The following is a 57,671-nucleotide window of genomic DNA, read 5'->3' as shown; positions in this document are numbered from 1 at the left end:
AAGAGGTCCAGCGCACTGCCGACGGTGCCATCCACGCGGCCATGGCTGAGTTCATCGATGCGCTTCAAATCATCGAGATGCCTGATGCCGCCGGCATAGGTCATGGGCAGCGGTGAATGCTCGCCCAGGAAGCTCACCAGCGCCTCGTCGATGCCTTCGCACTTCCCTTCCACATCCACGGCATGGATCAAAAACTCCGCGCAGTGCCCTGCGAGAAACCGCAGCGACTCCGGCGTCACCTCCAGCGTGGTCAGCGTCTGCCAGCGGTTCATCGCCACCGTCCAGCCCTTCGGCGTGGCCTTGCAGCTCAGGTCAATGACCAGCCTTTCTTTTCCAGCGGCGGCCACCATCGCATCCAGCTTGGCCTGATTAAACGTGCCATCCGCCTCAAACAGGTAGCTCGTCACGATCACATGGCTGGCCCCGGCCTCCAGATACTCCGCCGCATTCTCCGGGCGGATGCCTCCGCCCACCTGCAGGCCTCCTGGAAACGCCCCGGTCGCCGCCTTCGCCGCCGCTTCATTACCCTTGCCCAGCAGAATGACATGGCCGCCCGTGAGCCCGTCGCGCTTGTAAAGCTCGCCATACCACGCCGCATCCCGATCGCTCACAAAATTCGTCTTCAGTCCGGTGCCATCATCCCGCAACGACGAGCCGACAATCTGCTTTACGCGGCCGTCGTGGAGATCAATGCAGGGGCGGAACAGGGTCATGGGGGTGTTAAAATCTTCCTCTTCCTCCTACTCCGGCTCCTCCTCGCTTCAAGGGGGTATATCACCAGAGGCTCTGAGAGGCCTCCAGCACCCATTCGCCCCTCTTGACTACTCCCCCTTCTCTGCTTACTTGCACCTGTCCATGACCACCTCTGCCACGGCTCTGCTCCTTCTCTCCCTGCGACTTACGCTAGGGTAGGCGGCCCGCGTTCCCTCGTCATGCTTCTTGCCGTCACGTCACGGCTGTTTCTCATTCAGGCACCTTTCAGGTCCGACTCACTTCTGCTTATTTCCGTCTTCTCATGTTAAAGAATCCGTCTTCCAAGTATCAGCCCTTTCCGCTGATCAACATCCCCAATCGTCAATGGCCCGCACGCCATCTGACCCACGCGCCCATCTGGTGCAGCGTGGACCTGCGCGATGGCAACCAGGCGCTCGCCGTGCCGATGAACGTCTCCCAAAAGCTCGAAATGTTTGATGCGCTGGTGAAATGCGGCTTCAAGGAAATCGAGGTCGGTTTCCCCTCCGCGTCCAACACCGAGTTCAGCTTCAACCGCCGCCTCATTGAGGAAAAGCGCATCCCCGAGGATGTGACGATTCAGTGCCTGGTGCAGGCCCGCGAGGACTTGATTGAGAAGACGGTGGAGTCGCTCATCGGCGCGAAGAAAGTTGTCATCCACATGTACAACTCCACCTCGCCCGCGCAGCGCAAGTATGTGTTTGGCAAGACCAAGGAAGAAATCATCGGCGTGGCCGTCAAAGGCGCGCAGATGATCAAGGACCGCCTGCACCGCCTCACGGAAGGCGGCACGCACGTGACGCTGCAGTACTCCCCGGAGAGCTTCAGCGCCACGGAGGTGGAATTCGCCAAGGAAATCAGCGAGGCCGTGATGGACGTGTGGCAGCCCACACCGCAGCATAAGATGATCCTCAATCTGCCGGACACCGTGGAGGTGGCCATGCCCAATGTGTATGCCGACCAGATCGAGTGGATCTGCACCAACATCAAAAACCGCGAGAGCCTCATCATCAGCCTGCACACGCACAATGACCGCGGCACCGGCACCGCCGCCACCGAGCTGGGCCTGCTGGCGGGAGCGGACCGCGTGGAAGGCACGCTGTTTGGCAATGGCGAGCGCACCGGCAACCTGGATATCGTGCAAGTCGCGATGAATTTGTACATGCACGGCATCTCGCCGGGTCTGGACTTCAGCGATATGAGCGGCCTCATCAGCATGTACGAGCGCACCACCGGCATGACCGTGGCCCCGCGCCATCCGTACAGCGGCGAGCTGGTCTTCACCGCCTTCAGCGGCAGCCACCAGGATGCCATCAAGAAGGGACTGGCCGGTTACGAAGAGCACAAGTCCATCTGGGATGTGCCGTACCTCACCATCGACCCCAACGACATCGGCCGCGAATACCGCGAGGTCATTCGTGTGAATTCGCAGAGCGGCAAGGGCGGCGTGGCCTACCTGCTGGAGAGCGAATTTGGCATCGAACTGCCGAAGGACATGCAGCGCGAGTTTGGCCCGCTGGCCAACGACATCGTGGACAAGCTGGGCCGCGAAGTCACCGCCGCCGAGCTCAAGGACATGTTCTGGAAGGAATACATCGAGCGCGAGACACCCTATGCGCTGCATCACTTCCATGCCGATGGCGTGGACGGCGTCTTCACCTGCCGTTGCAGCCTCGTCATCAACGGCAAGGAACGCGGCGTCGCAGGCAAAGGCAACGGCCCCATCGCCGCGTTTGCGCAGGCCCTCATCCAGGAAGGTGGCGCACCCGCCTTTGAAGTGGCCACCTACCGCGAGCAGAGCCTCAGCTCCGGCACCGAAGCCAGTGCCCTGGCCTACATCCAGATCAAAGCCGCCAGCGGCAAAACCATCTGGGGCGCCGGCGTGGACACGAACATTGAACTCGCATCCATCAAAGCGGTGCTGAGCGCGGTGAACCGCGCGGCGTAAGCCGTCCAACTTGCATACACATGGTATGATCCTCAGCGAAGAGCTCGTCAACATCGTCTCGGCCCTCGACCGCGATGGGATTGATTATGCTGTTTGCGGAGGGTTTGCCGTGGGTCTGCATGGTTACCCCCGAATGACTTTCGACCTGGACCTGCTTATTCAGGAGACCGATGTCGCACGTTTTGAAGCAACTGTGAAACCTCTCGGCTTTGACGTTGTTGCGGGCACCTTTGCGTTCAGACGTGAAACTCCTCAGGAGACGCGTTTCTGGCGGGCGAGCAAGCACGAGGGGCCGGATCATCTGGTTCTTGATGCCCTGCTTGTCACCCCCGTGTTTGCCAGCGTGTGGGAAACTCGCCAGCGCATGCGATTTGATGCTCACGAACTCTGGGTCGTCAGCCGCGAAGGCCTTGCCATCATGAAGACCCTTTCCGGCCGGGCAAAGGACTTTGCCGATCTGCAAAATCTGGGTATCCTGCCCTCTGATGAAGATCAGCCCGAACCAGTTTAAGAAGACAGCTCGCGGAATTTCCGCGGACATGTCCGCAGAGGCGGTCGCGCGGCGTGTGCGCATCATGGACCAGCTATGGGCTGCAGGCCGCTCTATGGCGAGGGCGAAGGGTCCGAAGGTGGACGATAAAAAATAGGGCTTCTATCAGGCGGTGAATTTGTGCGGGTTGAAACTCCTCAAGAGCTCAGGCTCGGTCTGGCTTCTGGAAGTGCGAGGAGCTTCAGGGCAAGCTAAAGCTCAGCGCGTTTCCCCCCTCACCAGCCGCCGTCTGACGAATCGTAATAAGGCTTTCTGTCAAAATTCCTCCACAGAGGGCGGCCAATCACCACGCCCAGCAGGCAAAAGCCCAGTCCAATGGCCGACCTGGCTGTTCCACCATAGAAATCGCCGACTTCCAGCACGGAGTTGGAAGGATTTTTGGGATCATAGTGAACCGTGGCCGGCATGCCGACCGAGTATGCGGAGATTATTTGCAAAGCCCTGGCCTTGGAGGCTGCGCCCATGCTGTCGTGGCGAATTTTTTCAGATGTGTAGGAACTGCCATTCAAGACATAAAAGTATCTCAGGGTCGGGATATAGTCCGCAGTACCATGCCTGCCGGATCGGGTCCACACGTCCTTCGCATGGATGGTTCCCTGCACCGTGGGCCAGGATCTTGCCTTCGCTGTGAACCAAATGTCTGAAATGCCCGTCCACGCCAGGTAGAGACCTGCAAAAATCAGCAAGAGCACCAGGGAAAGAGGCCTGAACAATAAGGAGCTATCCAGCATGCCACAGCATATAGTGGAGGTTCTTTGGCGTGTGAAACACAAACCTAAGCTGGCTTTGGAAAAACTCCGGGTCGCCCCAGGCTGACTCAGCAAAGCACATCTGCCAGTTGCCGCAGGGCCTTGTCTGCGGTTTATGAACACCTCCCCCATGCCTCTCGAAATCCCTGACCACCCCTTTCAAGCCTACATCTTTGACTGCGACGGCACGCTCGTCGATTCCATGCCGCTGCACTACATCGCGTGGACGGAGTCTTTGCAGCAGCATGATGCGCCGTTTGTTTTCACCGAGGCGGAGTTTTATGCCAGCGCCGGCATGAAGGAACAAGATGTGGTGAAGAAGCTCAATGCGCAGCACGGCACCAATCTGGACCCCGTGAGCGTGGATGAACTGAAAATGGAGCTATTTGCCAAACACATCCCTCGGGTGCAGCCGGTGCGCCCCGTGGCGGAGTTTGCGCGGTCGCTTTATGGCCGGTTCCCCATCGCCGTGGCCTCGGGCAGTGAAGAGCAGACCGTGCGCGGCTGCCTCACCGCCACCGGCTTGATCGATCTCTTCCCGATCATCATCACACCCAAAAAAGTGAAGCACGGCAAGCCCGCGCCCGACATGTTTCTCCTGGCCGCCGAACAGATGGGCATAGCACCCAGCGAATGCCTCGTCCTGGAGGATGGCCAGAGCGGCATCGAGGCCGCAAAGGCGGCGGGAATGCAGTGGGTGTTTGTGCCGCCGAGTTTGAGGTAGGCCAAAGTACTCGCGAGCTTTAGCTCGCTCTGGGAACGCCGCAGACACCCAGAATCCAGAGTGAGCTAAAGCTCACGAGTACTTTGTTTTGGCTGCAGCCCGTATCGCTCCAGCACAGCATCAGCACTCAAGCCTGACTCTGCACCGATACCAAGCACGCAGCCTGCCTTCAGACCTGCCCTGGAGGGATTCATCGCAATGTAACGCCGAAAATGGTTCAACTGTGCTTCACTGCGCACAATGTGATCGAACGCTTCGCGGTGCCAGAGTTTGCCCGAGATGCCCCGAACCAGATTGATCTCCCGTGCGCTGCCACCTTTCCAGCGTTGCACGATGTCTCCCAAATCGCTGTCTTCCTCAGGTTCGACGAGTGCATGGAAGTGATTCGGCATGATGACCCAGGCATCAAGATGGTAGCGACTCACGTGTCCTTCCACCAGCCTGCGGATCAAGAAGGCGGCACAAGTGGCATCGGACAAGGGGCAGGCACCATGCCCTGCGTCCAGCAGCTCGTGAAACCTTGCCGTAAACTCGCGGTGGTACGCCTGTTTTTCTTCCCCGCCGAGCCGATCAAGCTGCTCCGGGGATGCCAGGCCACGCGCATTCAGCCAGGCATCCCTCAGCGCGCGCCAATGATCGATGACATCTCCCGGCAAAGAATCCGCAAGACGTGAGGTGACGAAGTATGTAGTGCCCTGTTGCTCCCAGTGCGGGAGATTACCGTAGTGACGGCTCACTGGCGCGTTCGGATTGAACGGACGAAAAGGCATGCAGGCAGAAGAAAAGTACTCGCGAGCTTTAGCTCGCTCTGGAGGGCGCGACAAGCAGGTAAAACCGCCGGGTGACACTGGGGAACCCTTGATGAGTGCAGTTGCCACTCAGACCCGCCCCTTTGAGGCTTATTGGTACACGGTGTGTTTGCGGAAGCGCTGTCCGGAGCGAGCTAAAGCTCGCGAGTACTTTGTTTCAGCCACGCCTTCCAGCACGTCACAAACCCCTTTGCGAAATCCTGCGGCCTCGCTTCCACCCACGCGGCGATGTCTTCTGGCTTGAACCATTCACCGGTGGCGATCTCTTCGGGCAGGCAGCGGATGGGGCCGTCGTGGTGAGCGAGGCGGAGCTCGACGAATTCGTGGTCGGTGTTGTCTCCTGCAGGGATCTCCGCGGCGAGTTCTGTGGCGTCCACATGGATGCCGATCTCCTCCCCCAGCTCGCGCACAGCGGCGCTGGCGTAGCCTTCTCCAGCATCGAGATGACCGGCGGCACTGCTGTCCCATTTCAGGGGTGAAACATCTTTGAGGTGGGAGCGCTGCTGCAGGTAGATCTGCCCGCGCTTGTTGATGACGAAAATATGCACGGCACGGTGCAGCAGCTTGCGCTTGTGCACCTCGCCACGCGTGAGCTGGCCGATGACTTCGTTTTTCTCATTCACCACGTCAAACATCTCGCTGGCCTTCTGCCCGGCATCGGCCTCGTGACGCTCCTCGTAGTGCCGAGCGATCTGAATCCACTGTGCGAGAGAAAGCGCCTCCGCCCGCACCGTGGGCGAAACATTGAGCGCCTGCACCAGCGACTCCCAGCCGCCGGGCGTCTCGGGAAGCAGATTCTTCAACTGCTTGCGCCGCTGGGAAAAACCCATGCGAACAAGGCGGTCAAACAGCATGTGGTCAAACACCGGCAGCGTGGCGGGATCTCGCGGCGTCAGGCGGATTACCGCGCTGTCCACCTTCGGCTTGGGATTGAAAACCTCCGGCGGCACGATGCGCAGCATCTCCACATTCCAGTCCTTTTGCACCAGCAGGCTCAGGGCGCCGTAGGCGTCATCCTCGCAGGTGGCGGCCAGGCGGTCGCACACCTCCTTTTGCAGCATGAAGACCGCGCAGCCCACCGGAGAGGGCGGTGTGAGCCAGTGCTTCAAAATTTCGCCGCCAACCGAGTAGGGCAGGTTTCCGATGAGCTTCAGCGGCCCATGGCGAAACCACGGCCGCAGGTCGATGCGCGTGGCGTCATTGTGGATCACCTCCACATCCCCCCGCCCGGCGAACTGGCTTTGCAGCTCGGGTCCGAGCTGGGCGTCTTTTTCAATGAGGATGAGCTTCCGCGGCCTGCCCGCGAGGTGCTTCGTCAAAGCCCCCATGCCGGGTCCGATTTCCACCACCAAGTCCGCGTCATCCGGCTGCACCTGATCCGCGATCCAGCGGGAGATTTCCTCGTCCTGAAGGAAGTTCTGCCCCATGCTCTTGCGCGGGGTGAAGTTTTGGCGTGCAGGCGGGGATTCGGAGCGGCGTTGATCGCGGTATCTCATCACCGCATCATCCACCGTTCTGCGGCTCCAGCAAACCAATCCATCAAGGCAGGCAATACTTGACCCCCCGGCACGCATGAAGCACTCTTGCGGGTGCTTAGAACCCTCCTCAAATCCAAACTCCACCGCGCCATCATCACCGATGCCAACATCGCCTATGAAGGCAGCATCACCATTCCAACCGATCTCATGGAAAAGGCCGACCTGTGGGTGGGCGAAAAGGTCCTGGTGACCTCCATCACCAACGGTGCCCGTCTGGAGACCTATGTTATTCCCGCCCCAAGCGGCTCCGGCCAGATCGTCGTCAATGGCGCCGCCGCTCATCTCATCAACACCGGCCACCGCGTCACCATCATGGCCTGGGGCGAAAGCGAAAATCCCATCGTTCCGAAACGCCTGCTGCTCAATGAGCGGAATGAGGTGGTGAATGACACGGTGCTGTGAGACCTAGAATCGCTCCAGAGCCTCACGTAGCGCATTCTGCGGTCGTACTGGAATGATGTCGATGGGGACAAGCTGCCCATCGCTATACAGGACGTTGCTCTCGCCGACATCGAACAAGGCCAGATTCTGCTCAGCGTTGTACCAGCGGACAGGGTCTGAGTAAATGTCATCACGCACAGGCTTGAAGCCGAGATCACTCAGCCAGCGTTTGATCTCAGCCCAAGCAGCATTGCGTGCGTCATACCAGGGTTGTGAAGTGATGATGGAGAAGTGACCGTCGAGCTGAGCAAAGCCTTTTAGGCGATTGAGGTCGGGATGAAGGATGTTCAGCAAAAGGAGACGCAGCAGATATTGGGCAGGTGTCCCTGGCCGCATAATCAAATACTCATCGAGTCGGGTAGAGACAGTCTGCGAATCGATGAACGGCCAGAAGCCGAATTTGGTCCCTTTGGTGGCTTTGAATGCGAGTTTTCCCGCTGTGAGCCCGCCAAATACCGCGTGTTCCATCCGACCGCTGTTTCGTCTCCCGAGTTCATCCTGAGAGATCCAGAAACCGTGGCTCGCCGCCCATTCCGAAAGAAGGCCGATCTGCTGATCGCGGACTACGGCGTACCCTGAGGGCGTCCAAGGCTCCGGTTGATCTGCGCCACTTTCTCCTCCCAGGACATCAAGCGCTGCCTGGAGGCCAGAGCCGTCGCTTGTTCCTTCGTGATCCAAGGCTTGACCGGCTGCGCTGCCGCCCTGGTCCGGGTGGCTGGTTTCGAGGGGAGGCTCTCCGTGCATGCTGTGCTAGCTGCGGGCATGGGACAAAGTAGCGGCAAGGCCGCTCACGGCAATCCCTTTTCATTCCTTCCTTCCCCCTCATCACAAGAATACCACCATGGGCCACTTTCGGCTGTTCATGCCGCCAGAGGGTTTCGTATGATCTTGTCATGATCCAGACTGCCGCCTGTTCACTTCTTCTGCTGCTCGCCCTCAGTTCCACGCTCATGGCGCAGGCGGATGGCATCAAGACGAAGACAACGTATGCCAAAGCCTACGGCGAAACCAAGAACGCCGTGGCGGTGGATCCCGCCAAGGATCTGCCGCGTTACCCCGCCGTGGAGCCGAAGGATGCGATCGGCACCTGGCAGGTGAAGAAGGGCTTCAAGCTCCAGCTTGCCGCCAATGAGCCGCAGGTGCGCAGTCCCATCGCCATCTGCTTTGACGAGAACGGCCGCATGTTCGTGTGCGAGATGATCGACTACAGCGAGATGCGCGACGTCACACCGCACCTGGGCCGCATCTCCATGCTGGAGGACGTGGATGGCGACGGCCATTTTGAAAAGAGCACGGTCTTTGCCGATGACCTCCCCTGGCCTACCGGCCTCGTCTGGGCCAATGGCGGCCTGTTCGTGGGCGCCACACCCGACATCTGGCGCTTTGAGGACAAGGACGGCGATGGCAAAGCCGAGGTGCGGGAGAAGGTTTTCACGGGCTTCGGCACCGGCTTGAAAATCCTCAATGTCCAGGGGCTCATGAACAGCTTCATCTGGGGCCAGGACAACCGCATTCACATCCTGGCGGGTGGCGGCAATCGTGGCGTCATCACCTGCCTGAAACGGCCGGAGGACAAAGGCCTCGAGCTCGGCGGCAAGGACTTTTGGTTTGATCCCATCACGCTGGAGTTTGGCCTGGAGGGCGGCGGCGCGCAGTACGGCATGAGCTTTGACAACTACGGCCGCAAGTTTGGCTGCTCAAACAGCGACCACCTACAGTACTGGGTTTACGATGACAAATACGCCAATCGCAATCCCTACTACACCATGCCGCCTGCGAAGCAAAGCATCGCGGTGGATGGCGGCGCGGCGGAGGTGTTTCGCATCAGCCCGGACGAGCCCTGGCGCATCATCCGCACGCGCTGGCGCATCGCGGGTGTGGTGAAGGGCGCGGTGGAGGGCGGCGGGCGTGTGAGCGGCTACTTCACCGGAGCCACCGGCACGACGATCTATCGTGGCGATGCCTACGGCCCGGATTTCGTAAACAACAGCTTCAGCGGAGACGCGGGCGGCCAGCTCGTGCACCGCAAGCTCATCAAGCCCAGCGCAGACGGCATCAGCCTCATCGGCGAGCGCCCGGCTGACGAGCACGGCTTTGAGTTCGCCGCCAGCAAGGACACCTGGGTGCGCGTGGTGAATTTTGCCAACGCCCCCGACGGCTGCCTGCATATCTGCGACATGTACCGCGAGGTGATCGAGCACCCCTGGAGCATCCCGGACGAGATCAAAAAACACATCGACCTGAACAGCGGCAATGACAGAGGCCGCATTTATCGCATTGTGCCAGAAAAGGGCGCGGACCGCATCGGCCAGAAGGTGGCTCTGGGAAAAGCCAGCACGGAGGAGCTGGTGAAGACCCTCGGCCACCCCAACGGCTGGCACCGGGACACCGCGCAGCGTCTGCTTTATGAGCGCAAGGACAAAGCTGCAGTACCGCTGCTGGAGAAGCTGCTGAATGGCGACAATGCGCTGGCGAAGCTGCATGCGCTGGGAGCGCTGCGGGGGGTGAAGGGGCTGACTCAAGGTGTGGTCTTGATCGCGCTGAAGGACCAGTCTCCGGCTGTCGCGGAAAAAGCCTGTGCCCTAAGCGAGGCGCTCATCGCTCAAAACCCAGCGTCTGCCGATGCTCTCGCGGGAGAAATCATCCAGCTCACAGATGCCTCGCATCCCAACCGGGTTCGTTACCAAGCGTTGCTAAGCCTCGGAAGCATCTGCGGCACAGGTGCAGGAACGCACGTTGACGCGATCGACGACTCCATCATCCGGGCCTGCGTCAAAGTACTGCGGACGGAGGCAATTGCCAAGCCTCTCATTCAGTCCATTGGCAGCGCGCCCCCGGCTATTGTGTCTGCCATAACGAACTTCTGGCTCGGAACAAATCCGACCCAAAACATTTCCGGAGTGGCTCCACTGCTGCAGGCGACTGCTTCTATGAAAATGCCTCCGGATCAACAACAGCATTTTCTTTCACTGGTGGCGGAACTGCCGAGGAACGAACTTGCAGCAGTCCTCAAAGCCGTGGGCCTTGGTTTTGCCAAGGCGGGTACGAGCATTGAAAAAGTGGACCAGGAGCACAGGCTCGCCGCCATTTTTGAAAAAGCGGCTGCGAGCGCCACAGATGCGAAGGCTTCTGAATCTGTACGGCTCGATGCCATTGGTCTCCTCGGACTCACCTCCTCAAAGGAAGCTGCTGAAGCTTTGAATGAATGCGTTGCCAAAGGGCAGCCGGATGCCGTGCAGGCAGCCGCCGTGCACACGCTGGCGCAAGGCGTTTCTGCCACCGTGACGAAAGCACTGCTATCCGCATGGACAGGACTGGGCGCGCAGGCCAAGGAAGCCGCCCTTGGTGCCTTGCTCTCTCGTGAAGACCGCGCTCTCGCGTTGCTCGAATCAGGCGTGGTGAAACCGCAGGAGTTCTCTGCTTCGCAGGTGCAGGCGCTGCTCAAGCACAAATCTCCCAAGGTTGCCGCTGCGGCAAAGACGGCGCTGGCCTCCGTGATTCCGCCCTCGCGTGAAGAGGTCATGGTCAAGTTCAAGCCTGCTATCGCCGCCAAGGGAGACGCCGCCAAAGGCCAGGCTCAATACATGGCGCGCTGCGTGGCCTGCCACCGTGCCGGCAACATGGGACTGCAGGTGGGACCGGACCTTATTACGGTAAAGACCAAAGGGAGGGACGCGCTTCTTACGGCCATTTTGGAACCCCACAAAGAAGTAGCCTCTCAGTTCATCGCCTATACGGTCAACACCAGGGATGGGCAGACGCTGATGGGAATCATTACGAACGACACTGCCTCCAGCATGACTCTCAAGATGATGGGGGGCATCGAAAAAACGCTGCAGCGCAGCGAGATCAAAGGCAGCAGTTCCACGGGGCAGAGCCTGATGCCTGAAGGCCTGGAGACCGGCATGAGCGTGCAGGATATGGCCGATTTGCTTAGCTTTATCGAGGGACAGTAAACATCCCGTGAAACTGAATCTGTTTTTCTTTGCAGGCGCCGCTCTCCGCGCTCCTGTGGTCCCTCCATGAAGACCACCCCCGTAACGTTTGAAGATCTGCAGTCATCCGTGATCGCCGTGCCGCCGCTGTGCCGGAACAAGGACCTGTCCCTGGCCAAGTCGCAGAACAGCCGACTGATCAAGCACATGTACAAAGGCGGCATCCGCACGCTGCTTTACGGGGGAAACGCCAATCTCTACAACATCGCCCCGAGCGAGTATCACGCGCTGCTGAAGATGCTCGTGGACATCTCCCCGGATGACATGTGGGTGGTTCCCTCCGTGGGGCCGATGTACGGCACCGCGATGGACCAGGCGAAGATCCTCACCGAATTCGCCTTTCCGACAGCGATGCTGCTGCCCACGCTTTTTCCCTCCAAGCCCGCCGGCGTGGCCACGGCCATCCGCCACTTTGTGGAAAAATCCGGCATCAAGGCCGTGCTCTACATCAAGGACGGCGCCTACATCACGCCTGAACTCGCGGCGGAGCTCGTGAATGACGGCCTCATCTCCTGGATCAAATACGCCATCGTGGAGCCGGATCCGAAGAAGGACCCCTATCTGAAGAAACTCATCAAGCTGGTGGATCCCAAGATGATCGTCAGCGGCATCGGCGAGCAGCCGGCCATCATCCACCTGCGCGACTTCGGCGTGACCGGCTTCACCGCGGGCTGCGTTTGCATCGCCCCTTCCCGCTCGACAGCCATGCTGCAGGCCATTCTGAAGAAGGACTGGGACACTGCGGAGAAGATCCGCGCGGAGTTTGTGGCGCTGGAGGATCTGCGCAACGCCCACAGCCCCATCCTGGTGCTGCATCATGCCGTCGAGCTCGCGGGCGTGGCGCAGACGGGCCCGGTGCTGCCGTTGCTCACCGAGCTTCCCGCCAACCTGCTGCCGAAGATCGAGAAGGCCGCCAAGGCGCTGCTGGCCAAGAATGACTGAGCGGCGAATCTGGCGGTGGTTTACGGTTGTTTTCAAACCCCTGGCTTTAGGCTGTGGCGAATGCGCTGAGGATTGTATTGACGGCTGGTGACAGCACACGTCATGCTCATGCGTATTTTCACACCATGACCTCCCGCCGTCGCTTCCTCCAGTCCGTTTCCTCCACCGCCCTTTTTGCCGCTGCCGGCACTCTAACCGCGCAGGAGGCCGCCAAGCCCGTGCGCAAGCTGCGCAAGGCCATCATGGGCGGCACGCTTGGCATCAAAGGCACCCTGGTGGAAAAGTACAAAGCGGCCAAAGAAGCGGGCTACGAAGGCGTCGAGCCTGCCGGGGGCATGAACCAGCAGGAAGTCATCGACGCCCTGGGCCAGTCCGGCCTGCAGGCCGCCAGCGTGTGCTGCCACACCCACTGGAAGCAGACGCTGACCCATGATGATCCCGCCATCCGTGAGCAGGGCCTGCAAGGCGTTCTGACCACCCTGCGTGATGCCAAGGCCTACGGTGCGGACTCCATCCTCGTGGTGCCCGGCGTGGTGAGTGAAACGGTGCCCTATGATGTGGCCTGGGAGCGCAGCATCGCGGAGATCAAAAAGGCCGTCCCTCTCGCCAAAGAACTCGGTGTGAAGATCTCCATCGAAAACGTCTGGAACAACTTCATCCTCAGCCCGCTCGAAGCCGTGCGCTATCTGGACGAAGTGGGAGATCCCATCGTGGGCTGGCATTTCGACATCGGCAACGTGCTGCGCTACGGCTGGCCGGAGCAGTGGATCAAGGTGCTGGGCAAGCGCATCAACCGCATCCACGTCAAAGAGTACAGCACCAAGAAGATGAAGGACGAAGGCGTGTGGAAGGGCTTTGACTGCGACCTCACCGAAGGCGACAACAACTGGCCCGCCATCATGAAGGCCCTGGACGCCGCAGGCTACACCGGCTGGGCCATCAGCGAGCAGCGCGGCGGCCTCAACCCCGGCGGCCTCAAGATGCTGACCGAGCGCATGGACAAAATCTTCGCGATGTAAAACTTGTTCGCGGTTTGCTGTTCTCCGTTCACTGTTGGCCGGAAACTCTGAACCGAGAACTGTGAATCACAAAACATGCCTTCTGCATTAGCCATCTTCGCCCATCCTGACGACATCGAGTTCGTCGCCGCGGGAACCATGCTGCTGCTCAAGGAGCGCGGTTGGGACATCCATTACATCAATCTCTGCACCGGAAATGGCGGCTCGGTGCAGATGGACGGCCCCACGACATCAAAGAAACGGCTGGAAGAAGGCCGGGAGGCCGCGCGCATTCTGGGGGCCACGTTTTACCCGCCAATCTGCGATGACCTGGAGCTGACCTATTCAGTTCCCTCCCTGCGCAAAGTGGCTGCTGTGGTGCGCATGGCAAAGCCCAGCATCGTGCTCACGCATGCCCCGGCGGATTACATGGAGGACCACATGCAGGCCTGCCGTCTCGCCGTCACCGCCGCCTTTTCCCATTGCATTCCCAATTTCCAAACTGACCCGCATCTCCCGTCCTACGCGCACGATGTGACCGTTTACCACGCCATGCCCCACGGCCAGTGCGACCCGCTGCGCCAGAAACTCCAGGCCGGGCAGTATGTCGACACCACCAGCGTGCATGCGCTCAAGCGCGAATCTCTAGCCGCGCACGAGAGTCAGAAGCACTGGCTGGATGTGAGCCAGGGCATGGACTCCTACCTCATCAGCATGGATGAGTCCGCCCGCGCCATGGGCCGTCTCTCCGGCCAGTTTGAATATGCCGAAGGCTGGCGCAGGCACCTGCACCTGGGCTTCAGCGCCAAGGAAATTGACCCGCTCAAGGATGCGCTCGGGGAGCTGTGCCTGATCAATGAGGCCTACGAAAAGGCGAAAGCCATCCCAGTCTGAGTTGCAAGTTTCAGGTTTGAAGTTTCAAGTTGTCCGGAGATGCGCTCCCGACTTGAAACCTGCAGCTTTAAACTTCCAACTCTCGTCCGATGCCCCAGCTGATCTATCTGCTTGTGGACGGCCACAACGTCATCAACGCGTGGCCTGAGCTGAAGCGCGAACATCGGGTGGCCTCGCGCCGGCACCTGGCGCGCACGGAGCTGCTGAAACGACTGCGCAACCTGCAGGACATGAGCGGGATGCAGGTGGTGGTGGTGTTTGACGGGGCAAAACAGGGCACGAATGAAGAGCGCGAGCCGCAGGGCCTCCAGATCATCTACGCCGACCCCGGCACCACGGCGGACACCATCATCGAACGGCTGGTGGCGAAATACGTTCAGGAGCGGCCCATGCGGGTCGCTTCGGCAGATGGCATGATTCGTGAAACAATTCTGTCACTTGGAGCCGAGTGGTGCAGCCCTGAAGTCCTGCGCAGCCTGTGCGACAGCGCCGAAACCAGCATGCGCAGCCGTCTTGCCTGATTTCGATTCACGTTCTATCATCCGCTCATGAGATTAATCCAAACCTTTATCTTCCTGATATTCGGCGCCTCCGCCGTCCTGGGCCAGGCCGAGAAGCCGGCCCCGATTTCCGACGAGGTCAAAAAGCTGCTGCTGGAAGCATGGGGACTGCGGAAAAAGAACCGCTACACCGATGCGCTCGAGAAACTGGATGCCGCCGAGAAGCTCAATCCCAACGTGGCCGACATCTATGCCCTGCGCGGGGACATCTATCTCGCTCCGCGACGGCGTGATTTTGATCTGGCTCTGCCCCAGTTTGAAAAAGCGGCGCAGCTCCAGCCGGACAATCCGCTTTTCAAGCTCAACCTGACCGAGTACTACTTCGTAAAGCAGGAGTATGACACCGCCCTGAAGGCGCTCACCAAGCTGATCACGGACTACCCCAAACTGCGCATGGATGCCCGTCACATGGCGCAATACAAACGGGTGCTTTGCGAGCTCAAGCTAGGGCGACGCTCCGCCGCCGATGAGATCATCGCGGAGAATTTCACCTTCATGGACGATACGCCGGCCTACTACTTCTGCAAGGCGGCCATCTCATTTGAGAGCGGTAATCCCAACAAAGGCAATGAATGGATCAAGCGTGCTGTGGCAGCCTTCAAATTCCCGGCCTGCGAGCCCTACTACGATGCCTTCAAAGAGCTGCGCTGGGTGCCAGACCTGGACTTTGCCCCCGCTCCCTCTCCACCCAAAAAGCCGTGAAGTGGCGCATCGCAGCCGATACGGGAGGGACCTTCACCGACTGCCACGCGCTCGATCCGCAGGGCCGCGAATCACGCTGCAAGGTGCTCTCCACCGGTCATCTCCGGGCCGTGGTGGCTGATTGCGCCGGCACCCTGATTCGCCTCGCGGGTCTGCCTCCCCTGCCCGCCGGATTTCTCGTCAGATTCCAGATCAACCACGTCGGCAACGCGGCGGTTTTCCGCATCACGGCATTCGATTATCGCACGGGAGAGGTCACCCTTGATGCCCCGTCAGCCTGGGAGGCAGGCATGCTGCTGGAACTCACCACCGGAGAGGAAGCGCCGGTGCTGGGCGCACGCATTCTGACCCACACACCGCCGGGGTGCGAGTTTCCCGAGCTGAGCCTTCGCATCGCCACCACACGGGCCACCAATGCCCTGCTGGAGCACAAGGGAGGCCGCATCGCGCTCTTCATCACCCGGGGTTTTGGCGACCTCCTGCAAATCGGCGATCAGCGCCGCAGCGATCTCTTTGCACTCAGACATGAGCCGCGGGTGCTCTTTCATGAAGTGGCCCGCGAAGTGCCGGAGAGGATCAGCGTCAGCGGCGAAGTGCTGGAGCCGCTCGATGAAGCCAGCGTACGTGCCGCCGCGAAGGAGTGCCTCGCCCAGGGCATCACCACCGCGGCCATTTCCCTGCTGCACGGCCATGCGCATCCGCAGCATGAGCTGCGCGTGGCCGCCATTCTGCGCGAGTGCGGCTTCACCCATCTCACGCTCTCCCACGAGACCGCCGCCTTTGCGAAGCTGCTGCCGCGCACCCAGAGCACCGTGGCGGATGCGTATCTCCACGCGCCCGTGCAGTCTTTTCTCAATGGCATCCGCCGCATATCACCAAGCATGCAGGTGATGACGAGCGCGGGGGGCCTGAAGACCGCTGATGACATCCGGCCGAAGGACATGCTGCTCAGCGGCCCCGCTGGCGGCGCCATCGGCGCGGCCAATGCCGCGCGCCGTCTCGGCATCACGCGGATCATCACCTTCGACATGGGCGGCACGAGCACGGATGTGGCCCGTATCGACACCCGGCCCGGCTACCGCTTTTCCCAAAACGTCGCGGGCATGCAGTTGCTCGCCCCCTGCGTGGCCATTGAAACGGTGGCGGCGGGCGGCGGGTCCATCTGCCACCTCACGCATCACGGCCTGGCCGTGGGGCCGCAAAGTGCGGGCTCCAATCCGGGTCCCGCTTGCTATGGCAAAGGCGGCCCGCTGACCATCACGGATGTCAATCTCCTGCTTGGCCGCTTTGACCCCGACCGTGCGCCCATTCCGCTGGACCTCGCCGCCGCGCAGCGCCGCCTCAGCGAGCTCCATGCACAGACCGGGGGCACCGGAACGGAGACCGACCTGCTGCGATCGCTGCTGCGCCTTGCCATCGAGCACATGACGGATGCCATCCGCCGCATCTCCATTGGCGAAGGTTTTGATCCCGCTGATCACGCGCTGCTGGCCTTTGGCGGCGCGGGCCCGCAGCACGCCTGCGCCGTGGCAGAATCCCTCGGCATGCAGACCATCCTGGTGCCCGAGCATGCCGGCATTCTGAGCGCTGTGGGTTTGCAGGAGGCCGTGCCGGAGAGGATTGTGGAGAAGGAGATCCGGCTGCCGCTGCGTGAGGCTCTGAAGAATGGCGTGCTAAGTTCAGTTTTTCCAGACGGGCTAAAGCCCGAATTACGAACACAGATTGCCGAGTTGCGGCTCAAGGGCCAGGACACGCCGCTGCAGGTGGAGTTTGCGGATCCCGCGGACCTGCCAGAGCTTTACGCGGCTGCATACGAGCGCCTCTTTGGCTACAAGCCCCCGGCCACTCGTGAGATCGAGCTCGTCAGCCTTCGCATTATTTTGCGGGAGGCCCAGGCAGACGCGCAGGAAGGCACCCTGCACGCGCAGCCGCTGGAGCCCGTGCCCGCGCTGATTCAGGATGCATTCAGCACCATCGTCATCGCGCCCGGCTGGCGGGTGGAGAAGGTCGTGGGCTTTGGCCATGTGCTGCGCTACGAGCACACCGCGCGCCCGGCGCCCACGCTGGAGCGCGACCTGCTGCGGCATCGTTTTCATTCCATTGTGAGCGACATGGGCGCCCTGCTCTGCCGCACCGCCATCTCCACAAACATCCGCGAACGGCTCGACTTTTCCTGCGCCCTGCTGGACCCGCGCGGGAGGCTGCTCTCCAGCGCGCCACACATTCCGGTGCACCTCGGCGCGCTGGGCGTCTGTGTGCGTGAAGTCGCCCGTGCCGTGGCGATGCAGCCGGGAGATACGATCATCACCAATCATCCTGCGTATGGCGGCTCGCATTTGCCGGATGTCACGCTCATCACACCCGTACATGACGCCGCCGGGAGCTTGATCGGCTACATCGCCAATCGTGCGCACCATGCCGAGATCGGCGGCATCACGCCCGGGTCCATGCCGGCCAATGGCACGCGCTTGATTGAGGAGGGCGTGGTCATCGCGCCACGGCATCTGATTCGCGGCGGCGTTTCCTGCTTTGATGAAATCAGCGCCCTGCTGACCTCCGCCGTGCATCCCTCGCGCAATCTCGCCGACAACCTGGCGGATTTGCACGCCCAGCTCGCCGCCAATCTGCATGGCACCGAGCGTCTGCGGGCGCTGGCAGATGATTCACTGCGGGGCCTCATGGAAGGCATCCTGGAGCACTCGGCTGGTGTCATGCGCACGCAGATCGCGCGCCTGCCGGGGGCGATCTCGGCGCAGGAGAAACTGGATGATGGTTCTGTCATCGCTGTGTCGATGCGCAAGGACGCAGACAGGCTCGTGCTCGATTTTACCGGCACGTCCGGCGTGCATCCGCGCAACCTCAACGCCACCGCCGCCATCGTGCGCAGTGCCGTGCTGTACGTGATGCGGCTGATGCTGCAGGAGGATCTGCCGCTGAACGAAGGGCTCATGGAGCCGGTGGAAATCATTTGTCCTGAATCCTTGCTTAATCCCAGCTTCACCGGAGACGCGGCGCGTGATCCCGCCGTGGTCGGTGGCAATGTGGAAGTGAGTCAGCGGCTGGTCGATACCCTGATCAAAGCACTCGGTCTCCAGGCCTGCAGCCAGGGCACCATGAACAACTTTCTCTTTGGCGGCGCAGGCTTCGGCTACTACGAAACCATTGCCGGGGGGGCGGGCGCTGGCGAGGGATACCACGGCGCCAGTGCGCTGCACACGCACATGACCAACACCGCCATCACCGACCCCGAGATCATTGAGCAGCGCTACCCCGTGCGCCTGCGCCAGTTTGCCATCCGCCGCGGTTCTGGTGGCCGGGGCCAATGGTGCGGCGGTGATGGTGTCATTCGTGAGTTTGAGTTTCTGCAGCCGCTCACAGTGAGCCTGCTCACGCAGCATCGTGTGGAGGCTCCCTTTGGCCTGCATGGAGGCAAAGCCGGGCAAACCGGCCGCCAGACGCTGCTGCGCAAAGGACACGCCACGCCCCTCGACGGTTGCACTTCCTTTGCCGTTCAGTGCGGAGACCGCGTTGTCATGGAGACTCCTGGTGGCGGCGGATACAGGGCGTCTTGATCCAAATCTTTCTGCCGGTTTTGCCGCAAGGTTGAAAAATCAATCTTTGATATTGACTCTTGCGCCATTATGGGTTGAAAATTCAGCCCATGAAAAAAATCACTCATCTGAGCCGCCGTGAACGTGAGGTGATGGATCTCGTCTTTGCGCAGGGCGAGGCCACGCTGACACAGATCCTCGAAGGCATGGAGTCGCCGCCCACGCGTCCGGCGCTGCGCTCCATCCTGACCATTCTGGAAGGCAAAGGACACCTGAAGCACCGGCAGGAGGGCCGGGAGTTCATCTACCGCCCGGTGCATTCGCGGGCGGAGGTGGGGCAGTCCACACTGAGCCGGGTCATCGGCACGTTTTTCGGGGGATCTCTCACCCAAGCCCTGGCGGCCTACCTGAGTCATCCGCAGACGAAACTGAGCGAGGAGGAGGTGGCGGAACTCCGCGGCTTCCTGGACCAGGCGAAGACGGCAAAGAAACGCTAACCCATCAAACACAACGCATCCCATGAGCATCGAGCATTTTCTATCATTCACTCCAGGCTGGTTGCTGGATGTGACACTGCAGACCACTCTGCTGCTGGCACTGGCAGGCGGCGCAACACTCTGCGCACGGCGGATGGCGGCGGCGCGGCGGCATTTTATTCTGGCTTCGGCGCTCCTGCTGAGCCCGGTGGTCATGGCCTGCAGCCTGGTCGCTCCGGCGTGGAGAATTCCGCGGAGCGAGCAGGCCCCGGATCAGGTGGCATGGGGGCTTCAAACCACGGTGGCGCTGAACAACGAACACGTGCCGCCCACGGTGGCCTCGGTCGTGTCTGTGGCAGTAGCCCAGGATGAAGCGCCGTATTCCCCGCTGTGGGCGCTGCTCTGGCTGGCGGGCATCGGAGCAGGCACGGTGGCCCTGGGCCTTTCGGCCTGGACCCTCCGGCGGCTGCGCACGGCATCCCACATCGTGGTAGCTCCTGCCATGCAGCGCTGCTTCGCGGAGGAGGCCGCAGCTCTGCACCTGAACCTGCCCGCAGCCTGCCTGCGCATGAGCACCGCCTGCGCCGTGCCCATGACCTGGGGCATTTCCACCCAAACCGTGCTGCTTCCGGAGCAGGCGGCGCAGTGGGACGAGCAGCGCCTGCGGCTGGTGCTGCGGCATGAGCTCGCGCACATCGCGCGCGGGGATGTTCTGGTCACACTGCTGACCACGCTCGCGGCCCTGCTGCTGTGGTTTCACCCGCTGGTCTGGCTGATCCTGCGGGCCGGCGCACGGGCGCGTGAGCAGGCCTGCGATGACATCGCGCTGGAGCGCAGCGGGCTGAGCCCGGATGATTTTGCCGATGAACTGCTGGCGGCGGTGGCAGGCCTGGGAGGCACGGCGCGGCCATGGCTGCCGCTGGCGCTCGCGGTGACTGCCAGTGCCAGGGCGATGCGCGGGCGGCTGGCGAGCCTGGTGCAAACCGGCCGCCACCGCGCCGCCTACTCGCAGCGACAAAAGCTGCTGCTCATGCTGCCGGCAGCGACTGCGGCCTTTGGCCTCGCAGGGCTGACCGCCTGCCGGAAGGCGGTCCCCGAGGCTGACTCTGCTGTGCCACTCCAGATCCTGGTGCGGAGCCGGTTTGTGAGCATCCCTAAAGACTCGCCCGTGCTGGCGGAGGCAGGTCTGACGCTGGATGAAAGGCAGCCTCCGGCACTGCAGAACCTGGGTATTTTGAATGCAGAGAGAACCAAAGAGCTTCTGCACAAGCTGAGCCAGCAGAAGGGGGTGGAACTGATGAGCGCGCCCTCCGTGACGACACGCAGCGGGGCGCGGGCGACGGTGGAGGTGGCGCGGGAGTTCATCTATCCGACGGAGTTTGATCCGCCGAAGCAGGCGACGCAGAAGGAGCCGGTGATCCCGACGACGCCAACGGCGTTTGAGATGAAAAAGGTGGGGGTAAAGATGGATGTGGTGCCGACGCTGCTGGGGGATGGGAACCTCATGCTGGAAGCCACGCCGGAGGCGACGAGCTTTGAGGGGTTCATGGACTATGGCGCACCGATCACGCACGAGGGAAAAGTGGTGTCAGAGAACAAGATTCAGCAGCCGATTTTTCATACCATGAAGACATCGGCGAGCTTTATGATGAAGCCGGGGCAGAGCGTGGTCTTCGGCGGCCTCGGCAGCCCTGACGCCACACCGCTGACGAGCCGCATGCCAAAGACAAAAGACCTCATCTTTTTCATCATCGAGGCAAGTGTGGTGGAGTCTGGGAAGACTGCGGTGGCACCAAAGGAGACGGGGGATGTAAAAATGGCGGAAGCTGCGGTGACGGTGGTGGGACAGGTGAAGCGCCAGGGCGTCTATGCTTTCAAACCGGGGATGACGGTGGGAGATCTGGTGAAGGAGGCGCGGGGGCTGAGCGAGCGGGCGGATGCGACGAAGGTGGAGCTGAGGCGCGGCCCGAAACACGCGGCGCGAGCCACGGTGCTGGATCTTCCCAACGGCAATGCAAAGACACTGGAGGCCGGAGATGTGCTGACCGTGCCTGAGAAATGAGACCACGCTCCATCGGGATCAGTCCTTCATCCCACCGAGGCAGCCGTGCTCGAAAACTCGGCCAAGCCCCCGCGCACGCACCCCCTCGGAGCGCGGAATTTATTCCGCTGCAGATGGCCCGCGCTGCACGGGAGGTGCCCACGTTTCACGTCGCAAGCAGTCTGCCCCGCGCCTCCAAAGAAGCCGCGGAACAAGAATCAAAGCACGAAGCTCTCGCCCATGCCGCACCTGCACCTCGACGCTCCGGCAGGTCTTCAAACCCGCCGGTCTCTCGGCGCTCAATCAGCGATCATTTCCACATCAGCTACGTTGGCGCCGACGTGCCCGTCGCTGAGGATGGTGAGGAGGATGGCGCCGCCATCGTAGGCAATGGCATAGCCGTCGTCGGTCTGCTCAAGGCGCAGATTGGAGGCGGAGCCGGCGCTGGCATCCCATGAGAGCTTGTCGAGAGCGGTGGAGCTGGCCACTTTGGCGGCTGCGGCGCGGTTGTGAGACTTGTAGGCCTGGAAGAAGCGCTGGGCGACCTGCGCCTCTGAGAGAACCGGGCGGGAGGAGACGGCACCGGGTTCATCCACTCCATCGGGCGGGGGCAGCGTGTCGCAGGAGGCCAGGCTGAGGGAGAGGGTGAGGGCGGTGAGGGTTCCAAGAAGACGATGGGCGTGGGACATGTCTCCACGTGCCAAGCGTCAATGCATCGTCAAGCGGGAAGCGCGATGCTTTGCGTTACAAGTTCTCAGCAGCTCCGCGTTCAATCCTTACGCCAAAGTCAATGCGTCAGCGCGTAAAACACGATGTTGATCCCCAGCGGGTAGGCATGCTTTTCGGACACATGCGTGAAGTACCAGGGATCGCTCTGCTCCTGCTCCCAGCCGTCGCCCAGGTCATTGTTGAGGCAGATAAGCATGACCATGCGGCCGCGGTCATCGAAGACGGCGCGAAAGCGGGGCGTGGCGGAGTCAGCGCGGATTTCATTGTGCATGTTGGTTTTGCCATGCTGGCGCATCTCCGCCCAGTACACATTGCTGTGCACCTGGGGTGGTGAGGGCAGATCGTAAACGCAATGAAAGATGGGATGATCCGGCTTCAGCTCCTCGTAGCTGCGGTCAGGCCAGATCTTCTTGAACACGGGCTCAAAGCCTTTCCACTCTTCGCCACCCCAGAAGTCGTCCATGAGGATGAAGCCGCCATTGAGCATGTACTCGCGCAGCACACGGGCCTGGTCTGCGCTGAGGTCCATGTGGCCGGGCTCGGAGACGTAGAGGAAGGGATGATGGCGGAGCTGCGCGGCATCAATGTCTAGGATCACCGGGTAAGGATTCACCTGCACGGAGGTGAGCTGGTGCAGGCGGAAGGAGAAGTTGAGCTCGGCCTCCGGGTAGTCCGCCGTCCAGCGCCCGCCGCGGCGGAAGGGGTAGCACAACCGCGCAAAAGTGAAAACGTCCTCCGGCAGCTCAGCGGAGACGTTCCACACCGGGGCGTTCTGCCCGTAGTGCCGCCAGCCTTTGAACTGGCGGGCATCCTGGGGGAACTGCACCTCCCTGCCCCGGTAGGTGCTGCGGCGCAAAGAGGGCGCCACCTGGGAATGAGAACTCTCCAGTGCAACCAGGGCTAAAGCCAGCAGCGTCCATCGCCAGAATTTCATGGACTCCTTTTATCTGAAGGGGGGCGGCCAAGGCCAGACCTTTTTCGCTCGGCACGAAGTTCAGTCGCTGATGAGCTTGTTCACCGTGTAGTAAGCCATGCGATGCCAGAGGGGCGTGCCGTCTCTGGCTTTGAGCTGCGGCAGTTCAAACTCATGCACATAGCCCGTGCGCAGCTCGCCGCATGCCACTTCCAGGGTGAGCCCGTCCTCACTGAGCACGCTGCTTTGAATGGTCAGCGGCAGGGTGTCGAGTTCGTCGCCACCGTATTTGCTCTGAAACGGGTAGGTATAGCTCTTTCCGGTGGGCGCGGCCACGCTGGCCTTGTCCACGGGCAAGGTGAAGGTAAAGCGGAAACCGGATTTCGTGAGTTCCATTTTCTTCACCTCCAGCGGTGTCTTCTTCGTCCACACCACGCGCTGCAGGCCAAAGGGGCGGTTGCCTTTGCTGTTCCAGCCGCGGTTTGACTGACCGACCACGAGGGAACCGTCCTGCAGGAAATTCAGCGCGAGTGCCGCACACTGCAGGCCATCGATGAAGGGAAAGCAGGCGCCCTGATATTCACCTCCGACTTTTTCCAGGAAGACGCGGTTCACGCCGCTGAGGACGAATTCACCCAGGAACATCTGTTTTTCAAAGGGACCGAATTTGCCCGCGCTGAGATCGCAGGCGATGCCGGTGCCGCTCTGGCCCATTTTCACATAGGGCAGCCAGACGGCGGCAGGGGTGTAGCCTTTGACGGTCTTCATGGCCTCGGCCACCGTGATGCCATCGGGCTGCTTGGTGGCGATTTTTACCGGAGACTCCGGACGCTGGGCATCCGGGATGGATTCGGCATGGGAGAAGTAGGCGCCTTTGCGCACATGGAAGAGCGGCGTGGTGGGTATCCAGTTCCCCTGCTGGTCGGTGATGAAGATGTCGCCTTCAGCATTTTCGCCAATGCCGCAGGGACTGCGAAATCCGGCGCACCAGGGCTCGAGTTTTCCTTGCGGTGTGGTGCGCACGACCCAGCCGCGCCAGAGCGGATGCTTCTCTTCATCGCCCGCGCCTTTCCAGGCCTTGCCCATGCTGCAGTTGAGCGAGTTGTAGAGATTACCCTCTTTGTCGAAGACGGGCCCGTAGGCGTATTCGTGGTAGGCACCGGAGACACCCCAGCCGGTGGCCGCGCAGAGGTATTCGTCGGCTTTGCCGTCGCCGTCCGTGTCGCGCAGCCTGGTGACTTCGGAGCGCTGCGTGGCATATAGCGCCCCATCATGCCAGGCCAGGCCGAGGATCTCGTGCAGGCCGCTGGCAAAGAGTTTGAAACCGGGCTTCGCGGTGTCCGTCGGATTTTGTGCGATCCAGACTTCTCCTTTGCGGAGGCCGACCGCGAGTCTGCCGTCAGACATCACGGCGGTGCCGCTGGCTTCAAAGTTAACACCTTTCGGAGCCTCATAGGTTTCGATGCGGTAGTAGTCGGACTGCTGCTGGGCGAGCAATGACGTCGCCATCAGCAGGAACATGAATTGTTTTACCATGACACAACCTCCTTGGTTTCCTGCCCGTTCATTTTGATCGTGTGTTCAAAGCCGCCTTTGACGGGGCGCAGCGTGTCTTCGACGGGCCGGCCGTTTTCGCGATAGCGGAAGGTCGGCACGCCATCTTTGCCGAGGGTGTAGCCGCCAAAGACGCGCTCGCCGGTGGCCGCCGGCATGACTTTCACATCGGTCCCCAGGGGCTTGATCGGCGGCATGGCGCGGTCCTGCCAGTTGCTCATGGCATCCAGGAAGCGGCCCTTCCAGATAATGGCCCAGCGGCTGGTCTTGGCATCAAACGCGGCGTTCAGGCCGCCGGGGAATCCTACGCCGATGGCGTGGGTGCCGGCGCCTTCAATAAAACTGCGGAAGACAATGACGCGCTTTTCCACGTCCGGCTTCAGCTCGAAATCAGCGGAGGACATGAGCCCCTCGGGCAGCGGCTGGCCTTCGATCTCGCGCAGGTAGGTCCAGATGCTCTCGATTTCGAGATCGGCTTTTTTGCGCCCAACAAACATAGGCGGCATGACGGTGCCGGGCTGCGTGACCTGCGGATTGAGCAGAAGCTCTTTGAAATACTCGGGCTGCAGACGCTCGACGGTATGTGTGAGGCGGATCACGGGAGGGCCGAGCGATTTGCGCTCTTTCAAACCGTGGCAGGCGACGCAGGCAAGGCTTTTGGCTCCGAGGAGTTGGCGGCCCAGCTCGGCGCGATGGTGTTTGGCCAGGCCGCTGACGTCCATGTTGAGCGGTTTCTCCAGGGCGTCAGCTTCATTGAACCAAGCGATGAGCATTTCGGTCTGCTCCTGGCCAAAGCTGGGCATGTGCGTGTCCATGTAAGGACGCACACTGCCGCCTTCACCCCACAGGATTTTTTCAAACCAGCCGCGGGTGAGCTTGCGGCCGACCTTGTCCAGTGCGGGCGGCAGGTTTGCCAGATGCCCCAGGGACTCCGCGCCGGGATCATTCACACCAAAGTACTGGGCGCGTGGGTCCTCGGGGCCGCCTTTGCCATCACGATCATGGCAGGCGTAGCAGTTCAGGCGCGTCATCTGCCAGTCCACCTTTTCCTGAGCGGTGAGCTTTGGTGCGTCTTGCTGTTGGATCATTTTCAGCGCCAGTGTGATGGCGCGTTTTTCCAGATCGTTGAGATCAAAACGCGGAGTGCCGGTGGGTTGTTTTTCAGCGAGGCAGCCTTTGCTGGGCGACAGATCTTTGAGAGGTTTGGAGGTGGCGGGTTTTGCGGAGCTTCCAGAACCCGCTGAAGCCGGGACTACAATGCTGGGTTTGTGGCAGGCGATGCAGTTCATCTGCTCGAAGACCTCCCGGCCTTTCGCCACGGTTTGTTTCGGCAGCTTCAACGCGGCGCGTGCCGTGGCTTTTTCAGCGATGCGGCCGATATGCAGATAAGCGGCAATGTCCGAGGCCTCCTGCGCGCTGAGGCGCAGGTCGGGCATGCGGCCTGCGGGACGCATGGCGAGCGGATTCTTCAGAAAATGCGAAAGCGCAGTGAAGTCATAGGCATCGGCAAGCGCAATGGGCACAGAGGCGTTGCCGGGCTTTTCGACTTCAGCGTCCGCCGCGACCTTGGGCGGCCGCACGTCTTTGGCGGGCTCATGGCAGGCCACGCAGCCGACTTTGTGATACAGCTCCTTGCCGCGCTCCACATCGCCGGCAGGAACCTTCGGCAGGTCCTGCTTCAGGCTGCTGAGATATTCCACCAGGGCTTCCACTTTTTCGTCATCGCCTTCCGCGCCGGCGAACAAGCCCGGCATCTGCGTGCCCTTCTTGCGCGATTGCGGGCTGCGGATCATGAGCCACAGCGTGTCGGGATCGAGGCGTGAACCGACACCGCTGAGATCGGGGCCGGGCTTGGGCTTGAGGCGCTCCTCCCAGGACTTTGGTACGGTGTGGCAGGTGGTGCAGTTCAGCTCCGCCAGCAGCAGCAGCCCGCCGTTCACCATCGATTCGTCCGGATCCGTGGGGATGTTGAACTGATCAAACGTATAAACAAACGCATGGTTGATCGGCTCCGCCTGCAGGGGATGGGCCTGAAGCTGGCCGCAAAAAAACGCAGAGGCCGCAAAAAGGGTCCAGAGTTTTGAGATGTTCATTTGGCGTTTTTTGCGGCTCTTTGCGGCCATTCACCTCCGGCTTAGATTCCCATCTTCTTGCGCTCTGCGTCCAGCGCTTTGATCCACGGCGCCACGAAGTGACCGCTGTCATGGTAGGTGCGGCCGGAGTACATGTGCTGGTCGATGACGCAGGGCTCGTTCACGTAGATGCCGCCGCAGATTTCGAGGTCGAACTTGCACTTGGCCACGGTGGCCATGCGCAGGCCTTTGACGATGTCCGCACGAGCGGGGATTTCCACACCGTGGCACACGCTGGCACAGGGCTTCTTCTGCTCCCAGAACCATTTGGTGATGCGCAGGAGATCGGCGTCCTCGCGGATGTACTCAGGAGCGCGGCCGCCGCTGAAGAAGATGCCCACGTATTCCTCGGGCTTGATGTCCTTGAAGGCGATGTCGGCGTCGATGCTGTAGCCTTCCCACTCCTTGGTGATGGTCCAGCCGGGCTTGATTTCATGCAGCACCATCTGGTACTTCCGCTTTTCCGGCGCGGCGACGACGGGCTTGTAGCCGCCTTCAATGAGACGGTAGAAGGGGTAGAGGGTGTCAACGGTTTCAGTGGCGTCACCGACGATGATGAGAACTTTGGCTTCGGACATGGTGTGTGGATGGAAGGGTGGAGTTTAGGAGTGTGGGATTGAAGGATTAACTGATGAGACTGTCGAGATGATTCCTGGCGCGAACGATCTCTGCCGTCGTTTCCGCCGCAGTGGGAAGAATAGGAATGCCACGCGGTGTGGGATGCATGAAGATTTCGGTGGGGCCGGTGAAATTCACAGTCTTCAGGGCCTGCAGCAGCGGCTTCCAGTCGAGCTTGCCGCGGCCAGGCATCTGCTGCAGCTCGTCTTCCTTGGGCATGGCTTTGGAGCAGCTCTTGCCATATTCCCAGGCATAGAAAAGCGTCATCTTCTGGTCGATGTGCTTGATGAGATCGGCGATCAGAGTCGTGTCCTGCGGCAGATGATAGGGTGCGAGGGCGATGCCGATGCCCGGGATGTCGCGAATGCCGTCTGCGAGCCAGCGCAGGGAGTCGGGTTTGTCGATGAGGTTGTTGATGTGATTCTCGATGCCGATGGTGACGCCATTTTCGGCGGCGAGCGCGGCATGCGGCTTCATCTTTTCCACAAAGGCCTTCACGTTCAGTTTGAGCTGCTCCGATGAGACTTTCCAGTCCCCTGCCCCACCGGCGACAATGAAAGTACCGCCCATTTTCTTCACCACCTTGATTTCATCGGTGAGGCGGAAGGGGCCGAGATCATAACGGGTGGTGCCGCCAAAGCTGAGCCCCTGGGCTTTGAGCATCTCCGCGAATTTGTCATGCCCGACGGCATCCATCTCTTCGCGCTGCGTGCCATGCTTCTTCGGCCAGAGCTCGATGCTGGCAGCACCGGTCTTCTTCACTTCCGGCAGGATTTTCGCCAGCGGCAGGCTGCCATACATGGAGGAGGCCAGCATGTAATTCAGCTTCCACGGCGCCCCCTCCGCCGCAAAAGCGGGTGCGGCCGCAAAGGCGGACAAGGACTGCAGGAAACGGCGACGGTTGGTCATGCGCGGATTAAACGCAGGCCAGGCCGATCCTTCATTCAGAGTTTCGTTTCTCTTCTTCAGGTTTTGCGGCAGGAGGAGGAAGGGGCAAAAGCGGCGCCTACCTATCCTGCACGCGCTCAAGCTGCGCGCCGAGGGCGGCGAGCTTGTCATCGAGATGCTCGTAGCCGCGGTCGATGTGATACAGGCGGTTGATCTCGGTTTTGCCTTCGGCCACGAGCCCGGCGAGCACGAGTGCGGCGGAGGCGCGCAGGTCGGAGGCCATCACTGGCGCGCCTTTGAGCACATTGCCGCCGCGAATGCGGGCGGTGGCTCCCTGCAGGTCAATGTTGGCGCCCATGCGTTTCATTTCGGCGCAGTGCATGAAGCGCTGCGGGAAGATGGTCTCGGTGATGGTGCTGGTGTCATTGATGACACAGGCGAGCGCGCACATCTGCGCCTGCATGTCGGTGGGGAAACCGGGATAGCAAAGCGTGGTGAGGTCGAAGCCCTTGGCGTTCGCATTGGGCTTCACCGTGATGCTGTCCTTGGTGATGTCGATGGGGAAGCCGCACTTGCGCATGGCATCGGTGACGGACTTCATGTGCTCCGGCATGACGCGCTTGAGGGTGACTCCATCGCCGAGCATCGCACCGGCCACCAGGAAGGTGCCGGCCTCAATGCGGTCTGGAATGACCACGTGCTCCGCGCCATGGAGCTCCTTCACGCCTTCGATTGTGATGCGGTTCGTGCCTGCGCCTTCAATCTTCGCCCCCATCTTGATGAGGAAGTTGGCCAGGTCCTCCACTTCGGGCTCAGCAGCAGCGCCCTCAATGATGGTGGTGCCTTTGGCCAGCACGGCGGCCATCATCACATTGTCCGTGCCCAGCACGGTGGAACCGTGCTTGCCCATCAGATTCATCGGGCCGCCCTTGAAGCCTTTCTTGGCGTTTACATAGATGTCGCCGCCTTCGACGGTGATCTGCGCGCCGAGGGCTTCGAGGCCTTTGAGATGAAGATCCACCGGGCGGTCACCGATGACGCAGCCTCCGGGTAGAGAGACGGTGCACTCCTTCAGGCGGCCGGTGAGCGGCCCCAGCACACAGATGGACGCGCGCATTTTGCGCACGAGGTCGTAAGGAGCGACGGATTTGATCTTCTCCGCCTTCACCACCACCACACCGCTGGCGCGCTCCACTTCGGCGCCGAGCTCGCCCAGGATGCGCACCATGTAGTTCGTGTCGCTGAGGTCTGGAACGCGGCGGATGGTGCAGGTGTCGTTGGTCAGGAGCGTGGCCGCGAGAATGGGCAGCGAGGAGTTTTTTGAACCGCTGATGTTGATGCGGCCCTTCAGAGGTGCGCCGCCGTGTACGATGAGTTTTTCCATGTGTGGATGCTTTGTGCTGCGGAAAGAGGCAGTGGCAAGCCAATCTTCGATTTCATCTTGGTGCAAAGACCGCTTGAAAAAAGTGCTTGCCCATTTGGATTACATGCGTAATCCGTGGATCACATTTGTAATCCAACTCATGGCACGACGCGCTCCCACTCCTCCCGCCCCAAAGATCTCTGACGCCGAATGGACGGTCATGAATGTCTTCTGGCATCGCGGCACCAGCACGCTGGCGGAGGTGGTGAAGGAACTGGAAGGACGCCTGCACTGGAAGCCGCGCACGGTGCAGAGCCTCATCCGCCGTCTGGCGGACAAAGGGGCTCTCGCTGTGGAGGCGGTGGGCCGGGAGTTTCGCTACACTCCCGCCGTGGCCCAGGACCAGTGCCAGCACGAGGAGAGCCGCAGTTTCCTGGATCGCGTGTTCAATGGCCGCCTCACACCCTTCGTAGCCGGCCTCATGGATCGTGAAGAAGTCACGCAAGATGACCTGGCCGCGCTGCGTGAAGTGCTGAATCAGGCCGAGAAGAAACTCAAAAAGTAGCTCCCCATGAATGCCGATGCCCTCCTCCACTGGCTGCTGCGCACGTCGCTTGAAGCCAGCCTCTTGATTCTCGCGGTGATCGGGTTGCGTCTCATCCTCGGAGCGCGCCTGAGCCCTGCATGGCGCATTGGATTGTGGATGCTGGTGGGCGCGAAGCTCATGCTGCCTGCATTCATTCCCGCGGGCTTTGGTTTGGGTGCCTGGTTTCAGGCGGAGAAAACCGCGCCAGCCGTTTACTCACCGGCCACGCCTTCGGTTCAATCCGTGGACTCGGTGAGCGTTCCCGACTCGGGGAGGGGCCAGCCGGTTTTCGGTTCACTCGCTGGTTCCCCCTCACCTGCGGCCAGGATTTCTGGCTACACGCTGGCGCTGTGTGTCTGGCTGGGAGGCGCTGTCTTTGTTTTTGGCGCGGCGCTGCGTCGTCAGCACCGCTTCAATGGCATCCTTCGCCAGCGCCCTTCTGCCAAGGATCCCCTCCCCCGGGCTCTCGTGGCCAGCCTGGCGCAGAAGGCCGGCATTCGCAAGCCCGTGCGCGTCCTGCTCATGCCTGCAGGCACCACGCCGGCCGTCGTAGGCATCACCCGTCCGACCATCCTGCTGCCCGAAGACTGGGAGACACGTTTTGATGAACACAACCTGCGCCATGTGCTGCTGCACGAACTCCTGCACGTAAAGCAGCATGACCTCCTCTGGAACTGGGCGGCCACCGCGGTGCAGGCGCTGCATTGGTTCAATCCGCTGGTCTGGTTCGTGGTCTCGCGCTTTCAGGCGGATCGTGAACTGCGCTGCGATGCGGGAGCGCTGGCGCTGCTCTCCCCCGCGGAACGGCTCGGCTACGGACACACGCTGCTCCGCATCCAGGAAACCTTTTTCGCACCTCCGGCCATGGCAGGGTTGGCCCCATGCGTGCGCAACCATCCCACCCTGCGTCAACGCATCCATATGATCGCCCACCCAACCGCCCGCCAGCCTGTGCTTCAACTGCTGCTCGTCCTCATGCTCAGCCTGCTCGTCGGCTACTCGTTCACGACCGCTCGCGCCGTGGAAAAAGAGGTGCCTGCCAAGGAACGCAGCCGCGATGGAGCACGTGCGCCCGAAGCTGAGAAGCCCAAGACCGGCGCGGCAGGCGAAGATGGCACCCCGGCCAAATCTCGCGAAGGTGACGGCGGCACCAAGAAGCCCGCAATGCGCGATGGTGACGGTGGCGCCAAGAAACCCGGAATGCGCGATGGTGACGGTGGCGCCAAAAAACCAGGCATGCGCGATGGCGAAGCAGGTAAAAAGACCGGCGCCCGTGATGGCGAAGGCGGAGCCCGGAAGCCCGGCACAGGAGATGGCGAGGGCTCACGCAAAACGGGAGCCCGTGATGGCGAAGGCGGAGCCCGGAAGCCCGGCACAGGAGATGGCGAGGGCTCACGCAAAACGGGAGCCCGTGATGGCGAAGGCGGAGCCAAGAAACCCGGCACAGGAGATGGCGAGGGCGCACGCAAAACAGGAACTCGTGATGGAGCCAGCACCACTTCGGGGGAGACCATCACGCTTCGCGTGGTCAAGAACGGCGAGGCGGTAATGGTGGGTGATGAAGAAATCTCGATGAACCGCCTGCGCGGACACCTGAGCACTTTTCTCCCCGCACACCCAGGAGCCAAAGTCGTCATCACCGGCGAAAGCAATGTCCCCATGAGTGCGATGAACAACACGGTGGATGCCGTGCGCGACAATGGGAACAAGAACGTGGGCATCCTGGCGGAGTGATGGCCTCAAAAACCTTGGGCAACGACCCGGAGCGCTGCGTGCAGTTCTCCGGGCCAGATGCCCAATGACTAACTCAGCATCCAACCACCTTGCCATGAACCGTTGGTTCCCAGCTCGCTTTGCCCGGCTCGCCATCGTGATTTCGGCAGTCGTCGTCCCGCAGCTTGTCCAGGCTGCCGCGCCTCAGGAGGTAAGCGCCGCGATCACAAAGGCGGTGGCCTTTTACCATTCCCGCGCAGCGGCGCACGGAGGGTATGTTTACCGTTACAGCGCTGACTTCACGCTGCGGGAGGCGGAGGGCATTCCAGGACCGGACACCATCTGGATTCAGCCGCCGGGAACGCCTGCGGTTGGCATGGCGATGCTGGACGCCTATGAGGCGACGAAGGATGAGAAATGCCTCGCGGCTGCGGTGGCGGCGGCACATGCAGTCACGCGCACGCAGCTTGCCTCGGGCGGCTGGGACTACTCGGGGCATTTCGATGCGAAGAACCGCGCATCACAGCTCTATCGGCGCGATGGCGAAGGCACGCTGATCGAGCGCAAAAAAGTGCCCGAGGGAGAGGGCGGCTGGCATGTGTGGAAACGTCATCAGAACAAGAACAATTACTCCACCTTTGACGATGATGTTTCCCAGGCGGCCACGCGTCTGCTCGTGCGGGTGGATCACGCTCTCGGAGGCAAAGATGCCGAGATCAAGGAGGCGGCGGACTTTGCGCTGAATGCGATCATGGCCACGCAATATCCGGCAGGCGGGTGGAGCGCAAACTGGGAAACATGGCCGAGCACGCCGCCGCCCGTGACGATGTATCCCGTCAAGTCCGGCAGCTATCCTGCCGACTGGCCGCGCACCTGGCCGAAGGACTTCACCGGCTGCTACGTGCTCAATGACAACACGCATGCCACGCTGATGAACACACTGCTGCTCGCCTGGACGTTGCGTGGCGATCAGAAGTATCTGGATGCAGCGAAACGCGGTGGAGATTTCCTCGTCACGGCTCAGATGCCCGATCCACAACCGGCCTGGGCGCAGCAGTATGATGCGGACATGCACCCTTCCTGGAGCCGTGCCTTCGAACCGAGCGCCATCTGCGGACGTGAGAGCCAGGCGGCCATGTGGGCGCTGCTGAAGCTGGCCGCAGCGTCAGGAGACAAGAAATACCTGGCTCCGCTCCCACGTGCGATCGCCTACCTGCGAAAGTCGCAGCTGCCAGACGGAAGAATCGCCCGCTACTACGAACTGCAGACCAACAAGCCGCTCTACTTTGAACGTGGCGAGGGCGGAAAGGGGTTTGTGCTGACTTATTCGGACAAAAAGGCCTCCTCCAACTACGGCTGGAAATGGGGCAGTGAGCTCGACACCCTGGAATCCTTTGGCCGGAAGATCTATCGCGGCGAGCCCGTCATTTTTCCCCGTGTCGAACTCGAGCGCTGGTCGTCTCCGCCCACTGATCAGGACATCGCGACCATCTTGAAGGAGCAGAAGCCCGATGGCTCATGGGCGGCGACTGACGATGAACGCGGCGTGATGCGCGATGCCAACGGCAAGAAAACCAAGCCTGCGGGCGGTGTCATTTACAGCCTCGACTTTGTTCAGAATGTGAAGGCGCTGTGCGCATCCCTCAAATGAAGGCGCTGTGCGCATCCCTCAAAACAAGAAAGTAACGCCCATGCAGATTCAACCACCCAGCGGTCTCAGCTCTCATCTCTGCGGTCTCTTCACTTCTGCGGTGCTTCTTTCTCTTCCGCTGGCCGCGGCTGAGAAATACGAAAACGCCACGCCGTGGTCATACCAGCGGATTCTGCGGCATCCGGTGCCAGCCGTGAAGGATGCCGCGTGGGTAAAGGATGACATGGACCGCTTCATCCTGGCGAGGCTGGAAAAGGACAACCTGCACCCCATCGGCGATGCCTCTCGTCTCATCCTCATTCGGCGTGCCTCTTTCGATCTGCGCGGCCTGCCGCCATCGCAGGAGGAGGTGGAGCGCTTCGTTCGTGATGCCGCGCCGGATGATGTGGCCTTTGCCAAGGTAGTGGATGCCTTTCTGCAGTCCGAGCGCTTCGGCGAACGCTGGGCCCGTCATTGGCTGGACGTGGTGCGCTATGCGGACAGCGTGGGCCGGGTGTGGAATGCGCCCTTCACCTATGCGTGGAAGTACCGCGACTGGGTCATCGACTCGCTCAATGCGGACAAGCCCTACAACCGCTTCGTGGCCGAGCAGATTGCCGGAGATCTGCTGCCCGCCCCCACCGTGCTGCAAAAACGCGACCAGATTGTGGGCACCGGCATGCTGGCGCTGGGCAGTGTGAATCTGCAGGAGGGCGACTACGAGCAGTTCGTGCTCGACCAGGTGGATGACCAGATCGATGTCGTCTCACGTGCCTTCATGGGCCTCACGCTGAGCTGCGCGCGTTGTCACGATCACAAAACCGAGCCGGTGAGCCAGAAGGACTACTATGCTCTGGCGGGCATCTTTTACAGCAGCCGCACGCTGCCCGGTCAGGCCAACCGCAGCGACATGAACGGCTCCGGCTACGTGGATCCTGAGATGCTCGTGGATCTGCCCACCAAGCTGGATGAGCCCGTAGGGCCGCCGCAAAAGCTGCCAGACGGCATCCACTCCATGGATGACATTCGTCTCCTGGGAAACCCGAAAGGCACCATTCGCTACGACGTGGATCCGCACTTCTGCATGGGCGTGATCGACGGCGAGATCAAAAACTGCGAGCTCGCCGTGGGTGGAGATCCGTATGACCGCAAGGCCGCTCCAGATCGCGGCAGCCTCGGCATGCCCGCCCTGCCCCCGCTGCCCAAAATCCCCGCGAAATCCTCCGGTCGCCTTGAGCTGGCCCAGTGGATGACACAGCCCACGCATCCCCTCACCTCCCGCGTGGCCGTGAACCGCATCTGGCAGCACCTCATGGGCGAAGGGATCGTGCGCACGGTGGATGACTTTGGCATCACCGGCAGCGATCCCACGCATCCTGAACTGCTCGATCATCTGGCCATTCGTTTTGTGGAGGGAGGATGGTCCGTGAAGAAAATGGTGCGCGCGATCATGCTAAGCCGCACCTATCGCCTCGCGAGCACTGGCAACGCCGAGCACCCTGATGCCGGAAACAAACTGCGCTGGCGCATGAACCCAAAGCGCCTCGAGCTGGAACCGCTGCGCGATACTCTGCTGCAGCTTGCGGGAAAGCTCACTTTTGACCGCCCCGAAGGCATCCAGGTGGCAGGCACCGGCGGCAAGGGAAGGCATGGTTTGACGCGCGGCTTGCTCGGTCCTGAGGAACCTTATCGCACCATCTATCTCCCGGTGGTGCGGGACAATGTGCCGGAGCTTTTCAGTACTTTTGATTTTCCCGGCCCCACGCAGATCAAGGGGCAGCGAGATGTGACCACGGTGGCACCGCAGGCGCTGTTCTTCATGAACAATGAGTTTGTCGGAGAGGTGGCGGAAGAAATCGCCAGCAAAGCCGGGAACGATGTAAAGGGAGTTTACCGCCTGGTCTTGATCCGGGAGCCTGCCAGCGATGAACTGAGCGACGCTGAAGCTTTGAAACGCGAGCTGGGGCTCGCATCTCTGGTGCAGGCGCTCCTGGGGACGGCTGAGTTCAGATATGTGTTTTAGTTTCCTGCGATATGAATTCACTTTTCACGCGATCCCTAGTTATCCTGTGTGCTGTGCTGCTGGAAGGCCGGCTGGAAGCACAGACCAATATCTCCACGAGGAATGGTGACTGGAACTCCACATTTGGGCAAATGGCGCCGCAGATTCAGAAGCTGATGCACGCAATCAAAACCACCGACATGCATCCGTATTTGTTGTCGGAACTCAAGAATCACACCTTGCTGGTGACGGACGTGAACGTTCTTGAGGATTCGTTTGTAGTGGTCGCCATCGAAGACGGGCATGGAGGTGAGAAGGTGGCCTTTGATTTTGATGAACAAGGAGGCTGGACCATCATTCGCCGTTCGCCTGTGGGCGACTGGAAGCCCAAAGAGCAGCGAAAAGGAGACCGGCTAACTCACATTCCGTTTCCGACCGAAACCGCAGCACCTCAACCCGGCACGAAGAAGCCATGACCACCCGTCGCTCCATCCTTCAATCTACATCGACCGGCTTTGGCTGGCTGGCATTCAACGCGCTGCATCAGCAGTGGGCCAGCGCCGCCGCGCCGCCGAAGACGATCAACCCGCTGGCACCCAAGCCGCCGCATTTTGCTGGAAAGGCAAAGCGGGTGATCTTCATGTTCATGCAGGGCGGCCCGAGCCACCTGGACACGTTTGATTACAAGCCGGAACTGGCGAAGGCGGAGGCAAACAAGGTGCAGAAGTACATGGGCAGCGTGTTTGAATTCAAACCGCGTGGCAAGAGCGGCACCATGATCTCCGAGGCGTTTCCGGAGCTGGCGAAGCACGCGGATGATCTCTGCCTGCTGAACGGCATGCAGACGCGCACGAATGCCCACCAGATGGCCACGGTGGCGCTGCATATCGGCAGCGAGACCTTTGTACGGCCTTCGATGGGCGCATGGATCGTCTATGGACTCGGCACCGAGGCGGAGGACCTTCCGGGCTTCGTCACGATCAATCCCGCTGCGGACAATGGCGGCGCGATGAACTACGGCTCGGCATTTCTGCCTGCAACCTTCCAAGGCACACGCCTCAGCACCGGCGGCGGTGGCGTGCCGGACCTGAGCAATGGATCGCTCAGCGATGCCCAGCAGCGGAAACAGATTGAATTCATTCAAAAGGCGAACCGCAAGCTGCTCAGCGGTGATCCGGGCAACCCTGAGATCGAAGGCATCATTCAGAGCTACGAACTGGCCTACAAGATGCAGACCAGCGTGCCGGAGGTGCTGGATCTCGACAAGGAGCCGCAGCACATCCGCGATCTCTACGGCCTGGACGACAGCGCCACCGAGCGCTTCGGCACCCAGTGCCTCATGGCCCGTCGCATGGCGGAAAAAGGCGTGCGTTTCATCCAGCTCACCTCCAATGGCTGGGACCATCACAACGGCCTGCGCGACAACCTCGCCCGGCAGTGCACCTCCATCGACAAACCCATCGCAGGTTTGATTGCCGATCTCAAGCAGCGCGACATGCTCAAGGACACCCTCATCATCTGGGGCGGCGAGTTTGGGCGCGGCAGCGGCTATGACAACGAGCCCTACAACGGACGCGGTCACAATGGCGGCGGCTACACCATGTGGATGGCCGGTGGCGGCGTGAAAGGCGGCTTCACCTACGGCAGCACCAATGACATGGGCAATACCGCCGAGACCGGCATCATTGGAACCCACGATCTGCATGCCACCGTGCTGCACCTGCTCGGCATCAATCACGAACGCCTGACCTATCGCTACGCCGGAAGAAACTTCCGCCTGACGGACGTGAGCGGTGAGGTGGCGAAGGCGATTCTGGCCTAGGAGCGCGAGCCTCCGCTATCTTCCCAGCGCCCGCTTCAGCAGATTCTCCGTGATGCGCTGCACGCGCGCGTCCGGCCCATGCGGACGTGAGTAGTGGCTCCACACGGGCATGTGGCCTGGCGGCTTGCTCAGGCCCTGGGCCCACCAGATGGTGGCGGCATTGAAGACAAAGTTGTCTTTCGGGCCGGGATAAAGCGTGGCCGTCCACTGCTGCGGATTGACTCCTCCCTGCCAGGCGGTGCCGCCGGCAACGACTTCCAGCCCTTCGATCTTGGCAGGATCCCCATGATACTCCCAGCCGACCATGCCGGGAATGGCATCGCCCTTCTTCATGCCAGTGCCTTCAAAGAGCCAATGGTTGGGCTGCGTGCAGATCCAGTCTCCGCCGCCGTTGACGGGAATCACATTGATGGCTCCCATCAGCAGTCCTTCATCCGGGCCGGTGGTGTGGCCTTCAAATTTCTTGAGCTCGTCAAACTTCGTCTGCCGTGCCAGGCCGCCGTAGGGCGCATCACGGGTGAGGATGCGGTTGGGCACGCCGCTCGTGGAATCGCGGAAGGGGCTCACCCAGCAGACGGAGTTGCCGGAGAGAAAAAGCAGGTTTACTCCGGCATCCCGCATGGCCATGGCGCTGTGGTACTGCCGCACGTCCCAGTATTCGTCATGGCCCGCGCTGATCCAGGCCTTGCACTTCAGGCCGCGCTCGGGCGTGACCATGTCGCTGTTGGAGCAGTAGCTCACATCATAGCCCTGCTGCTCGAGCCAATACGCGAGAGGAAACTCGAAACACAGCCACTCGCCGCTGCCCACAGACTGCGGATTTTCATAGATCTGCCGGTATTTGCCATATGGCCGGTCAAAGCTGATGTCGATGCCCGGCGGGCTGACCATGCCGGGATGGACGCCGTCATCGTAGAGAGAGAAAGTGTCCGGCCAGCGGTTGTAGGCCTGCCAGGTGTTGTCGCTGCACTGCAGCAGAATGTCAGCCTTGCGGTCGTCCTTCACGATGAAGACGATGTAGCTCTGCCAGTAGGGCTCGTCCGCGGAGGCGGGCAGTGTGGTGAGCCGGCCGAGATACACACCACTGAGCCAGTCCTGCGGAATGGTGATGGAGGTGGTCTTTTCCCAGCGGCATTCACGCAGGCGTCTTTCGCCCACCTGCGGCACGGGCTGCTCTTTGCCTTCAAAAGGCCCATGCTCCGCCATCAAACGCGCGCCGCGCCCGCCATAGTAGCCCGTGCGGAAGATTTCCAGCTTGAAGCGGGCGGCGGGTTTGGTGCTGACAAAGATGTCCAATGTCTCCCCTGCTTTGACCGACTGCCGGGAGCAATACCCTTCGATGAAGGAAGTGCGGATGCCCTCGCTTTTGTCGAGGCGCATCCGCGTGAGCTGCCAGTCGGTGGATCCAGGTTTGGAGTTTTCAGCGGTGATCAGGGACATTTCCTGAGTACGCAGCCTGATGGCGAAAACGATCAGTAGGTAGCGCGGCCGCCAGACAAATCAAACACTGCCCCGGTGGTGAAGGAGCAATCCTCCGAGCTGAGCCAGGCCACGAGCGCGGCAGCCTCCTCCTTTTTGCCAAAGCGGTTCATCGGGATCTTCGAAAGCATGTAGTCGATGTGCTGCTGCGTCATCTGCTTCAGGATGTCCGTCTCGATCACGGCTGGCGTGACTGCATTCACCACGATGTTGCTGGTGGCGAGCTCCTTGCCCAGCGACTTCGTCAAGGCGACGACACCGGCCTTTGAGGCGCTGTAATGCGCGGCGTTGGGATTTCCTTCCTTCCCCGCGATGGAGGCGATGTTGACGATGCGGCCGTAGCCGTTTTTCAGCATGAGCGGAACCACGGCATGGCAGCAGTGAAAGGGTCCGTTCAGATTGATCGCCATCACACGCTGCCATTCGGCGGGATCGGTCTCCCAGGTCTTGGCGTTGGTGCCGGCAATGCCCGCGTTGTTCACGAGAATGTCGATCTTACCGAACGCGCCGATGGTGGCAGCGGCGGCGCTTTCCACGGAGGCGATGCTGGTGAGATCCACAGCGGCGGTATGCACTTTGCCCAGGGCAGAGAGTTCAGTTTTCGCGGCTTCCAGTGCGGTGGCGTCGATGTCCCACAAGCACACACCCGCACCTGAGCGCAGCAGGCGTTCTGCGATGGCGTAGCCGATGCCGCGTGCGCCGCCGGTGACGATGGCAATTCTGTCCTTGAGGTCGATCTGATTCATGAGCAGAGCAAATCGCGCTTAATCCTCCCAGACTTTCAGCAGTTCCACCTCAAAGATCAGAGTTTCATTGGGGCCGATGTCGATGCCCGCCCCGCGTTTTCCATAGGCCAGCTCAGAAGGAATGAAGAAACGAAACTTGGCGCCTTCCTGCATGAGCTGAAGTCCTTCGGTCCACCCTTTGATCACACGCTTGAGGGGGAACTCCGCCGGTTCGCGCCCGGCGAGGTAGGAGCTGTCGAATTCGACACCATTGAGCAGGGTGCCGCGATAATTCACGACCACGGTGTCCCTGGCCTTCGGGCTTTTGCCGGTGCCTGGGGTCAGCACCTCGTATTGGAGGCCGCTGGCGGTGGTGGTGATGCCTTCTTTTTTGGCGTTTTCGGCGAGAAAGGCTTTGCCGGCTTCGAGTGCAGACTGGGACATGGGATGGATGCGGCGCGTTTCATCAGCGCAAGCCCGGGCGCACGCAACCGCAAATGAGGCGCAATGCGTCGTTGGTTTCGGCGAAATCACTGGCACATTCGCAGCGTACTCCCCCCCTACCCCTTTTTTACTTTTTCATGCTTCGTCGTCTCATTTTCGCTTCCTTTGCGATTCCCTCCCTGCTTGCCGCTGCTGAACGCGGCCAGGACGCCTACAACCAGCGCATCCTGCCCCTGCTGCAAAAATACTGCTACGACTGCCACGGTGACGGCACGGACAAAGGCGACTTCGCGCTGGATGAATATCCAGAATACTCCAAGCTCATTGGCGACAAGGTGCTGTGGGACCACGCACGCCAGCAACTTGTCACCCACGTCATGCCGCCGGAGAAGAAGGAGAAACCTCCGCTGCCAGAGCGCGACGAGATCGTGGCCTGGATCGACAACACGGTGTTCTGGTTTGACCCGCAGAAGATTGACCCCGGCCATGTGACCTACCGCCGCCTGAACCGCACCGAGTACAACAACACCATCCGGGAGCTGCTGCTGGTGGACATGAAGCCCGCAAACGAATTTCCTCCGGACGACACCGGCTACGGCTTTGACAACATTGGCGACGTCCTCAGCATCTCGCCGCTGCTGATGGAGAAGTACATCCGCGCCGCCAATGCTGTGGCGGACAAGGCGCTGGACACCTCCGATGTGGAGCGGCTGGATCTGGAGCTGGGCGCCAGGAAGTTCTGGAACCAGAAAGGCGAAACCAAGGAGTGGGAGGGCATCCGCTGGTTTCACAGCAATGCCGATGCCGCCACGAAATTCACCGCGCCCGCCTACGGCAACTACCTGCTGAAATTTCGCCTCTCCGCGACCCAGGCCGGTCCGGATGCCGCCAAGGTGGCGCTGCGGATCGATGACAAGGAACTCGGCACCTTTGATGTGACCGCCCCCTACCGCGGCGACAAGGGCCCGTGGCAGACGATTCGGCAGACAGTCCCGCTTAAAAGCGGCGAGCACAAGATCGTGGTGCGTTTTGTGAATGATTTTGCCGACCCGCAGAATCCTGATCCGGACAAACGCGACCGCAATCTGGCACTGGACAAGATCGACGTGGAAGGCCCGGACGGCCTGCTGCCGCCCCGCGGCACGCGCCTGGTTCAGTGGCTGCTGGATGGCAAGCCCGCTGGCCTGCCGGCAATGAAGCTCAGCGGCGAGGATTTTGAAAACGGCCAGGGGAATGCGCATCGCGACACCGGCACCATCGAGCTGGCCATGAACGGCTATGTGAAGCACCACATCGATCTCACGACAGCGGGCAAGTACCGCCTCATCATCAAGGCGGGTGCGCAGCAGGCTGGTGGCGAGCCGGCAAAGTTTGATGTGCGCATCGGCGGCAAGAACGCCGGCTCATTCTCCATCACCGCCAAAAACCAGGCCCCGCAGTGGTTCACCGCCGAGGCCGATCTGCCTGCCGGCAAGCACGAAATCCAGGTGTGGTTCCTGAACGACTTCTACGACGAAAAAACGCATGATGACCGCAACTTCTGGCTGCACGAGCTCACCGTGGAAGGTCCGGTAAATCAGCCCGGTGGCATCGCTGCTGCCGATGTGCACGGACTCGTGGACAAGCTGGGCCAGCGCCTCTTCCGCCGCCCGCTGCGAGATGCTGAAAAGGCCAAATGGCACGGCATCGCCGACCTCGGCATCAAGGAAGGGCTCCCTCCTCTGGACGCCATGGGCTACGTGCTGCGCGGCATGCTCATGTCTCCCGGTTTCCTCTACCGTGGGTCCCCCACGCCGGTCGGCACGGCGCAAAATGGAGTCGCTTTGATCGATGAGTACAGCCTCGCCTCGCGCCTCTCGTATTTCCTTTGGTCTGCGCCGCCGGATGAAAAACTGCTGCAACTGGCAGCCAAAGGCGAGCTGCGCAAAAACTTTGCGGCCGAAGTGAAGCGCATGATCGCCGATTACCGCGCGTGGAGTCTCACCGAGGACTTCGCAGGCCAGTGGCTGCAGCTGCGGGACATGGACATTGTGGATGTGGACACCAAGCGTTTCCCGGAATGGAAGGGCGGCATGGGCTACATGATGAAGAAGGAGTCTCAAACCTTCTTTGACCACATCCTGCGCAACAACCTGGACGTGATCGCCTTTCTGAATGCGGACTATTCTTTCGTGAATGAGAAGCTGGCCCGCTTTTACGGGATGCAGGGGGTGAAGGGAGACAAATACCAGAAGGTCTCTCTGCAGGGTACGCCACGCGGCGGCATCCTGACGCAGGGCAGCATCCTCACACTGACTTCCACGCCCACGCGCACTTCGCCGGTGAAACGCGGCAAATATCTGCTGGAAAACATTCTCGGAACGCCTCCGCCACCCGCCCCAGGCGGAGTGCCGCCGCTGGATGAACGGAAGCAGCAGTTCGGCAAGCTCACGCTGCGCCAGCAGTTTGCCGAGCACCGCAGCAATGCCGCTTGCGCCGGGTGCCATGCCTTCCTGGATCCGATGGGCTTCGCCTTTGAAAACTACGACGCCATCGGCCGCTGGCGTGACGAGGAAAAAAAGCAGCCCATCGATGCCTCCGGCACTCTCGTGCGCGGCCAGACCTTTGCCAACCTCGCCGAACTGCGCACCATCCTCGTGCGCGACATGAGCGACCAGTTCGTCAAAAACCTTGCTGACAATCTCCTCATCTACGCCCTGGGCCGCGGCCTGGAATACTCCGACAAACCCACCACCGAGGAGATCCTGCGCAAGGCCAGGGCCTCCGGAAACCGCATGCAGGACATCATCCTGGCCGTGTGTGAAAGCGTGCCATTTCAGAAGATGCGGGTGACGCAGCAGCAGCCCTCCGAATGACCGGCTGGTTCCCAGACCTGACCAGATAAAACGCCTTGGATCATCTGGCGGGCCACCTTTACTCCGGGCGATGCATTCCATCCTCATCATCGGCTGCGGCAGCATAGGCGAGCGTCATCTGCGCTGCTTTCAGAAGACTGGTCGCAGCACGGTCAGCGTCTGCGATGCCAATGCCCGGCTGCTGGAGGAGGTGAGCCGGCGCTACAATGCGCCCGCGTTTGGCACTCTCAATGAGGCGATGCTGGCTCAGCGTTTTGATGCCTGGGTCATCTGCACACCCGCACACACGCATCTGAGCATCGCGCGGGACGGCGCGGCACAGGGCGCGGCTTTGCTGATCGAGAAACCTCTCTCGGTCACGCTGGAGGGTGTCGAAGAAACCCGCGAGGCCATCGCGAAGAGCGGCCGGTTCACAGCCGTGGCCTACGTCTATCACTGCTTTCCGTGGCTGGTGGCCGCACGGGAGTTTTTGCAGGATGGCACGTATGGCAGGCCGTTGCATGTCAGCGTCGTGGCCGGCCAGCATTTTCCCACCTTCCGCCCCGCCTATCGAGACATTTACTATGCTCGCCATGAATCCGGCGGCGGCGCCATTCAGGATGCGATCACCCACATCATCAATGCCGTGGAGTGGCTCGTCGGACCGGTCACACGTCTCTTTTGTGATGCGGCGCATCAGCAGCTCGAAGGCGTGACGGTGGAAGACACCGTAAACATCACCGCGCGTCATGGCTCCTTGCTCGCCAGCTATGCCATGACCCAGTTTCAGGCCGCCAATGAAGCGATCTTTGAAATCCACTGCGAGCAGGGCAGCGTGAAGATCGAATCTCACGCCCAGCGCTGGGCCACCATGAAGCTCGGTGGGACCGAATGGACCTGGCATGCCACCAAGCCGCTGGAGCGCGACGACCTCTTCATCGCCCAGGCGAATGCGTTTCTCGATGGCATGGAGGGCAAGGATTGCGGGCTGTGCACCTTCGATGAGGCGGTGCAGACTCTGCGCTGCAACCGTGCCGCACTGGATTCCTGCGCCACCGGCCTGCCCATCCTCCTCTCATGAGCAACAACGGCAAACAGCTTCGCCTGGCCATGCTGGGCATGATCGAGGGCAACGGCCACCCCTACTCGTGGAGCGCCATCATCAATGGCTTTGATCCGGCCGCGATGGCCGCCTGCCCCTACCCCGCCATCCTCAGTTATCTGGGGAAACAGCGTGTCGAGGACGTGCGTGTGCCCGGCGCAGGCGTCACGCATCTCTGGACGGACGATCCGGCGGATGCGCCAAAAGTCGCCGCCGCCAGCCTGATCCCAAATATCGTCGCCAAGCCGGAGGACGTCATCGGCCACGTGGATGCGGTGATCATCTCCACGGACGATGGCGACGACCACATCCGCCGCGTGCGCCCCTTCATCGAGGCCGGCCTGCCAGTCTTTGTGGACAAACCCATGGCGACCAACATCGCCGACCTGCGCCAATTTGTGCAGTGGCATCGGGCCGGGGCCACGATCCTCTCCACCAGCGGCATGCGCTATGCGCCGGAGATGCGTTTGAACGAGGAGCAGCGTGCGGATCTTGGCGACCTGCGCTGGATCACCAGCTTTACCTGCAAAACCTGGGAGCGCTACGGCATCCATGCGCTTGAAGCCGTGGAGCCGCTGCTGGGCCCCGGCTTCCTCACCGTGCAGGCCCAAAGTGATGCCGGCGGGGATGTGATGCACATCACCCACCGCGGTGGTGTGCGAGTCACGCTCGGCGCCATTCACGATGCCTATGGCAGTTTCGGGGCCGTGCATCTCTACGGCACAAAGGGCCAGCTTCCTCTTCGCCTCACCGATACTTATCACGCCTTCCGCGGGCAGTTGGTCGCCTTCATCGACATGCTGCGCACCGGCGCCCGACCCCTGCCCTTTGACGAAACCGTGGAGCTCATGGCAGTCATCATTGCCGGCCGCCGCAGCCGCGAGCAAAAGGGCGCACTCATCCAGGTCGCCGACATCCTTGCCGAAACCCATTCATGAAACTCCGCCCCTCCCGCCTCCTCCGCGAACTCCGCGCCGGTCAAAACAGCACCGTCCTCAAGCTGAACCTTGGCGATCCCCGCATCATCGAACTGGCCGGACTCTCCGGTGCCAGCGCTGTATGGCTGTGCAATGAGCATGTGCCCAATGACTGGCTCAATCTGGAACATCAAGTCCGTGCCGCCAAGCTCTACGACATGGATACCATCGTGCGCGTGAACAAAGGCGGCTACAGCGAGTACGTAAAACCCTTCGAGTGCGATGCCACCGGCATCATGGTTCCCCACGTCACCAGCGCGGAGGAAGCCCGCCACGTGGTGGACATGGTGCGCTGCCGCCCGCTGGGCAGCAAGGCGCTGGACGCCGGCAACATGGATGGCCTCTTCTGCCAGGTGCCGCTGGCTGACTACGCCCACCACTGCAACACGGAAAAGTTCGTCATCCTCCAGATCGAAAGCCCCGAGGCGCTCGAAGTCGTGGAGGAGATCGCCGCCGTGCCCGGCTTTGACATGCTCCTCTTCGGCGCCGGGGATTTCAGCCACCGCATTGGCAAACTCGGCCAGGCGACGCATCCTGACGTCGTCGCCGCACGAAAGCGTGTGGCCGCCGCCGCGCTGAAGCACGGCAAATACCCTGCCGTTGCCTCCCTCTACGGGCAGAAGGAGGACGTCATCGCCGAAGGCACTCGCGTTTTCACCCTCGGTGCGGATGTGATCGAACTGGGCAACGCCTTCAAAAAACTCGTCGGCGATTTCTCAGGTTCGGCTTCAGCGGCTGGCGGCGATTCCATCTACAAGTCCAAATAATCACCCCATGTCCACCGGCATCTTCTCTCTTTCCGGCAAAACCGTTCTCCTCACAGGCGGCGCGGGCCTCTACGGCCGCGGGCTTGCCGCCATGCTCGCGCAGGCTGGTGCCACGTTGATCCTGGCCTCGCGTGATGTCGCCAAACTGCAAGTCGTCGCGCGGGAGGAAACAGCGAAAGGCCACCGCGTGCAGGCGGAATCACTCGATCAAGGTGATGAAGCCTCCGTCATCGCCCTGCATGAGCGGGTCACCGCTCAGCATGGCCCGCTCCATGGGCTGGTGAACAATGCCGTGCTGCGTCCCATGAAGGGGGCCGACGGCGCCGTGGAGCAGTTTGCCGAATCCATGCGTGTGAACGCCACCGGCCTCATGCTCATGCACCGTCACTTTGGCAAAACCATGGCGGAGGCCGGACGCGGCAGCATCGTGAACATCGGCAGCATCCAGGGCATGATCGGTCCCAGCTATGAGCTCTACACCGGCACGAACATGGGAGACATGCCGCCGGACTACTTCTTCCATAAAGGCGGAATGGAGAACCTCACCCGCTTTTATGCTGCGCTCTACGGCCCCAAAAACGTCCGCGTGAACAACCTCGCGCCCGGCGGCTTTTTCAATCATCAGCCCGAGGCGTTTTTGAACCGCTATTGCGAGCACACCATGCTCGGCCGCATGGCGGATGACACCGACCTCGGCGGCGCCGTTATCTTCCTCCTCAGCGATGCCTCCCGCTACATCACGGGAGTCAACCTTCCCGTGGATGGCGGCTACACAGCGAAGTAGTCACTTCAACAGCTCCGCCACCGGAATGCGGAAAAACTTGTCCGTGCGCGACTGCTTTTTGTCCTCGCCCCCCAGGCAATAGACATACCCGTCGAGCTTTATCAGAGTCACCATTGCCGCGTAGGGCAGCGGTTTCGCCTTCTGGTAGCTGTCTTTTTTCACGTCGTAGATCAGCGCATCCGTTTTAAAATCGTCTGTGTAACCACCCGCGAGGTAGATGTGCTGGTCGTCGAGCGTTACGCCGCAAAGCCCGCGATTGGCCGCGGGCAGCGGCTGCAGCTTTCGCCAGGCATTTTTAGCGGGTGAAAAGGCATACGCCTCGGTCGAATTCACCGGAGCCTGCGCCTGTGCATCGTAATTCATCCCGCCGAACACAAAGAGTTCATCTCCCACCACAGCAGAGGCAGCCACGGCAAAGGGTTTGCCGGGATAATCGGCGCGTTGCTGCAAACCTTCGCGGCTGATCTCATACGTCCGCCTGGTAAGGCCTGCGAGATTGGCGGCGTCATTGGTGCCGCCCGCAAAAACGATCGTTTCATCCACACGCCCCCCCGCGGAAAGCACCACCTCAGCAGGCAGCTCGATTCCCTCTGCGGTGATGGATTTGAGAGCATCCACCACCACAAGTTTCCGTAAACTCATGCTCCCATCGGTTCCTCCTAAAAACTCGAGCACAGGGTCATTCTCAATGCTCACGCCATAGGCTGCAGGGGAGGCCAGGTCCCGCAGGTGCTCCCACTTCATCGAGCCAGGATCAAACTGGTGCACCGCTTTCAGCCAGTGCTTCACGCCACCAGTCCAGTTTGTGCCGCCAATGATGGCAATTTTCCCCGCGGAAACGCCGCACATGAATCCCCCATTCGGCTCTGGCAGCGGTGGCAGCGGCTCCCACTGGGCATGCGCATGGGAAAGCACGAGGCAGCTAAGCAGCAGTCGTTTTGTCATCTGGATCAGTCGCGCGGGCATAATGGTCGGTATGGGGTGATTTCCATCCTGGACGCAAGCGTACATCGCTTTCACCGCTCAGCGCCCCCGGCGTGCTGGCCGGTGTGGCGTCGTCTTTGCGCCGCATCTCCCACCAGCACTGGCCGCAGTGGTTGTGCTCATGGTCGATCACAAATCCCGCCTGCTTCATCAGCGGCCCGATCCATCCCATGCAGTGGTCGCAGTAGTCGGCATACTGGTTCAGCCCATTCCGCAGCAGAAAGCCCTTGGACGGACACTCGTGCATGTCGATGCGAAAGACATCCTCCGTCACCATCCGCTCATACACCGCGCCTTCGTCCGCGAGGGTCGGCCCCCAGTATTCTTTCATGCCCTCGAAGCCCTTTTCCGTGATCAGCCTGGAGGCATGAGTCTGCGAATCCCGATGGATCGCCTCGTCCCAGTACGCTCGCACCAGATCATGCCCGCCCTGCTGGCGCAGCCACTCAAAGGTCCACTCGTAATGTCCGCAGAAGTCGTAGCAGCCGATCATGATGCCTTGGCGATGTCCTCCAGGTCTTGCGGCGCAGCATCGGCCGTTTGTTTGAGAAAACGTTGCGTACAGCAGCCGTTGCCTCCGCAAACACGCACGGTCATGCCAGCAGGTGCCGCGATGGCTTCACTCACAAAATAACAGTGCTGGCAGAAATTCGGCACGATCTCGCGGTCGTGCTCGCGCAGATGCGCAATGGCCGGGCAGCGCTTCACTTCCAGCCGCACCTCATCGTCCGACTCCACCACTTCCACCTCAGCCCCGGGCTCCCCTTTGAAAAACGCACGCCAGTACTCCGCCACGCCATGCATCCCCTGCTCCGTCCACTTTTGAGCCACGGGCCGGTAATAGCTGCCGCCGAGATCGCGCCAGTATCGTCTCAGCGCCTCCTCCCCGCGATGCCGCTGGATGAACCGAAACGTGGCATTGATGGCAAAGTAGAAATCGGCATGCCCCACCGGTTTGGTATCGGTGTAGGGCAGCGGCGTGGGCTCTGGCGCGGCTTCTGGCATGGCGGCGGGATTCACGCATACCACCTGCGCTCCAAATATTCCCGCTCATTCGTCTGGTTCATAAAACTGACCAGAAAACAGCCTGGCGCACGCCCGTTCTCATGCCGTATAAAACCCGCCGCATGACCCACTTCTCCACGCTCGACTATGTGATTTTTGGCGGGTACCTCGTGGCCTCTGTGAGCGTGGGCCTGTTCTCCGCACGCGGCTCCAAGTCTCTCGGAGACTACTTCCTGGCGGGCCGCGGCATGAACAGCATCCTGGTGGCCATGTCCATCCTGGCGGCGCTGTTCTCCGGCATCAGCTACCTGGCGGGTCCGGCGGATGTGTACAAGAACGGCTTCGCCTTTGCCTATGTGATCCTGGCGTTCTTCATCGCCACGCCCTTCACCAGCCTGTACATGCTGCCAAAGTTTTACCAGTCGCGTTTCTTCACCGCCTACCAGTTTTTGGAGGAGCGCTTCTCACTCTCCGTGCGGCTGCTGGCCTCCGGGCTCTTCATCTTCCGCGTCGCGCTGTGGCTGGCGGCCGCCACCTATGCACCAGCGCTGGCGCTGGAAAAAGTCACGGGCATGCCGCTGTGGCTCACCATTCTGGCCTCCGGCACCCTGACCACACTGTACACCGCCTTGGGCGGCATGCGCGCCGTCATCTGGACGGATGTGATGCAGCTCATCGTTCTCTTCGGCGGTCAGCTCGTCATCGTCTTCGTGGCAGTGGGCAAGATTCCCGGCGGACTCGGCGGCGTGTGGGACACCGCCGTGGCGGACCACCGTCTGGACCTCAGCCTCTCCTTCAGCCTTTCAGAGCGCGTGAATCTCTGGGCCGTGCTCCTGGCGGGCGCGTTTCTGCACCTGGTGCAGATGGCCACGGACCAGGTCTCCGTGCAGCGCTACCTCACCGCCGGAAGTCTGAAGGAGGCGCAGCGCTCCCTGTGGATCAAACTCTGGCTCATTCTGCCAGTGCTCGTCCTCTTTTACGGCACCGGTCTGGTGCTCTACGCCTTTTACAAGACGCATGGAGATCCCCTGGCGGCGGGCCTCATTGCCAAGGAGGACCAGATCCTCCCCTACTTCGTGGTCACCCAGCTTCCTGCGGGCCTGCCGGGGCTGCTCATTGCGGCCATCTATGCGGCCAGCATGTCCACCATCTCCGCGGGGCTGAATTCCCTGGCCTCGGCCACCTTTGTGGATTTCAAGCAGCGCCTCTCCAAGCAGGAGGCCGGCACCCAGGCGCAGCAGGTGGGCAGCGCGCGGCTCATCACTGTGCTCTACGGGCTCATCGTCATCGCGCTGGCCTTTGCCGTTTCCTTCATGCCGGGAAATCTGGTGGAGTCCGTGAATACCGTCATCGGTCTGGTGGGCGGGCCGCTGCTGGGCCTGTTTTTCCTGGGCATGTTCACCCAGCGGGCCAGCACCCGCGGAGCGCTGCTGGGCTGCCTGGCGGGGTTCATCACACTGCTGGGCGTCTTCATGTACCAAAACGGCGCCTTCACCGCCGCCAAGCCCCCTCAGCTTGTCTCCTTCATCTGGTTCAGCCTGCTGGGCACCCTCATCACCATGACCGTGGGCCTTGTCACCTCCGGCCGATCTGCCCCGTCGTCAGCCCGCCATCAATGATGATCGTCTCACCCGTGATGTACCCCGCCGCGCGCGAGCACAGAAACACCGCAGCGCCCGCCACATCTTCCGGCGTGCCCAGGCGTTTCAGCAGGATCTTCTTTTCATAATGGTCCACCACGCTGCTGTTGCCGGCATGCTCCAGACTCGCGGTGAGCGGTGTCCGGATGAGCCCCGGGGCCACGCCATTCACACGAATGCCATGATCCGCCAGCGACACCGCCAGCGATTTTGTCAGCATCACCAGCGCTCCCTTGCTCGCATCATACGCAGACGAGTCCGACTCCGCCTGAAAACCGTTCGTGGAGGAGGTGATCACGATGCTGCCGGCTCGCTGCTCCGCCACCAGCCGCCGCGCAAAGGCCTGCGCCGTGAAGTACACGGAGGCCATGTTGAGCTGCACCGTTCTGTCCCAGCGCTCACGCGTCATTTCCAGAAACGGCACGTCAAAAAATCCACCCGCATTGCAAATTAGAGTGTCCAGGTGCGGCTCTGCCTCAAAGGCGCAGTGCACCAGGGCCGCGGGCGCGTCCGGCGCGCACAGATCACACGCCACATAGCGCGCCCACTCCGGAAAATCCGCCGGCCGTTCCGTGAGCCCATGGCACACCACACGCGCCCCCGCCTCATGCAGTCCTTCCGCCATCGCCAGTCCAATACCTTGGGAGGATCCCGTCACCAATGCTGCCCGACCTTCAAGAGAGAATGCTTTCATCATGCAGCTTCAAATAGGCGCGGATGTTCGTGTGTGCAATGCGCTCCACCATTTCCTCACCGCCCGCCTTCAGTGCCGCGACCTCGGCCGGGTAGGTGCTGATCAGCCGCACAACCTGACCGTTGATCTCCGCCGCATAGCTGTAAAACGGCGAATCACTGCCCCACATGAACTTCTGCGGATACGCCGCCGCCAGATCCATGATGACCTGCGCGGGGTCCGTGTAGTCAGAGTCAAACCGTCTTGCCTTCGGCGCCACATACGGCAGCTCTTTCACCACCCCCTCGCAGTGGATGCAGTGCGCCGAGTTGTCAAACCACGCATTCGGCAGCGCCTGCACGCGATCCAGGCACTCCTTGTCATAGCGGCAGGAGTGCGCCAGGCAGAAGCGCACGTTCGGGTTCTCCTCCGCGATGTCCAGGATGTCATGCGCCTGCGCCCACAGGTCGCTCTCCGCCACGCTGGAATGAATCAAAAACGGCACATCCCACTCCTCCGCCAGTTCCACAAAGACCTTGCCCCGGTTCCGCAGGTGCTTGATGTCCGCCTGCAAAATCGTCGTCTGCATCTTGATGCCATAAAAGCGGTACTCACCGCGCAGCTTGCGCAGTTCCTTCTCCTGCGCCGCCGTGTTGCGCATTGGGTCCCCCATCACAAACGGCAGCATGCGTTTTCCCTCCTCGGGAAAGAGCTCGTAGCATTCCTTCATCAGACGCCGGTTTTCAAAGGCGTATGGAATGTCCTGCAGCCGCCCCTTCTCGTCCTTGATCTCGTTGTCCATGAAGGCGGTGACATCCAGCGCCAGATGACTCACAAAGGGAAACACGATCCAGCGGTCCACGCCCAGCGCCCGCCCTTCGTCATGCATCGTCACCAGATGCTGCGCATAGGGGAAATCGCCGTGCAGGTAGAAGAGCAGATCGGAGCCGACGTGGTTATGACAATCAATGATCATGGTGGTGTGGGATTCAAACGAGCCGTGCAAAGCCTTGTTGCGTTCCTTGGGCAGCCTCCAGCGGCATCTTCGCCACTTCAGCGAGCGTTTCATCCAGTGCCGCGAGCATCGCCGCCACCATCTCGTCGCCGTGCGACCACGTCACATAGAGCTGGCTGGACATCAAATACCCGCGCTGAAGCATGTGCCGTATCATGAGCGGCTTCGCTGCTGGATTCGCAAACACCAGCGAAGGCGCACAGGGCATTCCGCCCGTATTAAGCTGCAGTTCCGGATGCCGTGCCGCGATCTCCCGCAGCCCGCTTTGCAGGCGCTCGCCCAGCTTCCACACATAGGGCTGCACCTTCTCCCGACGCATCTTGCCGATGCAGGCCAGCGACGCCGCCGTGCCCACCCCATCCGTCCAGTAGCTGCTGGAAATGAAGCTGCTGTTGGCCGCATCCATCACCTCGTTCCTGCCCACAATGGCTCCGGCGGGATAACCATTGCTCATCGCCTTCGCATACACCGCAATGTCCGGCTCGATGCCCAGCACGGGTGCCGCACCTGGGAAGCCATAGCGCCACCCGCTCGTCACTTCATCCAGAACATAGACCGCCCCCGCCGCATGGCAGGCGTCGATGACCTTCTGCATGAAGCCATCTCGCGGCAGCTCGGAGCGCATTGGTTCCATCACCACCGCCGCCAGCCTGCCATCCAGCTTCTGCATCGCCGCCTTGAAGGAGTCGGGATCGTTGTAGCGAAACGGCACCGCCGTCCCCGCCAGCTCACGCGGCACGCCCAGCGGTTGCAGCCCTGGAAGCAGATGTCCGTCCAAGGCCGCGTCGTCACTCAGATTCGCCGCCAGATACCAGTCGCTCCAGCCATGGTAGCCGCAGAAGGCGATGCCGCTCTTCCCCGTCGCCGCCCGGGCAATGCGCACCGCCAGCCCCAGCGCCTCGCCACCACCGCGTGCGTAGCGTACCTTTCCCGCCCACGGGTGCAGTTCCAGCAGCGCATCTGCCAGCTTCACCTCATCGGGAGAGGCCAGCGTGGCATAGCTGCCCAGATTCACGCGCCGCTTCACCGCCGCATTCACCTCATCATCCGCATGCCCGAGGAGGATGGCCCCCACACCTCCTGTGAAGTCCGTGTAGCGCCTGCCATCCAGATCCCACAGCCAGGCCCCTTTCGCCCGCGAGAAGTACGAAGGCCACGACTGCGGATCAAACAGATGCGCCCTCTTGGAAAGCAGTCCTGTGCCGCAGGAGATCTTCGTCTTCGCCTCCTCCCAGAGCTGCGGGCCGGAATGTGCATCATTTTTTGGTTTCAAAAGCCGGAGCGCATTTTCGCGGAAAATGTCCTCCAAATCTCCCTGCGTCATGCCGGTGTCTTCACAGGCCTCCCGCAGGCACAGCAGCGACTCGACGCCCACCGTCGTGTACTGCCCAAACACCGTTAGCTTCTCCGTGCCCAGCTCCGGATGGATCCACGTAAATCCATCCCCCTGGGTGATGCACGAGCCGCGCAGCTCGCTCACCATGTAGTCGCTGCCCCACAGCACGCGCCGTGGCCCCAGAATCTCCAGCGCCGCACGGAACGCGCCCGCCTGCGTCACTGCCGAGGTGTCCACCACCACGTTGTCCAGATCAATCAGGTGATGCAGCCCCTCCCGTGCGTGGCGGTAATTGAAAGAGCGCGCCACATGCGCCAGCACCAGCTTGCAGCGCGGGTGGCGCGTGCACAGCCTGCGGATCACCTCCACATTCCGCATATCCGTAATCCCGTCCGCCAGCATGATGTGCAGCATCATCACGCCATCATGCCTGTCGCACAGCTCCCACATCCACTCCGGCGCAAAAGACTCGATTTCCGCCTCCTTCGTATCCGGCACATCCGCATACAGCCGGTAGGGTTTGATTCCCACAAACACTCCCGTCTTCAGAAGCCGCTCCACTTCCGCCGGATCATCCTGCGGCGCCGCCAGCACCAGTGCGCGTGAGTTGCCAGTGCCGTCCACCTGCGACTGCAGCCACGCATTCTCCCCAGCCCGGTCGTTTCCCGCGCTGGGATAGCCAAAGAACAATCCTTCCACCTCCCTCCCCGGCAGCCACACCCGCATCGCTTCCTGAAAGTCCGCCATGCCATAGCCGCGGCTTTCATCCAGGAATACCGGCCGCTTTCCCTCCGCAAAATTTCGCGTGTGAAACAGGTGCGTATGCACATCAAAGACCTTCTCCGGCACAAAACCGTCAATCGCCCGGTGCAGCAGCTTCTGGTCGGTCTCGTTGAGTTCAGTGACAAGTTTGAGCGACATGCAGATCAGTCGTTGAGGTAAATTGCATACACCTTCGCCGCGCAGCCCGCTGGATAGTGCACACGCAGGGCGGTCTTCTGGCCGGCAGGCAGGGGCTTGGGCCACTTGAGAGGCACGCGCACGCCATTCGTCGTCACTTTCACCTCGTACCCCTCCAGCGGGTGGTCCAGGTGGTCCATGAGCTGCACCACCAGCGGTGCCTCCGGCGTGGCACCATCCACGTTCAGCGCGATCTCCTTCGCCGCAAACGCGCTGGTGATGAACTCGCCCTCTTCTTCCTCGACCTTGCGCGAGAGCGAGCCGAATCCATCGCGCCTCAGCGTCGCCAGGCCGATGTCCATGTGCTCCAGCTCGGCGCCGGTATCCCAGTGGGAATACCAGATCATCGTCTTGTCTCCCTCGTTCACAAACGCATGCCCTTGCAGGATGGCGATGTTGTCCCACTCCCCTTCCTTACCGCGTGGGATCATTCTGAAACCCGGCACCGGTTCGCGGAAATGCACACCGTCATTGCTCACCATCAGCCCCAGATCCACCCGGACTCCATAGTTCCAGCTTTTTCCCTTTGGCGGCGGCTGCTCCGCATCCTGCCACATCCCATGCAGGCCTACCATCACATTGCCACGGTTCCACAGCCCCGCGCCCATGTGCATCTGCTGCCCTTTCACCGGCGGGTCGGAAAGCTGCCCCGGCCGCGCATAGCAGAAAGCCTTCGCCTTCGACCACGTCACAAAGTCCGGTGAGCGATACGCCAGCATGTCACGCCCGATGTCCCTTCCATCTGCCCGCCACGACCACGGGCTCAGCAGTTGCCCCGTGGCATAATAAAAGTCGCCAAAGCGGTACAGCCCGCTCACCTCAAAGCGCTCTCCACCCGCATTCGCCGGGCGGTCACCCACGCACTTCCAGCTCAGCCCGTCCGCGCTTGTGGCCGTGACAAAAGATCCCCAGCGTTTCTCATTTGGGCCTATCTTGCTGCGGCCGCCCTTCACATCTTCGATCGGCATGTGCGCGATGTAGGCGCACTTGTACCGCTTCGCCGGATCCGGCTCGTCAGGCTCATACAATACCGAAAGGAAATCATTCACCCGCGTCATCGAGTACGGCTCTCCTTCGATCAGGCAGATGTTGTTCTTCTTTCCGCCATTGAACTCCACCAGACCCAGTTCTGGCTTCGTCCACGTCACTCCATCCTTGCTCTCCGCATAGCACATCGGCCGCCACCAGCCCGGCGCCTGCCCCTTCACGATCGCCCCCTCATGCATGCCCAGATACCACATGCGAAACTTGTCCCCCTGCTTCAGCACGGTTCCATATAGCACCGCATGCCCATGATCCGGAGACCCTGGCGGCCCGCTGTTCAGCACCGGATTTCCTGGATGTTTCTGCGCCTCCTGCAGCGTCAGCTTCAGGTTGTGCTGCCATGCGATGTTGTGGTCATCAAACGCGAAATACACCTGCTCAGCCGCATGGACCTGAAAAGCAAGGCAGCCAAGGAGAAGAAGGATGGGCTTCATGCCTCGAATTATGAAGTTTCATCACCTCCTCACCAGCGCATTTGACTGGTTCAATCACCAGACCAGCATATGCCCAACGCGCAGCCAGGAGCCCGCATCATTTATTCCGCCGCCAGGTCCGAGAACAGCACGCACCAGTTCCACAAAGGGTAGGCCTGTCCGCTACGCGCACCGTAGGTTTCATCCGCGAACGAAAACACCGCGCGCTCACCATCGGAATCCCGCAGGTTGCCATAGCTGAAGGCCCGCGCGGCCATCAGTTCCTGTCCCACCACAAAAGGCCGGCCATCTCGCAGTTCTTTCGGTTCATAGCACAGCACGGCAGCACCCTGCTCTTCCCGAACCTGCCTCACCGGTACCCGGCTGGGGGGACCGGAGAGATTAAGCACCAGGAAAGCCCCCTCGGTGGTGAGCTGTTTCACGGATTCCGTCACCCCTCCCGTGAGCACCAGTTCTTCTGTCTGCTCCGAGCCCTTCCGTATGGCAGCAATCTTGCCGAGCACACCCGCGGACGAGTGTCCATAGCTTACCCGGCAGCTCCTTCCAGCGGCCAGCGGCTGTGCAAACTGAAGGCGCACCTGGGCAGGCGCGATGACTTTCACCCCCGCCAGCGTCACTGGCCTTCCTCCATCGTCATGCACCCGAAAACCCGCCAGCGAGGTGTAGCCGCCGCTCGTGGAAATCTGCTGCCGCGCGAGAAAAGCCGTGTCGAGCACCAGCGGCGGACGCGGCACGGTGAACTCGATGACAAGACTGTCCCGCGAAGCGTCCAGGCGCGCATGGCGTGGCCTCAGCGGCTGCCAGTCCTCGCCATCATCCAGCACACGTTTCATCACCTTGCCCACCTGCTCTCCCCACCAGCGTTCACCATCGGCGGAAAGGTGGATGGGATCTCCATGACGGTCTGGCTTCGTGCGGCTGTTGATCGCGCTGGGCACCGCATAGTGCGGTCCGACCAGATAAAGATGTGCATCGGCATCCGCCGCCATCATCTGCGCTTCTCCCGCGGGGCCGAGCGTCTGATACACAAACATGGGCAGTTCTCCTTTCTGCCCCGTGATGGCGCATAAATCCGCCGACCACTGCCTGTGGTACGCCATGAGTTGATCGCGATACCACGCCAGTCCTTGCGCGCGCGGCATCTCGGTGTCCCATCGCGTCGGCACCAGCCCGCCCGTGGGCCCTCCATTCCCCTCGCCCTGCATCCAATACAGCGCAGCAATGCGGAACTCAGCCCCCGCGGCCTTTGCCTTCTCCACGGCGCGCCGCGCATCATCCAGGCTCGTGCGGTAGTAGCCGCCGCCGTGCCGCTTGGGTTCCGGCGTTCGTGCGTCGGTGGAAAGATCCGCGCTGGAAAGCTCCTGAATCTGCCGCCCGCCCTGCCCTGCACAGGCCACTAGAAAGCGGTTTGTCGCTTTCGGCACCTGGGTCTTGTCATTCACCATCCGCGCAGCCTGCCAATGGTCTGCCATGCCGTTCGCCACCGTTTCCCCCAGCCCGCCATTCACCTCCGCCCGCAGCGGCACCAGAGAAAACAAATCCGCCGCCCGCTGTTCTGGCGCGGCAGGGTGGTCATTAGGCAGCCACGTCCTCACACCGCGGCGAAAGGCCAGATTTCCCCAGCCACTGTCGGCAGGAGTGACGACCGGCAGCGATTCCGAGCCGTCGCACAAGGACTGCCCCATCATCCAGATGCCCGAGATCCGTGCCGCGGGCTCGGCTGCCCCCGCCAGCCCCGGCGCACATGCCAGCCCCACTGCCATGACCAAAAAGGAAAATCTGGAAACGCGCCGAAGCATAGGGCAAAAAGTTACGGGGTGAACTGGAAGGAAAAAATGTCTGCGTCCTTCATGGAGAAACGCAGCCTC

49 protein-coding genes (2 of these 49 only partly in view) are annotated in these 57,671 nt (G+C 61.3%); 25 read left to right on the top strand and 24 right to left on the bottom strand.

The window, feature by feature from the left end:
• Positions 1-713, bottom strand: partial view of a phosphoribosylformimino-5-aminoimidazole carboxamide ribotide isomerase gene (gene hisA / locus ACILSQ_RS21695; protein ID WP_395745758.1) — the 5' portion only. Its footprint begins 58 nt before the window's first position; 713 of the gene's 771 nt are visible here — the first part of the coding sequence; it begins with the start codon at positions 711-713; the stop codon falls past the left edge of the window.
• A 302-nt stretch (positions 714-1,015) separates the two neighbouring features.
• Between hisA and leuA the strand changes: the two genes are divergently transcribed.
• On the top strand, positions 1,016-2,680 hold the full coding sequence (leuA, locus tag ACILSQ_RS21690) for a 2-isopropylmalate synthase (RefSeq protein ID WP_395745757.1): 1,665 nt from the start codon (positions 1,016-1,018) through the stop codon (positions 2,678-2,680).
• A gap of 25 nt (positions 2,681-2,705) precedes the next feature.
• A complete protein-coding gene (locus ACILSQ_RS21685; protein WP_395745756.1) occupies positions 2,706-3,191 on the top strand; it encodes a hypothetical protein in 486 nt (161 codons plus the stop codon).
• Positions 3,192-3,445: 254 nt separating this feature from the next.
• Here the strand turns inward: ACILSQ_RS21685 and ACILSQ_RS21680 are convergent, their stop codons facing one another.
• Positions 3,446-3,961, bottom strand: coding sequence for a DUF3592 domain-containing protein (locus ACILSQ_RS21680; protein WP_395745755.1), 516 nt, complete (start codon positions 3,959-3,961; stop codon positions 3,446-3,448).
• A gap of 148 nt (positions 3,962-4,109) precedes the next feature.
• On the opposite strand from ACILSQ_RS21680, the gene ACILSQ_RS21675 reads away from it, so the two are divergent.
• Positions 4,110-4,703, top strand: coding sequence for an HAD family hydrolase (locus ACILSQ_RS21675; protein ID WP_395745754.1), 594 nt, complete (start codon positions 4,110-4,112; stop codon positions 4,701-4,703).
• Between the two features lie 65 nt (positions 4,704-4,768).
• Here ACILSQ_RS21675 and ACILSQ_RS21670 read toward each other — a convergent pair whose 3' ends face one another.
• Complete coding sequence (locus tag ACILSQ_RS21670; protein WP_395745753.1) at positions 4,769-5,473, bottom strand: transposase; 705 nt, start codon at positions 5,471-5,473, stop codon at positions 4,769-4,771.
• A gap of 173 nt (positions 5,474-5,646) precedes the next feature.
• Positions 5,647-7,008 carry a 16S rRNA (adenine(1518)-N(6)/adenine(1519)-N(6))-dimethyltransferase RsmA gene (gene rsmA, locus ACILSQ_RS21665; protein ID WP_395745752.1) on the bottom strand — a complete coding sequence of 454 codons (1,362 nt, stop codon included), beginning with the start codon at positions 7,006-7,008 and terminating at the stop codon, positions 5,647-5,649.
• Between the two features lie 93 nt (positions 7,009-7,101).
• On the opposite strand from rsmA, the gene panD reads away from it, so the two are divergent.
• Positions 7,102-7,452 (top strand): aspartate 1-decarboxylase, encoded by a 351-nt coding sequence (gene panD, locus ACILSQ_RS21660; protein WP_395745751.1) that lies wholly within the window; start codon positions 7,102-7,104, stop codon positions 7,450-7,452.
• Positions 7,453-7,455: 3 nt separating this feature from the next.
• Here panD and ACILSQ_RS21655 read toward each other — a convergent pair whose 3' ends face one another.
• On the bottom strand, positions 7,456-8,235 hold the full coding sequence (locus ACILSQ_RS21655; protein ID WP_395745750.1) for a hypothetical protein: 780 nt from the start codon (positions 8,233-8,235) through the stop codon (positions 7,456-7,458).
• Between the two features lie 149 nt (positions 8,236-8,384).
• Between ACILSQ_RS21655 and ACILSQ_RS21650 the strand changes: the two genes are divergently transcribed.
• The 9 genes from ACILSQ_RS21650 (at position 8,385) to ACILSQ_RS21610 (ending at position 21,671) form a co-directional block, all read left to right on the top strand.
• A complete protein-coding gene (locus ACILSQ_RS21650; protein WP_395745749.1) occupies positions 8,385-11,447 on the top strand; it encodes a PVC-type heme-binding CxxCH protein in 3,063 nt (1,020 codons plus the stop codon).
• Positions 11,448-11,513: 66 nt separating this feature from the next.
• On the top strand, positions 11,514-12,428 hold the full coding sequence (locus ACILSQ_RS21645) for a dihydrodipicolinate synthase family protein (protein ID WP_395745748.1): 915 nt from the start codon (positions 11,514-11,516) through the stop codon (positions 12,426-12,428).
• 125 nt (positions 12,429-12,553) lie between these two features.
• Positions 12,554-13,447: a sugar phosphate isomerase/epimerase family protein gene (locus tag ACILSQ_RS21640; RefSeq protein WP_395745747.1), complete on the top strand. Its 894-nt coding sequence runs from the start codon at positions 12,554-12,556 to the stop codon at positions 13,445-13,447.
• A gap of 75 nt (positions 13,448-13,522) precedes the next feature.
• Positions 13,523-14,320 (top strand): PIG-L deacetylase family protein, encoded by a 798-nt coding sequence (locus ACILSQ_RS21635; protein WP_395745746.1) that lies wholly within the window; start codon positions 13,523-13,525, stop codon positions 14,318-14,320.
• 89 nt (positions 14,321-14,409) lie between these two features.
• Positions 14,410-14,841, top strand: coding sequence for an NYN domain-containing protein (locus ACILSQ_RS21630; RefSeq protein WP_395745745.1), 432 nt, complete (start codon positions 14,410-14,412; stop codon positions 14,839-14,841).
• A gap of 27 nt (positions 14,842-14,868) precedes the next feature.
• The gene (locus tag ACILSQ_RS21625; protein ID WP_395745744.1) at positions 14,869-15,582 is read left to right on the top strand and encodes a tetratricopeptide repeat protein; all 714 of its coding nucleotides are present in this window, start codon (positions 14,869-14,871) and stop codon (positions 15,580-15,582) included.
• Complete coding sequence (locus ACILSQ_RS21620) at positions 15,579-19,154, top strand: hydantoinase B/oxoprolinase family protein (protein WP_395745743.1); 3,576 nt, start codon at positions 15,579-15,581, stop codon at positions 19,152-19,154. Before ACILSQ_RS21625 ends, ACILSQ_RS21620 begins: the two co-directional genes overlap by 4 nt.
• Before the next feature lie 89 nt (positions 19,155-19,243).
• Positions 19,244-19,630, top strand: coding sequence for a BlaI/MecI/CopY family transcriptional regulator (locus ACILSQ_RS21615; RefSeq protein ID WP_395745742.1), 387 nt, complete (start codon positions 19,244-19,246; stop codon positions 19,628-19,630).
• A 22-nt stretch (positions 19,631-19,652) separates the two neighbouring features.
• Entirely contained in the window at positions 19,653-21,671 is a 2,019-nt protein-coding gene (locus tag ACILSQ_RS21610; RefSeq protein ID WP_395745741.1) for a M56 family metallopeptidase, read from the top strand.
• Between the two features lie 278 nt (positions 21,672-21,949).
• On the opposite strand, the gene ACILSQ_RS21605 is transcribed toward ACILSQ_RS21610, so the two are convergent.
• The 7 genes from ACILSQ_RS21605 to murA form a co-directional block, all read right to left on the bottom strand.
• A complete protein-coding gene (locus ACILSQ_RS21605; RefSeq protein WP_395745740.1) occupies positions 21,950-22,339 on the bottom strand; it encodes a hypothetical protein in 390 nt (129 codons plus the stop codon).
• A gap of 98 nt (positions 22,340-22,437) precedes the next feature.
• Complete coding sequence (locus ACILSQ_RS21600; protein WP_395745739.1) at positions 22,438-23,313, bottom strand: DUF4159 domain-containing protein; 876 nt, start codon at positions 23,311-23,313, stop codon at positions 22,438-22,440.
• A gap of 60 nt (positions 23,314-23,373) precedes the next feature.
• Complete coding sequence (locus ACILSQ_RS21595) at positions 23,374-24,828, bottom strand: hypothetical protein (RefSeq protein WP_395745738.1); 1,455 nt, start codon at positions 24,826-24,828, stop codon at positions 23,374-23,376.
• Positions 24,822-26,939, bottom strand: coding sequence for a c-type cytochrome (locus ACILSQ_RS21590; RefSeq protein WP_395745737.1), 2,118 nt, complete (start codon positions 26,937-26,939; stop codon positions 24,822-24,824). The genes ACILSQ_RS21595 and ACILSQ_RS21590 overlap by 7 nt, the downstream gene beginning before the upstream one ends.
• A gap of 41 nt (positions 26,940-26,980) precedes the next feature.
• Entirely contained in the window at positions 26,981-27,556 is a 576-nt protein-coding gene (locus ACILSQ_RS21585) for a DJ-1/PfpI family protein (RefSeq protein ID WP_395745736.1), read from the bottom strand.
• Positions 27,557-27,602: 46 nt separating this feature from the next.
• Positions 27,603-28,505 carry a sugar phosphate isomerase/epimerase family protein gene (locus tag ACILSQ_RS21580; RefSeq protein ID WP_395745735.1) on the bottom strand — a complete coding sequence of 301 codons (903 nt, stop codon included), beginning with the start codon at positions 28,503-28,505 and terminating at the stop codon, positions 27,603-27,605.
• A gap of 97 nt (positions 28,506-28,602) precedes the next feature.
• Positions 28,603-29,868 (bottom strand): UDP-N-acetylglucosamine 1-carboxyvinyltransferase, encoded by a 1,266-nt coding sequence (gene murA / locus ACILSQ_RS21575; protein ID WP_395745734.1) that lies wholly within the window; start codon positions 29,866-29,868, stop codon positions 28,603-28,605.
• Between the two features lie 139 nt (positions 29,869-30,007).
• On the opposite strand from murA, the gene ACILSQ_RS21570 reads away from it, so the two are divergent.
• The 6 genes from ACILSQ_RS21570 to ACILSQ_RS21545 all read left to right on the top strand — a co-directional run bounded on the left by ACILSQ_RS21570 (position 30,008) and on the right by ACILSQ_RS21545 (position 37,600).
• Positions 30,008-30,412 carry a BlaI/MecI/CopY family transcriptional regulator gene (locus tag ACILSQ_RS21570; RefSeq protein ID WP_395745733.1) on the top strand — a complete coding sequence of 135 codons (405 nt, stop codon included), beginning with the start codon at positions 30,008-30,010 and terminating at the stop codon, positions 30,410-30,412.
• Between the two features lie 6 nt (positions 30,413-30,418).
• A complete protein-coding gene (locus ACILSQ_RS21565; RefSeq protein WP_395745732.1) occupies positions 30,419-32,167 on the top strand; it encodes a M56 family metallopeptidase in 1,749 nt (582 codons plus the stop codon).
• Between the two features lie 94 nt (positions 32,168-32,261).
• Positions 32,262-33,797, top strand: a complete 1,536-nt coding sequence (locus ACILSQ_RS21560; protein ID WP_395745731.1) for a polysaccharide lyase — start codon at positions 32,262-32,264, stop codon at positions 33,795-33,797.
• A gap of 40 nt (positions 33,798-33,837) precedes the next feature.
• Positions 33,838-35,799, top strand: a complete 1,962-nt coding sequence (locus ACILSQ_RS21555) for a DUF1549 and DUF1553 domain-containing protein (protein ID WP_395745730.1) — start codon at positions 33,838-33,840, stop codon at positions 35,797-35,799.
• 11 nt (positions 35,800-35,810) lie between these two features.
• On the top strand, positions 35,811-36,254 hold the full coding sequence (locus ACILSQ_RS21550) for a hypothetical protein (protein ID WP_395745729.1): 444 nt from the start codon (positions 35,811-35,813) through the stop codon (positions 36,252-36,254).
• On the top strand, positions 36,251-37,600 hold the full coding sequence (locus tag ACILSQ_RS21545; protein WP_395745728.1) for a DUF1501 domain-containing protein: 1,350 nt from the start codon (positions 36,251-36,253) through the stop codon (positions 37,598-37,600). The genes ACILSQ_RS21550 and ACILSQ_RS21545 overlap by 4 nt, the downstream gene beginning before the upstream one ends.
• A 15-nt stretch (positions 37,601-37,615) precedes the next feature.
• Here ACILSQ_RS21545 and ACILSQ_RS21540 read toward each other — a convergent pair whose 3' ends face one another.
• Genes ACILSQ_RS21540 through ACILSQ_RS21530 form a run of 3 tightly spaced genes read right to left on the bottom strand, consistent with a single transcriptional unit; the run spans position 37,616 to position 40,248 of the window.
• Positions 37,616-39,040, bottom strand: a complete 1,425-nt coding sequence (locus ACILSQ_RS21540) for a N,N-dimethylformamidase beta subunit family domain-containing protein (protein WP_395745727.1) — start codon at positions 39,038-39,040, stop codon at positions 37,616-37,618.
• Positions 39,041-39,072: 32 nt separating this feature from the next.
• The gene (locus ACILSQ_RS21535) at positions 39,073-39,825 is read right to left on the bottom strand and encodes an SDR family NAD(P)-dependent oxidoreductase (protein ID WP_395745726.1); all 753 of its coding nucleotides are present in this window, start codon (positions 39,823-39,825) and stop codon (positions 39,073-39,075) included.
• Positions 39,826-39,843: 18 nt separating this feature from the next.
• Entirely contained in the window at positions 39,844-40,248 is a 405-nt protein-coding gene (locus ACILSQ_RS21530; RefSeq protein WP_395745725.1) for an FKBP-type peptidyl-prolyl cis-trans isomerase, read from the bottom strand.
• A gap of 137 nt (positions 40,249-40,385) precedes the next feature.
• Between ACILSQ_RS21530 and ACILSQ_RS21525 the strand changes: the two genes are divergently transcribed.
• The 5 genes from ACILSQ_RS21525 to ACILSQ_RS21505 all read left to right on the top strand — a co-directional run bounded on the left by ACILSQ_RS21525 (position 40,386) and on the right by ACILSQ_RS21505 (position 46,712).
• The gene (locus ACILSQ_RS21525; RefSeq protein ID WP_395745724.1) at positions 40,386-43,103 is read left to right on the top strand and encodes a DUF1592 domain-containing protein; all 2,718 of its coding nucleotides are present in this window, start codon (positions 40,386-40,388) and stop codon (positions 43,101-43,103) included.
• Positions 43,104-43,173: 70 nt separating this feature from the next.
• Complete coding sequence (locus ACILSQ_RS21520; protein ID WP_395745723.1) at positions 43,174-44,163, top strand: Gfo/Idh/MocA family protein; 990 nt, start codon at positions 43,174-43,176, stop codon at positions 44,161-44,163.
• Positions 44,160-45,122, top strand: a complete 963-nt coding sequence (locus ACILSQ_RS21515) for a Gfo/Idh/MocA family protein (RefSeq protein ID WP_395745722.1) — start codon at positions 44,160-44,162, stop codon at positions 45,120-45,122. Before ACILSQ_RS21520 ends, ACILSQ_RS21515 begins: the two co-directional genes overlap by 4 nt.
• Positions 45,119-45,928 carry an HpcH/HpaI aldolase/citrate lyase family protein gene (locus tag ACILSQ_RS21510; RefSeq protein WP_395745721.1) on the top strand — a complete coding sequence of 270 codons (810 nt, stop codon included), beginning with the start codon at positions 45,119-45,121 and terminating at the stop codon, positions 45,926-45,928. Before ACILSQ_RS21515 ends, ACILSQ_RS21510 begins: the two co-directional genes overlap by 4 nt.
• Positions 45,929-45,935: 7 nt before the next feature.
• Positions 45,936-46,712, top strand: coding sequence for an SDR family oxidoreductase (locus ACILSQ_RS21505; protein WP_395745720.1), 777 nt, complete (start codon positions 45,936-45,938; stop codon positions 46,710-46,712).
• Here ACILSQ_RS21505 and ACILSQ_RS21500 read toward each other — a convergent pair whose 3' ends face one another.
• The 3 genes from ACILSQ_RS21500 to ACILSQ_RS21490 are packed head-to-tail and all read right to left on the bottom strand — an operon-like array spanning position 46,713 to position 48,701.
• Positions 46,713-47,678, bottom strand: a complete 966-nt coding sequence (locus ACILSQ_RS21500; RefSeq protein ID WP_395745719.1) for a Kelch repeat-containing protein — start codon at positions 47,676-47,678, stop codon at positions 46,713-46,715. It abuts the gene before it with no gap.
• Entirely contained in the window at positions 47,635-48,189 is a 555-nt protein-coding gene (locus ACILSQ_RS21495; protein ID WP_395745718.1) for a hypothetical protein, read from the bottom strand. Before ACILSQ_RS21495 ends, ACILSQ_RS21500 begins: the two co-directional genes overlap by 44 nt.
• Positions 48,186-48,701 (bottom strand): hypothetical protein, encoded by a 516-nt coding sequence (locus ACILSQ_RS21490; protein WP_395745717.1) that lies wholly within the window; start codon positions 48,699-48,701, stop codon positions 48,186-48,188. Before ACILSQ_RS21490 ends, ACILSQ_RS21495 begins: the two co-directional genes overlap by 4 nt.
• Before the next feature lie 122 nt (positions 48,702-48,823).
• Here ACILSQ_RS21490 and ACILSQ_RS21485 point away from each other — a divergent pair, with 122 nt between their 5' ends.
• Entirely contained in the window at positions 48,824-50,320 is a 1,497-nt protein-coding gene (locus ACILSQ_RS21485; protein ID WP_395745716.1) for a sodium:solute symporter family transporter, read from the top strand.
• Here ACILSQ_RS21485 and ACILSQ_RS21480 read toward each other — a convergent pair.
• The 6 genes from ACILSQ_RS21480 to ACILSQ_RS21455 form a co-directional block, all read right to left on the bottom strand.
• Positions 50,277-51,038, bottom strand: a complete 762-nt coding sequence (locus tag ACILSQ_RS21480) for an SDR family NAD(P)-dependent oxidoreductase (protein ID WP_395745715.1) — start codon at positions 51,036-51,038, stop codon at positions 50,277-50,279. The two genes, ACILSQ_RS21485 and ACILSQ_RS21480, sit on opposite strands and share 44 nt — an antisense overlap.
• A complete protein-coding gene (locus ACILSQ_RS21475; protein WP_395745714.1) occupies positions 51,016-51,990 on the bottom strand; it encodes an amidohydrolase family protein in 975 nt (324 codons plus the stop codon). The genes ACILSQ_RS21480 and ACILSQ_RS21475 overlap by 23 nt, the downstream gene beginning before the upstream one ends.
• Before the next feature lie 13 nt (positions 51,991-52,003).
• On the bottom strand, positions 52,004-54,286 hold the full coding sequence (locus tag ACILSQ_RS21470; RefSeq protein WP_395745713.1) for an aminotransferase class III-fold pyridoxal phosphate-dependent enzyme: 2,283 nt from the start codon (positions 54,284-54,286) through the stop codon (positions 52,004-52,006).
• A 5-nt stretch (positions 54,287-54,291) separates the two neighbouring features.
• On the bottom strand, positions 54,292-55,803 hold the full coding sequence (locus tag ACILSQ_RS21465) for a hypothetical protein (protein ID WP_395745712.1): 1,512 nt from the start codon (positions 55,801-55,803) through the stop codon (positions 54,292-54,294).
• Positions 55,804-55,904: 101 nt separating this feature from the next.
• Positions 55,905-57,566 carry a phosphate ABC transporter substrate-binding protein gene (locus ACILSQ_RS21460; RefSeq protein WP_395745711.1) on the bottom strand — a complete coding sequence of 554 codons (1,662 nt, stop codon included), beginning with the start codon at positions 57,564-57,566 and terminating at the stop codon, positions 55,905-55,907.
• Positions 57,567-57,613: 47 nt separating this feature from the next.
• Positions 57,614-57,671 carry the end of a hypothetical protein gene (locus ACILSQ_RS21455; protein WP_395745710.1) on the bottom strand. 1,430 nt of this gene lie beyond the right edge of the window, so the window shows 58 of its 1,488 coding nt (coding positions 1,431-1,488); the start codon falls outside the window, past its right edge — the gene reads right to left on this strand; the stop codon is at positions 57,614-57,616.

Source organism: Prosthecobacter sp., assembly GCF_044227185.1.
GTDB lineage: Bacteria > Verrucomicrobiota > Verrucomicrobiia > Verrucomicrobiales > Verrucomicrobiaceae > Prosthecobacter.
The sequence above is the reverse complement of the archived record's forward strand: the minus strand, read 5'-3'. Positions and strand labels throughout refer to the sequence as shown.

Bases quoted from the DNA above. Each gene is read 5' to 3' on its own strand.
- ACILSQ_RS21525 (WP_395745724.1), top strand. From the start codon at position 40,386: ATGCTTCGTCGTCTCATTTTCGCTTCCTTTGCGATTCCCTCCCTGCTT.
- ACILSQ_RS21600 (WP_395745739.1), bottom strand. From the start codon at position 23,313: ATGAAATTCTGGCGATGGACGCTGCTGGCTTTAGCCCTGGTTGCACTG.
- ACILSQ_RS21520 (WP_395745723.1), top strand. From the start codon at position 43,174: ATGCATTCCATCCTCATCATCGGCTGCGGCAGCATAGGCGAGCGTCAT.
- ACILSQ_RS21490 (WP_395745717.1), bottom strand. From the start codon at position 48,701: ATGCCAGAAGCCGCGCCAGAGCCCACGCCGCTGCCCTACACCGATACC.
- ACILSQ_RS21680 (WP_395745755.1), bottom strand. From the start codon at position 3,961: ATGCTGGATAGCTCCTTATTGTTCAGGCCTCTTTCCCTGGTGCTCTTG.
- ACILSQ_RS21645 (WP_395745748.1), top strand. From the start codon at position 11,514: ATGAAGACCACCCCCGTAACGTTTGAAGATCTGCAGTCATCCGTGATC.
- ACILSQ_RS21560 (WP_395745731.1), top strand. From the start codon at position 32,262: ATGAACCGTTGGTTCCCAGCTCGCTTTGCCCGGCTCGCCATCGTGATT.
- ACILSQ_RS21675 (WP_395745754.1), top strand. From the start codon at position 4,110: ATGCCTCTCGAAATCCCTGACCACCCCTTTCAAGCCTACATCTTTGAC.
- leuA (WP_395745757.1), top strand. From the start codon at position 1,016: ATGTTAAAGAATCCGTCTTCCAAGTATCAGCCCTTTCCGCTGATCAAC.
- ACILSQ_RS21565 (WP_395745732.1), top strand. From the start codon at position 30,419: ATGAATGCCGATGCCCTCCTCCACTGGCTGCTGCGCACGTCGCTTGAA.
- ACILSQ_RS21595 (WP_395745738.1), bottom strand. From the start codon at position 24,828: ATGGTAAAACAATTCATGTTCCTGCTGATGGCGACGTCATTGCTCGCC.
- ACILSQ_RS21635 (WP_395745746.1), top strand. From the start codon at position 13,523: ATGCCTTCTGCATTAGCCATCTTCGCCCATCCTGACGACATCGAGTTC.
- ACILSQ_RS21550 (WP_395745729.1), top strand. From the start codon at position 35,811: ATGAATTCACTTTTCACGCGATCCCTAGTTATCCTGTGTGCTGTGCTG.
- ACILSQ_RS21650 (WP_395745749.1), top strand. From the start codon at position 8,385: ATGATCCAGACTGCCGCCTGTTCACTTCTTCTGCTGCTCGCCCTCAGT.
- ACILSQ_RS21590 (WP_395745737.1), bottom strand. From the start codon at position 26,939: ATGAACATCTCAAAACTCTGGACCCTTTTTGCGGCCTCTGCGTTTTTT.
- ACILSQ_RS21625 (WP_395745744.1), top strand. From the start codon at position 14,869: ATGAGATTAATCCAAACCTTTATCTTCCTGATATTCGGCGCCTCCGCC.
- ACILSQ_RS21500 (WP_395745719.1), bottom strand. From the start codon at position 47,678: ATGCCCGCGCGACTGATCCAGATGACAAAACGACTGCTGCTTAGCTGC.
- ACILSQ_RS21655 (WP_395745750.1), bottom strand. From the start codon at position 8,235: ATGCACGGAGAGCCTCCCCTCGAAACCAGCCACCCGGACCAGGGCGGC.
- ACILSQ_RS21610 (WP_395745741.1), top strand. From the start codon at position 19,653: ATGAGCATCGAGCATTTTCTATCATTCACTCCAGGCTGGTTGCTGGAT.
- ACILSQ_RS21605 (WP_395745740.1), bottom strand. From the start codon at position 22,339: ATGTCCCACGCCCATCGTCTTCTTGGAACCCTCACCGCCCTCACCCTC.
- ACILSQ_RS21505 (WP_395745720.1), top strand. From the start codon at position 45,936: ATGTCCACCGGCATCTTCTCTCTTTCCGGCAAAACCGTTCTCCTCACA.
- ACILSQ_RS21615 (WP_395745742.1), top strand. From the start codon at position 19,244: ATGAAAAAAATCACTCATCTGAGCCGCCGTGAACGTGAGGTGATGGAT.
- ACILSQ_RS21630 (WP_395745745.1), top strand. From the start codon at position 14,410: ATGCCCCAGCTGATCTATCTGCTTGTGGACGGCCACAACGTCATCAAC.
- ACILSQ_RS21585 (WP_395745736.1), bottom strand. From the start codon at position 27,556: ATGTCCGAAGCCAAAGTTCTCATCATCGTCGGTGACGCCACTGAAACC.
- ACILSQ_RS21465 (WP_395745712.1), bottom strand. From the start codon at position 55,803: ATGAAGCCCATCCTTCTTCTCCTTGGCTGCCTTGCTTTTCAGGTCCAT.
- ACILSQ_RS21670 (WP_395745753.1), bottom strand. From the start codon at position 5,473: ATGCCTTTTCGTCCGTTCAATCCGAACGCGCCAGTGAGCCGTCACTAC.
- ACILSQ_RS21515 (WP_395745722.1), top strand. From the start codon at position 44,160: ATGAGCAACAACGGCAAACAGCTTCGCCTGGCCATGCTGGGCATGATC.
- ACILSQ_RS21545 (WP_395745728.1), top strand. From the start codon at position 36,251: ATGACCACCCGTCGCTCCATCCTTCAATCTACATCGACCGGCTTTGGC.
- ACILSQ_RS21470 (WP_395745713.1), bottom strand. From the start codon at position 54,286: ATGTCGCTCAAACTTGTCACTGAACTCAACGAGACCGACCAGAAGCTG.
- ACILSQ_RS21640 (WP_395745747.1), top strand. From the start codon at position 12,554: ATGACCTCCCGCCGTCGCTTCCTCCAGTCCGTTTCCTCCACCGCCCTT.
- ACILSQ_RS21475 (WP_395745714.1), bottom strand. From the start codon at position 51,990: ATGATCATTGATTGTCATAACCACGTCGGCTCCGATCTGCTCTTCTAC.
- ACILSQ_RS21460 (WP_395745711.1), bottom strand. From the start codon at position 57,566: ATGGCAGTGGGGCTGGCATGTGCGCCGGGGCTGGCGGGGGCAGCCGAG.
- ACILSQ_RS21480 (WP_395745715.1), bottom strand. From the start codon at position 51,038: ATGATGAAAGCATTCTCTCTTGAAGGTCGGGCAGCATTGGTGACGGGA.
- ACILSQ_RS21530 (WP_395745725.1), bottom strand. From the start codon at position 40,248: ATGTCCCAGTCTGCACTCGAAGCCGGCAAAGCCTTTCTCGCCGAAAAC.
- ACILSQ_RS21510 (WP_395745721.1), top strand. From the start codon at position 45,119: ATGAAACTCCGCCCCTCCCGCCTCCTCCGCGAACTCCGCGCCGGTCAA.
- ACILSQ_RS21540 (WP_395745727.1), bottom strand. From the start codon at position 39,040: ATGTCCCTGATCACCGCTGAAAACTCCAAACCTGGATCCACCGACTGG.
- ACILSQ_RS21495 (WP_395745718.1), bottom strand. From the start codon at position 48,189: ATGATCGGCTGCTACGACTTCTGCGGACATTACGAGTGGACCTTTGAG.
- murA (WP_395745734.1), bottom strand. From the start codon at position 29,868: ATGGAAAAACTCATCGTACACGGCGGCGCACCTCTGAAGGGCCGCATC.
- ACILSQ_RS21685 (WP_395745756.1), top strand. From the start codon at position 2,706: ATGATCCTCAGCGAAGAGCTCGTCAACATCGTCTCGGCCCTCGACCGC.
- ACILSQ_RS21535 (WP_395745726.1), bottom strand. From the start codon at position 39,825: ATGAATCAGATCGACCTCAAGGACAGAATTGCCATCGTCACCGGCGGC.
- ACILSQ_RS21580 (WP_395745735.1), bottom strand. From the start codon at position 28,505: ATGACCAACCGTCGCCGTTTCCTGCAGTCCTTGTCCGCCTTTGCGGCC.
- ACILSQ_RS21485 (WP_395745716.1), top strand. From the start codon at position 48,824: ATGACCCACTTCTCCACGCTCGACTATGTGATTTTTGGCGGGTACCTC.
- ACILSQ_RS21570 (WP_395745733.1), top strand. From the start codon at position 30,008: ATGGCACGACGCGCTCCCACTCCTCCCGCCCCAAAGATCTCTGACGCC.
- ACILSQ_RS21555 (WP_395745730.1), top strand. From the start codon at position 33,838: ATGCAGATTCAACCACCCAGCGGTCTCAGCTCTCATCTCTGCGGTCTC.
- rsmA (WP_395745752.1), bottom strand. From the start codon at position 7,008: ATGAGATACCGCGATCAACGCCGCTCCGAATCCCCGCCTGCACGCCAA.